Annotated in this window: 52 protein-coding genes and 7 pseudogenes (2 of these 59 cut by a window edge); 28 read left to right on the top strand and 31 right to left on the bottom strand. The window is 54.8% G+C overall.

Annotation, left to right across the window (positions count from 1 at the left end):
- The 4 genes and pseudogenes from AC3RPL_RS07965 to AC3RPL_RS07950 all read left to right on the top strand — a co-directional run.
- A protein-coding gene (locus AC3RPL_RS07965; RefSeq protein WP_490739578.1) for a pyridoxal phosphate-dependent decarboxylase family protein crosses the window boundary here: on the top strand, positions 1-1,412 show its 3' portion. 142 nt of this gene lie to the left of the window's left edge; the window shows 1,412 of its 1,554 coding nt (coding positions 143-1,554); its start codon lies beyond the left edge, outside the window; the stop codon is at positions 1,410-1,412.
- Positions 1,413-1,420: 8 nt separating this feature from the next.
- Positions 1,421-2,710: a lysine N(6)-hydroxylase/L-ornithine N(5)-oxygenase family protein gene (locus tag AC3RPL_RS07960; RefSeq protein ID WP_490739577.1), complete on the top strand. Its 1,290-nt coding sequence runs from the start codon at positions 1,421-1,423 to the stop codon at positions 2,708-2,710.
- 1 nt (position 2,711) lies between these two features.
- A pseudogene (locus AC3RPL_RS07955) lies at positions 2,712-5,066 on the top strand (GNAT family N-acetyltransferase).
- 94 nt (positions 5,067-5,160) lie between these two features.
- A complete protein-coding gene (locus tag AC3RPL_RS07950; protein ID WP_490739576.1) occupies positions 5,161-6,396 on the top strand; it encodes an MFS transporter in 1,236 nt (411 codons plus the stop codon).
- A gap of 44 nt (positions 6,397-6,440) precedes the next feature.
- On the opposite strand, the gene lpxM is transcribed toward AC3RPL_RS07950, so the two are convergent.
- From lpxM to znuA, 3 genes are all read right to left on the bottom strand, one after another.
- A complete protein-coding gene (lpxM, locus tag AC3RPL_RS07945) occupies positions 6,441-7,412 on the bottom strand; it encodes a lauroyl-Kdo(2)-lipid IV(A) myristoyltransferase (RefSeq protein WP_490739575.1) in 972 nt (323 codons plus the stop codon).
- Between the two features lie 264 nt (positions 7,413-7,676).
- Positions 7,677-9,008, bottom strand: a complete 1,332-nt coding sequence (gene mepM / locus AC3RPL_RS07940; RefSeq protein WP_490739574.1) for a murein DD-endopeptidase MepM — start codon at positions 9,006-9,008, stop codon at positions 7,677-7,679.
- On the bottom strand, positions 9,009-9,968 hold the full coding sequence (znuA, locus tag AC3RPL_RS07935; protein ID WP_490739573.1) for a zinc ABC transporter substrate-binding protein ZnuA: 960 nt from the start codon (positions 9,966-9,968) through the stop codon (positions 9,009-9,011).
- A 77-nt stretch (positions 9,969-10,045) separates the two neighbouring features.
- Between znuA and znuC the strand changes: the two genes are divergently transcribed.
- Positions 10,046-10,798, top strand: coding sequence for a zinc ABC transporter ATP-binding protein ZnuC (gene znuC / locus AC3RPL_RS07930; protein ID WP_490739572.1), 753 nt, complete (start codon positions 10,046-10,048; stop codon positions 10,796-10,798).
- Positions 10,795-11,580 (top strand): zinc ABC transporter permease subunit ZnuB, encoded by a 786-nt coding sequence (gene znuB, locus AC3RPL_RS07925; RefSeq protein WP_490739571.1) that lies wholly within the window; start codon positions 10,795-10,797, stop codon positions 11,578-11,580. Before znuC ends, znuB begins: the two co-directional genes overlap by 4 nt.
- Before the next feature lie 93 nt (positions 11,581-11,673).
- Here the strand turns inward: znuB and ruvB are convergent, their stop codons facing one another.
- The 6 genes from ruvB to aspS all read right to left on the bottom strand — a co-directional run bounded on the left by ruvB (position 11,674) and on the right by aspS (position 17,102).
- Complete coding sequence (gene ruvB, locus AC3RPL_RS07920) at positions 11,674-12,678, bottom strand: Holliday junction branch migration DNA helicase RuvB (protein WP_490739570.1); 1,005 nt, start codon at positions 12,676-12,678, stop codon at positions 11,674-11,676.
- Between the two features lie 8 nt (positions 12,679-12,686).
- The gene (ruvA, locus tag AC3RPL_RS07915; RefSeq protein WP_034935814.1) at positions 12,687-13,304 is read right to left on the bottom strand and encodes a Holliday junction branch migration protein RuvA; all 618 of its coding nucleotides are present in this window, start codon (positions 13,302-13,304) and stop codon (positions 12,687-12,689) included.
- Positions 13,305-13,421: 117 nt separating this feature from the next.
- A complete protein-coding gene (gene ruvC / locus AC3RPL_RS07910; RefSeq protein ID WP_034935812.1) occupies positions 13,422-13,943 on the bottom strand; it encodes a crossover junction endodeoxyribonuclease RuvC in 522 nt (173 codons plus the stop codon).
- A gap of 43 nt (positions 13,944-13,986) precedes the next feature.
- A complete protein-coding gene (locus tag AC3RPL_RS07905) occupies positions 13,987-14,730 on the bottom strand; it encodes a YebC/PmpR family DNA-binding transcriptional regulator (protein ID WP_034935809.1) in 744 nt (247 codons plus the stop codon).
- Between the two features lie 138 nt (positions 14,731-14,868).
- Positions 14,869-15,303, bottom strand: a complete 435-nt coding sequence (nudB, locus tag AC3RPL_RS07900; protein WP_490739569.1) for a dihydroneopterin triphosphate diphosphatase — start codon at positions 15,301-15,303, stop codon at positions 14,869-14,871.
- Positions 15,303-17,102 (bottom strand): aspartate--tRNA ligase, encoded by a 1,800-nt coding sequence (aspS, locus tag AC3RPL_RS07895; protein WP_490739568.1) that lies wholly within the window; start codon positions 17,100-17,102, stop codon positions 15,303-15,305. Before aspS ends, nudB begins: the two co-directional genes overlap by 1 nt.
- A gap of 429 nt (positions 17,103-17,531) precedes the next feature.
- On the opposite strand from aspS, the gene AC3RPL_RS07890 reads away from it, so the two are divergent.
- From AC3RPL_RS07890 to AC3RPL_RS07860, 7 genes are all read left to right on the top strand, one after another.
- Entirely contained in the window at positions 17,532-18,095 is a 564-nt protein-coding gene (locus AC3RPL_RS07890) for a hydrolase (protein WP_490739567.1), read from the top strand.
- A gap of 92 nt (positions 18,096-18,187) precedes the next feature.
- Positions 18,188-19,012, top strand: a complete 825-nt coding sequence (locus tag AC3RPL_RS07885) for a DUF72 domain-containing protein (RefSeq protein WP_490739566.1) — start codon at positions 18,188-18,190, stop codon at positions 19,010-19,012.
- A 120-nt stretch (positions 19,013-19,132) separates the two neighbouring features.
- Positions 19,133-19,528 carry an MAPEG family protein gene (locus tag AC3RPL_RS07880; protein WP_490739565.1) on the top strand — a complete coding sequence of 132 codons (396 nt, stop codon included), beginning with the start codon at positions 19,133-19,135 and terminating at the stop codon, positions 19,526-19,528.
- An 87-nt stretch (positions 19,529-19,615) separates the two neighbouring features.
- Entirely contained in the window at positions 19,616-20,356 is a 741-nt protein-coding gene (gene cmoA / locus AC3RPL_RS07875) for a carboxy-S-adenosyl-L-methionine synthase CmoA (RefSeq protein WP_490739564.1), read from the top strand.
- Positions 20,353-21,321, top strand: a complete 969-nt coding sequence (gene cmoB / locus AC3RPL_RS07870; RefSeq protein ID WP_034935883.1) for a tRNA 5-methoxyuridine(34)/uridine 5-oxyacetic acid(34) synthase CmoB — start codon at positions 20,353-20,355, stop codon at positions 21,319-21,321. The genes cmoA and cmoB overlap by 4 nt, the downstream gene beginning before the upstream one ends.
- A 170-nt stretch (positions 21,322-21,491) precedes the next feature.
- Positions 21,492-21,629: a DUF3289 family protein gene (locus tag AC3RPL_RS07865; protein WP_490739563.1), complete on the top strand. Its 138-nt coding sequence runs from the start codon at positions 21,492-21,494 to the stop codon at positions 21,627-21,629.
- Positions 21,622-22,416: a DUF4225 domain-containing protein gene (locus AC3RPL_RS07860; protein WP_490739562.1), complete on the top strand. Its 795-nt coding sequence runs from the start codon at positions 21,622-21,624 to the stop codon at positions 22,414-22,416. The genes AC3RPL_RS07865 and AC3RPL_RS07860 overlap by 8 nt, the downstream gene beginning before the upstream one ends.
- Here AC3RPL_RS07860 and AC3RPL_RS07855 read toward each other — a convergent pair.
- The 7 genes from AC3RPL_RS07855 to AC3RPL_RS07825 all read right to left on the bottom strand — a co-directional run bounded on the left by AC3RPL_RS07855 (position 22,407) and on the right by AC3RPL_RS07825 (position 26,969).
- Positions 22,407-22,730, bottom strand: a complete 324-nt coding sequence (locus AC3RPL_RS07855) for a hypothetical protein (RefSeq protein ID WP_490739561.1) — start codon at positions 22,728-22,730, stop codon at positions 22,407-22,409. The genes AC3RPL_RS07860 and AC3RPL_RS07855 overlap by 10 nt on opposite strands.
- A gap of 469 nt (positions 22,731-23,199) precedes the next feature.
- Complete coding sequence (locus AC3RPL_RS07850) at positions 23,200-24,270, bottom strand: putative phage tail protein (protein WP_490740654.1); 1,071 nt, start codon at positions 24,268-24,270, stop codon at positions 23,200-23,202.
- A gap of 198 nt (positions 24,271-24,468) precedes the next feature.
- Positions 24,469-24,990 (bottom strand): terminase small subunit, encoded by a 522-nt coding sequence (locus AC3RPL_RS07845; RefSeq protein ID WP_490739560.1) that lies wholly within the window; start codon positions 24,988-24,990, stop codon positions 24,469-24,471.
- 12 nt (positions 24,991-25,002) lie between these two features.
- Positions 25,003-25,248 carry a hypothetical protein gene (locus AC3RPL_RS07840; RefSeq protein ID WP_490739559.1) on the bottom strand — a complete coding sequence of 82 codons (246 nt, stop codon included), beginning with the start codon at positions 25,246-25,248 and terminating at the stop codon, positions 25,003-25,005.
- 2 nt (positions 25,249-25,250) lie between these two features.
- A complete protein-coding gene (locus AC3RPL_RS07835) occupies positions 25,251-26,129 on the bottom strand; it encodes a hypothetical protein (protein ID WP_490739558.1) in 879 nt (292 codons plus the stop codon).
- Between the two features lie 73 nt (positions 26,130-26,202).
- Entirely contained in the window at positions 26,203-26,628 is a 426-nt protein-coding gene (locus tag AC3RPL_RS07830) for a lysozyme (RefSeq protein ID WP_490739557.1), read from the bottom strand.
- Positions 26,625-26,969: a phage holin family protein gene (locus AC3RPL_RS07825; RefSeq protein WP_490739556.1), complete on the bottom strand. Its 345-nt coding sequence runs from the start codon at positions 26,967-26,969 to the stop codon at positions 26,625-26,627. Before AC3RPL_RS07825 ends, AC3RPL_RS07830 begins: the two co-directional genes overlap by 4 nt.
- A 203-nt stretch (positions 26,970-27,172) precedes the next feature.
- Here AC3RPL_RS07825 and AC3RPL_RS07820 point away from each other — a divergent pair, with 203 nt between their 5' ends.
- From AC3RPL_RS07820 to AC3RPL_RS07805, 4 genes are all read left to right on the top strand, one after another.
- Positions 27,173-27,754, top strand: a complete 582-nt coding sequence (locus AC3RPL_RS07820; RefSeq protein WP_490739555.1) for a glycoside hydrolase family 19 protein — start codon at positions 27,173-27,175, stop codon at positions 27,752-27,754.
- Positions 27,751-28,095 (top strand): hypothetical protein, encoded by a 345-nt coding sequence (locus AC3RPL_RS07815; protein ID WP_490739554.1) that lies wholly within the window; start codon positions 27,751-27,753, stop codon positions 28,093-28,095. The genes AC3RPL_RS07820 and AC3RPL_RS07815 overlap by 4 nt, the downstream gene beginning before the upstream one ends.
- Before the next feature lie 236 nt (positions 28,096-28,331).
- Positions 28,332-28,700, top strand: coding sequence for a tlde1 domain-containing protein (locus AC3RPL_RS07810; protein WP_490739553.1), 369 nt, complete (start codon positions 28,332-28,334; stop codon positions 28,698-28,700).
- Entirely contained in the window at positions 28,700-29,035 is a 336-nt protein-coding gene (locus tag AC3RPL_RS07805) for a hypothetical protein (RefSeq protein WP_490739552.1), read from the top strand. Before AC3RPL_RS07810 ends, AC3RPL_RS07805 begins: the two co-directional genes overlap by 1 nt.
- A gap of 219 nt (positions 29,036-29,254) precedes the next feature.
- On the opposite strand, the pseudogene AC3RPL_RS07800 reads toward AC3RPL_RS07805, so the two are convergent.
- Positions 29,255-29,515: pseudogene (locus AC3RPL_RS07800) on the bottom strand (hypothetical protein); the annotation flags it as partial.
- Between the two features lie 399 nt (positions 29,516-29,914).
- Between AC3RPL_RS07800 and AC3RPL_RS07795 the strand changes: the two are divergent.
- Positions 29,915-30,400 (top strand): hypothetical protein, encoded by a 486-nt coding sequence (locus AC3RPL_RS07795; protein WP_490739551.1) that lies wholly within the window; start codon positions 29,915-29,917, stop codon positions 30,398-30,400.
- A 208-nt stretch (positions 30,401-30,608) separates the two neighbouring features.
- Here the strand turns inward: AC3RPL_RS07795 and AC3RPL_RS07790 are convergent.
- A pseudogene (locus AC3RPL_RS07790) lies at positions 30,609-31,165 on the bottom strand (DUF1133 family protein).
- Positions 31,166-31,167: 2 nt separating this feature from the next.
- Positions 31,168-31,764, bottom strand: a complete 597-nt coding sequence (locus AC3RPL_RS07785; protein WP_490739550.1) for a DNA cytosine methyltransferase — start codon at positions 31,762-31,764, stop codon at positions 31,168-31,170.
- Here AC3RPL_RS07785 and AC3RPL_RS07780 point away from each other — a divergent pair.
- Together AC3RPL_RS07780 and AC3RPL_RS07775 are read left to right on the top strand one after the other, a co-directional pair.
- Positions 31,750-32,813 (top strand): annotated as a pseudogene (locus tag AC3RPL_RS07780) (RecT family recombinase). The gene AC3RPL_RS07785 and the pseudogene AC3RPL_RS07780 overlap by 15 nt on opposite strands.
- Positions 32,814-33,075: 262 nt before the next feature.
- Positions 33,076-33,336 carry a pyocin activator PrtN family protein gene (locus AC3RPL_RS07775; RefSeq protein ID WP_490739549.1) on the top strand — a complete coding sequence of 87 codons (261 nt, stop codon included), beginning with the start codon at positions 33,076-33,078 and terminating at the stop codon, positions 33,334-33,336.
- A 223-nt stretch (positions 33,337-33,559) separates the two neighbouring features.
- On the opposite strand, the gene cutC is transcribed toward AC3RPL_RS07775, so the two are convergent.
- The gene (gene cutC, locus AC3RPL_RS07770; RefSeq protein WP_490739548.1) at positions 33,560-34,315 is read right to left on the bottom strand and encodes a copper homeostasis protein CutC; all 756 of its coding nucleotides are present in this window, start codon (positions 34,313-34,315) and stop codon (positions 33,560-33,562) included.
- A 119-nt stretch (positions 34,316-34,434) separates the two neighbouring features.
- Here cutC and AC3RPL_RS07765 point away from each other — a divergent pair, with 119 nt between their 5' ends.
- Positions 34,435-35,595, top strand: coding sequence for a MalY/PatB family protein (locus AC3RPL_RS07765; RefSeq protein ID WP_490739547.1), 1,161 nt, complete (start codon positions 34,435-34,437; stop codon positions 35,593-35,595).
- Here the strand turns inward: AC3RPL_RS07765 and AC3RPL_RS07760 are convergent.
- Complete coding sequence (locus AC3RPL_RS07760; RefSeq protein ID WP_490739546.1) at positions 35,590-36,150, bottom strand: VOC family protein; 561 nt, start codon at positions 36,148-36,150, stop codon at positions 35,590-35,592. The genes AC3RPL_RS07765 and AC3RPL_RS07760 overlap by 6 nt on opposite strands.
- Before the next feature lie 303 nt (positions 36,151-36,453).
- Between AC3RPL_RS07760 and AC3RPL_RS07755 the strand changes: the two genes are divergently transcribed.
- Positions 36,454-36,582 (top strand): hypothetical protein, encoded by a 129-nt coding sequence (locus AC3RPL_RS07755; protein WP_490739545.1) that lies wholly within the window; start codon positions 36,454-36,456, stop codon positions 36,580-36,582.
- A gap of 209 nt (positions 36,583-36,791) precedes the next feature.
- Positions 36,792-38,522 carry an arginine--tRNA ligase gene (gene argS / locus AC3RPL_RS07750; protein ID WP_490739544.1) on the top strand — a complete coding sequence of 577 codons (1,731 nt, stop codon included), beginning with the start codon at positions 36,792-36,794 and terminating at the stop codon, positions 38,520-38,522.
- A 122-nt stretch (positions 38,523-38,644) separates the two neighbouring features.
- Here argS and AC3RPL_RS07745 read toward each other — a convergent pair whose 3' ends face one another.
- From AC3RPL_RS07745 to AC3RPL_RS07705, 9 genes and pseudogenes are all read right to left on the bottom strand, one after another.
- Entirely contained in the window at positions 38,645-38,926 is a 282-nt protein-coding gene (locus AC3RPL_RS07745; RefSeq protein ID WP_490739543.1) for a flagellar protein FlhE, read from the bottom strand.
- A gap of 111 nt (positions 38,927-39,037) precedes the next feature.
- Positions 39,038-41,119, bottom strand: a pseudogene (flhA, locus tag AC3RPL_RS07740) (flagellar biosynthesis protein FlhA).
- Entirely contained in the window at positions 41,119-42,264 is a 1,146-nt protein-coding gene (flhB, locus tag AC3RPL_RS07735; RefSeq protein WP_034935776.1) for a flagellar biosynthesis protein FlhB, read from the bottom strand. Before flhB ends, flhA begins: the two are co-directional and overlap by 1 nt.
- A gap of 204 nt (positions 42,265-42,468) precedes the next feature.
- The gene (cheZ, locus tag AC3RPL_RS07730; protein WP_034935775.1) at positions 42,469-43,113 is read right to left on the bottom strand and encodes a protein phosphatase CheZ; all 645 of its coding nucleotides are present in this window, start codon (positions 43,111-43,113) and stop codon (positions 42,469-42,471) included.
- Between the two features lie 9 nt (positions 43,114-43,122).
- Positions 43,123-43,512: a chemotaxis response regulator CheY gene (gene cheY / locus AC3RPL_RS07725; RefSeq protein WP_034935773.1), complete on the bottom strand. Its 390-nt coding sequence runs from the start codon at positions 43,510-43,512 to the stop codon at positions 43,123-43,125.
- A 49-nt stretch (positions 43,513-43,561) separates the two neighbouring features.
- Positions 43,562-44,611 carry a protein-glutamate methylesterase/protein-glutamine glutaminase gene (locus tag AC3RPL_RS07720; RefSeq protein WP_490739542.1) on the bottom strand — a complete coding sequence of 350 codons (1,050 nt, stop codon included), beginning with the start codon at positions 44,609-44,611 and terminating at the stop codon, positions 43,562-43,564.
- Complete coding sequence (gene cheR / locus AC3RPL_RS07715) at positions 44,611-45,483, bottom strand: protein-glutamate O-methyltransferase CheR (RefSeq protein ID WP_034935770.1); 873 nt, start codon at positions 45,481-45,483, stop codon at positions 44,611-44,613. The genes AC3RPL_RS07720 and cheR overlap by 1 nt, the downstream gene beginning before the upstream one ends.
- 25 nt (positions 45,484-45,508) lie before the next feature.
- On the bottom strand, positions 45,509-47,122 hold the full coding sequence (locus tag AC3RPL_RS07710) for a methyl-accepting chemotaxis protein (protein WP_490739541.1): 1,614 nt from the start codon (positions 47,120-47,122) through the stop codon (positions 45,509-45,511).
- Between the two features lie 40 nt (positions 47,123-47,162).
- Positions 47,163-48,841: pseudogene (locus AC3RPL_RS07705) on the bottom strand (methyl-accepting chemotaxis protein).
- Between the two features lie 658 nt (positions 48,842-49,499).
- Between AC3RPL_RS07705 and AC3RPL_RS07700 the strand changes: the two are divergent.
- From AC3RPL_RS07700 to fhuB, 5 genes are all read left to right on the top strand, one after another.
- Positions 49,500-50,000: an RNA polymerase sigma factor gene (locus tag AC3RPL_RS07700; RefSeq protein WP_490739540.1), complete on the top strand. Its 501-nt coding sequence runs from the start codon at positions 49,500-49,502 to the stop codon at positions 49,998-50,000.
- On the top strand, positions 49,997-51,034 hold the full coding sequence (locus AC3RPL_RS07695) for a FecR family protein (protein WP_490739539.1): 1,038 nt from the start codon (positions 49,997-49,999) through the stop codon (positions 51,032-51,034). Before AC3RPL_RS07700 ends, AC3RPL_RS07695 begins: the two co-directional genes overlap by 4 nt.
- Positions 51,035-51,113: 79 nt before the next feature.
- The gene (locus tag AC3RPL_RS07690; protein WP_490739538.1) at positions 51,114-53,462 is read left to right on the top strand and encodes a TonB-dependent siderophore receptor; all 2,349 of its coding nucleotides are present in this window, start codon (positions 51,114-51,116) and stop codon (positions 53,460-53,462) included.
- A complete protein-coding gene (locus AC3RPL_RS07685) occupies positions 53,462-54,346 on the top strand; it encodes an ABC transporter substrate-binding protein (protein ID WP_490739537.1) in 885 nt (294 codons plus the stop codon). The genes AC3RPL_RS07690 and AC3RPL_RS07685 overlap by 1 nt, the downstream gene beginning before the upstream one ends.
- A complete protein-coding gene (gene fhuB, locus AC3RPL_RS07680) occupies positions 54,343-56,280 on the top strand; it encodes a Fe(3+)-hydroxamate ABC transporter permease FhuB (protein ID WP_490739536.1) in 1,938 nt (645 codons plus the stop codon). Before AC3RPL_RS07685 ends, fhuB begins: the two co-directional genes overlap by 4 nt.
- Positions 56,281-56,503: 223 nt before the next feature.
- Here the strand turns inward: fhuB and AC3RPL_RS07675 are convergent.
- Positions 56,504-57,671 (bottom strand): annotated as a pseudogene (locus tag AC3RPL_RS07675) (methyl-accepting chemotaxis protein) (it continues 517 nt past the right edge of the window).

The raw sequence follows: 57,671 nt of genomic DNA, 5'->3' as shown, positions 1-57,671 counted from the left end.
ACACCGTGCAGGGCGTGGAGAAACCATTCAGCGGTATTCTGCCCCATGAACTGGCCCCGCAATTTGCCAGTGTCGATCTCGATTCGCCACTGGGCAGCAACGAAGCAGCACTGGAAGAACTTCAGGCGCTCTATCTGCGCGATGCGGTGTGGTTCCATCATCCCAAATACGTTGCGCATCTGAACTGCCCGGTAGTACTGCCTTCGCTGATGGCTGAACAGATCATGGCGGCCGTAAACAGCTCGGTCGATACCTGGGATCAGAGTGCAGGCGGCACGCTGATTGAGCAGAAAGTCACTGACTGGACGCTGAGTCGTATTGGCCTGCCGCAGACGGCAGACGGCATTTTCACCAGCGGCGGCACGCAATCCAACCTGATGGCAATGCTGCTGGCGCGTGACAGCTGGTGTGCCAGACACCATCCCGGACATCTGATTAAGCATCAGGGGCTGCCGCCAGAGGCCAGCAAGTGGCGGGTCTTCACCTCCCGCCTGAGCCATTTCAGCATCCAGAAATCGATGGCGATCCTCGGCCTGGGCTATGATGCGGTGATCCCGGTCGATTACGACGAGCACTACCGTATGGATGCGGCGCTGCTGGAGCAGGAGATCCAACGTTGCCATCAGCAGGGACTGATTCCGATTGCGGTGGTGGCCACCAGTGGCACCACCGATTTCGGCAGTATCGATCCGTTACAGGACATCGCGCGTTTATCGCAACACTACGGTTTGTGGATGCATGTCGATGCGGCCTACGGCTGTGGTCTGCTGGTTTCACCTCAGCACCGCCAGCGCCTGAAAGGGATTGAACTGGCTGATTCCGTCACCGTTGATTACCACAAATCTTTTTTCCAGACCGTCAGTTGTGGGGCTTTCTTTGTCCGGGATAAACAGCATCTGAGTCACGTTACTCACCATGCTGATTATCTCAACCCGTTGAGCGCTCAACAGGAAGGTACGCCAAATCTGGTCAATAAAAGTATCCAGACCACCCGCCGTTTTGATGCGCTGAAAATGTGGCTGACCCTGCGCGTTATGGGACCGGATGCCCTGGGTGAAGCTTTCGATGCCATCATCGCCCTGACCGGCACCGCCCATCAGTTGCTGAGCGCGCATCCGTCGATCGAGGTGCTGCATGCGCCGGAACTGACCACCCAGATTTTCCGTTACGTCCCGCGTTCCGGCATGAGCGACAGCGCCATTGACGAGATCAACTCCGCGATCCGCAAAGCGCTGTTCCGCTCCGGCAATGCCGTTATCGCCGGCACCAAAGTTAACGGCCATCAGTACCTGAAATTCACCCTACTGAACCCCAACACCACCGTTGCAGACCTGGAAGACGTCATTGCGCTGATTGCGCATTATGGTCGGGAACAGGTGCGAGCATCAGCGTTCAGCGCGGCAAACCAGTGAGAGAGGCTATGAAAACAATTTATGATTTCATCGGCATTGGCATCGGCCCGTTTAATCTGGGTCTGGCCTGCCTGAGCGAGCCGGTAGAGAACCTGACCGGCGTATTTCTTGATCAAAATCCCGGCTTTGACTGGCACACCGGAATGATGCTGGAAAGCGCTCATTTGCAGACGCCCTTTATGGCCGATCTGGTTACGCTGGCCGACCCCACCAGCTCTTACAGCCTGCTCAACTATATGAAAGAGAAAGGCAAACTTTACTCTTTTTACATCCGGGAAGATTTTTTCCTGATGCGTAAAGAGTACAACCAGTACTGCCAGTGGGCGGCGGCGAAGCTGAGTAATCTGCGCTGGAATACCCGCGTTGAATACGTCAGCTACGACGAGGATGACGCCTGCTACCACGTGAAGAGCGTTGACACCGTCAGCGGCACCAGTCAGTTGTGGTATGCCCGGCGTCTGGTGCTGGGCACCGGTCCGCAGGCCTGGATGCCGTCATGTTGCCGTGCGCACCGTGAACGCCTGACCCACTCCAGCGAATACCTGGTGAACAAGGCCGCGCTACAGCAGAAAAAGTCAATTACCGTGCTGGGCAGCGGTCAGAGTGCCGCAGAGATTTACTACGACCTGCTGACTGACATTGATAAATACGGTTATCAGCTCAACTGGGTCACCCGCGCGCCCCGCTTCTATCCGCTGGAATACACCAAGCTGACGCTGGAGATGACCTCGCCGGAGTGGATTGACTATTTCCACGATCTGCCGCCAGCGAAACGTGACGAGCTGAATGCCCGACACAAGAACCTGTATAAAGGCATTAACAGCAGTCTGATCAACGACATTTACGACCTGATGTACGTCAAGCGCCTTGATGGTGAGCTGAACGTCAACCTGTTCACCCATGCAGAACTGTGTGACATGCGGCGCACGCCTGACGGCGAGCTGGAGCTGTTCCTGCATCAGCAGGAACAGGGCAAAGATTTCACCCGGCGTACCGAGGGTCTGGTGGTTGCTACCGGCTACTATTATCAGCCGCCGATGTTTATCGAGGGGATCAGCAGACGCCTGCGTTGGGATGAAAAAGGCCGCTACGACGTGCAGCGTAACTACAGCATCGACCTGCACAATCAGATCTTTGTACAGAACGCCGAACTGCATACCCACGGCTTTGTCACCCCGGATCTGGGGATGGCCTGCTACCGCAATTCGGTTTTACTGCGCGAACTGGCGGGTCGGGAGGTCTACCCGATCGAACGGCAGATCGCTTTCCAGACCTTCCCGGCACAGACGGAGCGTTAAAATGACCCGGACTCCCTTATTTCACACCACCCGCCCTGCCGGTCAGTTTACCCTGCGCCCGATGCAGGCTGAGGACGCCTCGCTGATCCACAGCTGGGTCACCCGGGATTACGCCCGCTTCTGGGGGATGCAGGACGACACGCTCGAACAGGTCGCAGCGTTTTATCAGAAGCTGACTGCCGCTGATCCCCAGGCCGCATTGATTGGTTGCTGCGATGACAAGCCGGTGTTCCTGATGGAGTTTTATCAGGCCAGCGAGGATGAGGTCGGGAAATTCTATCCGGCACAGGAAGGTGATTATGGCATGCATATTCTGATCGCCCCGGCCAACAATCCCGTGCAGCAATTCAGCTGGCAGGTGTTCACCGTGGTGATGGATTACATGTTCAGCCTGCCTGCCGTAAAACGGGTGGTGGTTGAACCGGACGTGCGTAACCAGAAAATTCACCCTCTTAACAAGCGTGCCGGATTTCGTTACCAGCACACCATCGATATGGGACACAAAACCGCGTGGCTGGCCTTCTGCCAGCGCGAAGATTACTAACACTCTCTGATGCAGGAAACGTTGACCATGAACAGTACCCATCCTCTGCTTACCGGCAGCCACCTGTCAGGCGATAACTGGGCGCAGGCTAACCGGATGTTGATCCGCAAAGCGCTGGCTGAATTTGCCCATGAACTGATTATTACTCCGACCGCGCTGGGCGATAACCGTTTCTCGGTTGCCGTTCCCGCCGGTGAAGCTGACTACCAGTTTACGGCCCGCCGCCTGGCGCTGGACCACTGGGAGATTGATGCAGACTCGCTGATCAAACAGGAGAACGGCCAGCCGCTGACGCTGGATGCGCTTCAGTTTATCGTCGAGTTCAACCAGCAGATCGGTATCCCGCAGAATCTGCTGGCAACCTACATGGAAGAGATCACCAGCACCCTGTGCAGTAGCGTGTTCAAATTGCAGAAAAACAATCCGGACAGCGCCGAACTGGTTCACGCAGATTTCCAGACCGTTGAAGCAGCGATGACTGAAGGCCATCCGTGTTTTGTCGCTAACAACGGCCGCATTGGTTTTGACGCCCGTGACTATCTGGCCTGGGCCCCGGAAGCCGCCGCACCGGTAAATCTGGTATGGGTGGCGGTCCACCTGCGCAATGCCCATTTTTCCAGCCTGAGTACGCTGGACTATGACCAGCTGATGCGCGATGAGCTGGGCCAGCCACAGATAGATGCCTTTAATCGCACGCTGTCAGATCTGGGCGTGGCAGCAGATGACTATCTGTTTATGCCGGTTCACCCCTGGCAGTGGCAGAACAAGCTGCTGACGGTGTTCGCACCGGATATTGCCAACCGCGATATTATCTATCTTGGCGCGGGTGAGGATCAGTATCAGGCACAGCAGTCGATTCGTACCTTCTATAACCGCAGCCAGCCGCAAAAGCATTATGTCAAAACCGCCCTGTCAGTGCTGAATATGGGCTTTATGCGCGGCCTGTCACCCTATTACATGGCCACCACCCCGGCAATTAACGAGTGGCTACAAACGCTGGTGGAGAAAGACGACTGGTTGCAGCGTTGTGACTTCCGCATCCTGCGTGAAGTGGCGGCGGTGGGCTATCACAACCGCTACTACGAGCGCGCCATCAGCGGCGACTCAGCCTGGAAAAAGATGTTTGCCGCGCTGTGGCGTGATAATCCGGTGGCACAACTGCCATCTGGCCAGCGGCTGATGACCATGGCTTCTTTCCTGCATGTTGATAAACATCAGCAGGCGTTGCTGCCCGCGCTGATTGCCGATTCGGGACTGGATGCTAACCAATGGATAAAGCGCTATCTGACCTGCTATCTCAGCCCGCTGCTGCACTGCTTTTACCAGTACGATCTGGTCTTTATGCCGCATGGCGAAAATCTGATTATTCAACTGGAAAACAATGTGCCGGTTGCGGCCTGGATGAAGGATATCGGCGAAGAAATTGCGGTAATGAACCCGGACGCCGTTCTGCCGGAAAAAGTACAGCGCCTGGCGGTGGACGTGCCGGAAAATCTTAAGCTGCTGTCGGTGTTTACCGATGTGTTTGACTGCATTTTCCGCTTTATCAGCGCAATCCTCGATCAGTCCGGCACCCTGCCACAGGCCCAGTTCTGGCAGGCCGTCGCCGACTGCGTTAAAGAGTATCAGCAGGCACATCCACAGCTGGCGAGTAAATTTGCCCGCTATGATCTGTTCACGCCTGAATTTACCCGCTCCTGCCTGAACCGTCTGCAACTGGCCAATAATCAGCAAATGATCAATCTGGCGGACCCGGCTGAGAACCTTAAATTTGCAGGAACGCTGAGCAATCCGATTGCCGCCCTGCGTTAAAAAGCGCATTGAACCAGCATAAAACTGGTGTATGTTGACGCGGTCGCTTCGGTGACCGCGTTTTTTATTATGACAACTGCTGGAAGGAGCCTGCATGGCCTCATTTATTCCGGTGTCGGTCCTGACCCGCCGCCATCTGATTTTTCCCTTTTCCCTGGTGCTTTTTGAGTTCGCCACCTATATCGCCCACGACATGATCCAGCCGGGCATGTTGCTGGTGACCAGCGAGTTTAACGTTGGGCCGGAGTGGGTTTCCACCTCGCTGACCGCTTATCTGGTTGGCGGTATCGTGCTGCAATGGCTGCTGGGGCCGCTTTCCGACAAACTGGGGCGACGTCCGGTGATGCTGGCAGGGGTGGCGTTCTTTATGCTCACCTGCTTTGCCACTCACTGGGTGCAGAATATTGAGCAGTTTATCCTGCTGCGTTTTCTTCAGGGGATCAGCCTCTGTTTTATCGGTGCTGTGGGATACGCAGCCATTCAGGAAGCCTTTGATGAAGCGCTGAGCGTAAAAATGATGGCACTGATGGCCAATATTGCCTTGCTGGCTCCGCTGGCTGGCCCGCTGGCCGGGGCAGCCTTTCTGACCATCAGCGACTGGCGCAGTATGTTCTGGCTGTTTGGGGCAATTACCGCCGTGGCCCTGCTGGGTCTGTGGTTCACCATGCCGGAAACCTCAGGGGATCGCACCACCTCCATCTCGCTGAAATCACTGGGCAGGGGCTACGCTAAACTGCTGGCCGACCGCCAGGTGATGGGGGGTTCAATTGCCATCGGGCTGGTCACCGTTCCCTGCCTGGCCTGGGTTGCTTTGTCTCCGGTGATTCTGATCCATGATGAAGGCCTGAGTAAAATGAGCTATGCCCTGCTGCAACTGCCGGTGTTCCTGGCGATGATCGCCGGTAACCTGACCCTCGGCCACATCGCCGGGCGTCTGCCTCTGGAGAAGCCGCTGCGCCTCGCCGCCTGGCCGGTACTGGGCGGACTGTTGCTGGCAGCCCTTGCCACCACCCTCAGCCCACACAGTTATCTGTGGCTGACCGCCGGACTCAGCCTGTATGGCTTTGGCACCGGGCTGGTGAATGCCGGTCTGTACCGCCTGACGCTGTTTTCCAGTGAGGCAGGTAAAGGCAGCGTGGCGGCAATGTTAGGCATGGTCAGTATTGTGGTGTTCGCTGGCGGGATTGAGCTGGCTAAGGCGGGCTATTTTCGTGGTGGCAGCAGCTGGTTCAGTCTGGCGAATCTGCTGTGTGGCCTGCTGTGGTTCTGGCTGGTGCGGGCATTTTTGCAGGAGCGCAAGCGCCGCAGCGCCATTGTCAGCGTCGAATAATCCACCGGCGGAACCGATGTTCCGCCGGGGATAGCCTGTCCGGGTTATTTTTTGCGCCAGAGATCCTTACGCCGGTAAGGCTCGATTTCACCCTCTTTACGGGTTTTTAGCAGCTTGAGTATCCAGGCATACTGTTCAGGATTTGGCCGCACAAAGTTCTCCACTTCTTCATTCATCCGGCGCGCCAGCGTGCGGTCGTCGGCATCCGGCAAATCATCCATCGGCTGACGCAGATGTATCTCAAGCTGCTGACTGCGGGAATTATAAACCGGGAACAGCGGCACCACTCTGGCACGACAGACTTTCATCAGACGTCCTAATGCGGGCAGCGTGGCTTTATAAGTGGCAAAAAAGTCGACAAACTCACTGTGTTCCGCACCGTGGTCCTGATCCGGCAGATAATAGCCCAGATACCCCTGACGCACTGAACTGATAAAGGGCTTAATACCGTTGTCACGGGAATGCAAGCGGCCACCATAGCAGCGACGAATTGCATTCCACATATAGTCCATTAGTGGATTGCGCTGATGATTGAACATCGCTGCCACTTTGTGGCCTTCCAGAGCCAGTGCCATCGCCGGAATATCCACCGCCCAGCCATGGGGAACCAGAAAAATGATGTTCTGTTTATCCGCGAGCAGGGGGTCAATAATTTCCCGGTTATGCCAGATGATACGCTGACGGGCGTGCACCGGGCGCATCGCCAGTTCAGCCATCATCACTATCGACTGTGGCGCGGTGGCAAACATCTGGTCAATAATCTTTTCCCGCTCCAGTTCAGACACTTCTGGCATACAGTAAAACAGATTAATTTGCGCACGTCGGCGGGCGCTTTTGGCGACCTTTCCGGCAAAGCGCCCCAGTGCGCCCAGAACGGGGTCGCGGACTCGGGCAGGCACCCAGGCCATTGCCGCACAGGCCCCTATTGCCAGCCAGTTTCCCCAGTATTTCGGCAGGAGAAAAGATGGCTGAAAGACCGGAATAAATTCATTGCTGCTTTTTTTGCTGTTATCCATGCACTCGCCTCAAACAATAAGCGGCTAATGATAGTGCTGGCGGGCGATTTTGCAATGCCTGCGCTGTTATGCCACTGCATTAACAGCCGTTTTCGCAGAATACGACAATGATTGCGCCCTGAAAACAGGCGCACTATCGCCTGCCAACGGATGCTGATTGAAAAGGATTGTCTGCTGCGGAGCACCTCAGCAGGCCGTGGGTTTCCGCCGACAATAAAAAACCGGCAGGAGCACCCGCCGGCTGTATAAGATAAAAGCTCAGCGTTATTTGAAGTGCAACTGCGGCAATACCTCACGCACCTGCGCCAGATAGGTCGAGCGTTCTTTACCGGTCAGTCCTTCCATACGCGGCAGTCTGGCCGTCAGTGGGTTGACCGCCTGATTGTTGATCCAGACTTCGAAATGCAGATGCGGGCCGGTGGAGCGCCCGGTGCTGCCGGACAAACCGATGCGATCGCCGCGTTTCACCTTGTCGCCCGGACTGACCAGCAGTTTCTTCATGTGCATGTAGCGGGTCATGTACTGCCGACCATGACGGATGATGACATAGTTGCCCGCCGCACCGCTGCGTTTGGCGACGATAACTTCCCCGTCACCAATCGCCAGCACTGGCGTGCCCAGTGGTAAGGCAAAATCAACGCCTTTATGCGGCGCGATACGCCCGGTAACCGGATTGAGACGGCGTGGATTGAATTCGGAAGACACCCGATACTGACGGGTGGTAGGAAAACGCATAAAGCCCTGTGCTAACCCGGAACCGTTGCGATCGTAGAATTTCCCGTCTTCGGCACGGATGGCATAATAGTCTTTACCGCCTGAGTGCAGGCGCACCCCGGCCAGCTGACTTTGCTGGCTTTTGCCATCCAGCATTTCGCGGGACATCAGCACCGCAAACTTGTCGCCACTGCGCAGTTTGCGGAAATCCATCTGCCATTGCAGCGCCTTGATCACCGCACTGATTTCACCACTGCTCAGCCCGGCATCTCTGGCGCTGTTCACAAAGCTGCCGTTAACCGTGCCGGAGACCACGCTGTTGCGCCATTCGCCTTTCTGGATTTCCGATGAAAGTTTGAAGGTGTCGCCGGAGCGGTCATAGGTGCGGGTTTCACGACGGGAAACTTCCCACGTCATCCGTTGCAGCTGGCCGTCGTTGTTCAGCGTCCAGGAGATCTGCTGCCCGACATTCAGGTTACGCAGCTCCTTATCTGCCTGACTCAGCTGATGGATATCACCAGAGTCAATGCCGTATTGATTGAGAATACTGCTGAGCGTGTCACCCGACGAGACAACATAATCGTGCGTGCCCGCTTCGTTCGGCACATCCTGATCGATTTCATCCTGGGGAACATCATCATCCGGCGGCGCGGTGTCCTGATCCAGCGGCTCACTGGCATCCGGTAGCATGGTGCGTAACTGGCTGCTGTCCAGCTCAATATTTTTGACAACGGGATTTTCTGCAACCGCCGAAGGATGATAAATATACGGCCGCCAGACGGAGACGGCCAGTGTGGTTACGCTCAGCAAACCCAGCATGATGCGGTGGGTTCGCGGCAATGTGTTAAACGCTATGGCGACAGCGCGGGCAATCTGCTGCACTTAGTTATTCCTCTGGTCTCCTTTCAGGCAGCTCGCATACTGGCTTGACAGCTGTGAGAGGAATTTCACGTAGCTGTCCTGGCTGACAGTGATATTGGTTCCCAGCGGATCCAGCGTTCCTGAACGCACTTTGGTTCCTCTGGCAACCGCATCGATAACGGCTGGCCTGAATTGTGGCTCAGCAAAGACGCAGACGGCCTTCTGCTCAACCAACTGTGTTCGAATCTGATGTAAACGCTGAGCACCGGGCTGAATTTCAGGGTTAACGGTAAAATGTCCCGTGGGGGTCAGGCCAAAATGTTTTTCAAAATAGGTATAAGCATCGTGAAAAACGAAATAACCCTTTCCTTTTACCGGTGCAAGCTGAGTTCCTATTTGCGTATCGGCGCTGGCCAATTCTGCCTCAAAATGTCGCAGGTTCGCGTCTAGTTTGTCTCTGCTTTGCGGCATAAGTTCCAATAATTTTTCATGGATTGCAACCGCAGATTGTCTGGCTATGTCAGGGGACATCCACAGATGCATATTATATTCGCCGTGATGATGATGATGGGCCGCTTCAGCCGTGCCGTCGCCCCCCTCTTCCTGCGTATGCTCATCATCGTCGCCGCCGCGTAACAGCAGAGGTTTTACCGTCGGCAGAGCGGCCAGCTGAAGGGATTTTTGCGCCGGAAGTTGAGCCACCGCTTTCGGCATAAAGGCTTCCATTTCTGGCCCCACCCACACCACCAGGTCCGCACCGCGCAGGCGTTTCAGGTCTGAAGGGCGCAGGGAATAATCATGTTCAGACGCCCCGTCCGGCAGTAACACCTCTACCGGCGTAACGCCATCGGCAATGGCTGCGGCAATAAAGCCCAGCGGCTTGACGGAAGCCACCACCGCAGCCTGAGCGGCGGTGATCGGGGCAGCGGCTAAAGCCAGGCTGCTGAGGAGGGGCAACAGCGACAATTTTTTCTGTAACATAATGATTCAGTCCATCGTGACGGGTCGATGGGATGTGATATTATAACATTCGAAAACTTCTGCAACCCGTAATCACTATGTCATCTCTGATTAGTCTGGAAAAAATATCTGTCAACTTTGGGCAACGGAATGTCTTATCCAATGTCTCTCTGACGCTGCAATCCGGTAAAATACTCACCCTGCTGGGACCCAATGGCGCAGGCAAATCGACTCTGGTCCGCGTAGTGCTGGGATTACTTCCGGCAAGCGAGGGCAAGGTCGTTCGCGTCGACGGCGTGCGTATTGGTTATGTGCCGCAAAAAATTCACCTCGATAACACGCTTCCGCTTAGCGTTGAACGCTTTATGCAGCTGCGCAGCGGCGTGAAGCGCGCCGATATCCTGCCTGCGCTGATCAGGGTTCAGGCGGCGCAGTTGCTGAATTATCCGCTGCATAAACTCTCCGGCGGTGAGATGCAGCGTGTGCTGTTGGCACGCGCCCTGCTCAACCAACCCCAGTTGCTGGTTCTGGATGAGCCCACGCAGGGAGTGGATGTTAATGGTCAGGTGGCGCTGTACGATCTGATTGATCAGCTGCGTCATGAGCTGAACTGTGCGGTGCTGATTGTTTCACACGATTTGCATCTGGTGATGGCGAGAACCGATGAGGTGTTGTGTCTCAACCAGCACATCTGCTGTTCCGGCACGCCGGAAGTGGTTTCACAGCATCCGGAATTTATCTCTATGTTTGGTTCCCAGGCCGCTGGTCAGCTGGCGATCTATCGTCATCATCATAACCACCGCCACGACCTTCAGGGACGTATCGTGTTACGCAGAGGACAGAGACAGTGATTGAATTATTACTGCCCGGCTGGCTGGCCGGGTTTTTACTGACGCTGGCAGCCGGTCTGCTGGGTTCATTCGTGGTCTGGCGCAGAATGTCCTACTTTGGCGACACGCTGGCACATGCTTCCCTGCTTGGCGTTGCTTTCGGTTTACTGCTGAATATTAATCCGTTTTATGCGGTGATCGCCGTCACCCTGCTGTTATCGCTGCTGCTGGTCTGGCTGGAGCGCCGTCCACAGCTGGCGATTGATACCCTGCTGGGCATTCTCGCCCACAGCGCCCTGTCACTGGGACTGGTGGTGGTCAGTCTGATGTCAGGCGTGCGCGTGGATCTGATGGCGTATCTGTTTGGCGATCTGCTCTCGGTTACCCCGACAGACCTCTGGGTGATCGGCACGGGTGTGGCGCTGGTGCTGGCAGTGCTGGCGATAAACTGGCGGTCGCTGCTGGCAATGACCATCAGTCCCGATTTGGCACAGGTGGATGGCGTAAATCTGAGCAGAGCAAGAATGGTGCTGATGCTGATCACCGCCCTCACCATCGGCGTGGCGATGAAGTTCGTTGGCGCGCTGATTATCACCTCGCTGCTGATCATTCCGGCAGCAACCGCCCGTCGCTTTGCCCGCTCCCCGGAGCAGATGGCAGGCTTCGCGGTGCTGGTGGGGATGCTTTCCGTCACCGCTGGCCTGGCGTTCTCGGCCAGTTACGATACCCCTGCTGGTCCGTCGGTGGTACTGGCGGCCGCCCTGCTGTTTGTGCTCAGCCTGGGCAAAAAAACGGGGGTGTAGTCTTACTGCGGACTCTCCTGCCAAAGGCTGCCCTGACACGGCAGCCTTTTTTGTCGGCAGTAAAAACCAACCCTGCGCAGCATGTTTCAGCAGTCACGCGTCCCGGCTGATACCGAAATGTTTATAGGCATGTTGTGTGGCGATACGTCCACGCGGCGTACGTTGAATAAAACCCTGTTGGATCAGATAAGGCTCCAGTACATCCTCAATGGTTTCGCGCTCTTCGCCAATCGTCGCCGCCAGGTTATCCAGCCCCACCGGGCCGCCGGTGAACTTATCGATAATCGCCAGCAGCAACTTACGATCCATATAGTCGAAACCTTCGGTATCGACATTGAGCATATCCAGCGCCCGTGCCGCCACTTCACCGCTCAGATCGCCTGCGGCACGAACCTCAGAGAAATCCCGCACGCGGCGCAACAGGCGGTTCGCTATGCGTGGTGTACCACGGGAGCGGCGGGCAATTTCCAGCGCACCTTCGTCACTTAAGGCCAGGCCAAGACAGGCGGCGCTGCGTGCCACAATGTGTTGCAGGTCTTCGACCTTATAGAATTCCAGCCGTTGCACAATACCAAAACGATCGCGCAGCGGCGACGTCAGAGACCCGGCGCGGGTGGTGGCACCGATCAACGTAAAGGGCGGCAGATCCAGCTTGATAGAACGGGCAGCCGGGCCTTCGCCAATCATGATATCCAGCTGGTAATCTTCCATCGCCGGATACAGCACCTCTTCCACTACCGGTGACAGGCGGTGGATTTCATCGATAAACAGCACGTCGTGCGGTTCAAGATTGGTCAGCATCGCTGCCAGATCGCCCGCTTTTTCTAGTACCGGTCCGGATGTGGTACGCAGGTTCACGCCCATTTCGTTAGCAACGATATTAGCCAGCGTGGTTTTACCCAGCCCCGGCGGGCCAAAGATCAACAGGTGATCCAGCGCATCGCCACGCATTTTGGCCGCACGGATAAAGATATCCATCTGCTCACGCACCACCGCCTGACCGACATACTCAGCCAGCAGTTTGGGCCGGATGGCGCGGTCGATAACCTCTTCTTCAGATATCGTTCCCGGCGATACCAGGCGGTCGGCTTCAATCATGCTTTACCTCAGATGGCTGCGCGCAGGGCTTCACGGATTAAGGTTTCACAATCGGCGTCGGGACGGCCAACTTTGCTGATCATCCGGCTGGCTTCCTGGGGTTTATATCCCAGTGATACCAGCGCAGCAACCGCCTCGCTTTCAGTATCATTGACCGCCGCCGCAGGCTGAACCTCGCTGGTCAGCGCAAAGGGCACGTCAGCGGCAAACAGATCGCCATGCATCCCTTTGAAGCGGTCTTTCATCTCCACCACCAGCCGCTCGGCGGTTTTTTTACCCACGCCGGGTAATTTCACCAGCGCCGCGATTTCCTCTCGCTCCACGGCGGTGACAAACTGCTGCGCCGACATGCCGGAGAGGATCGCCAGCGCCAGTTTTGGCCCGACGCCGTTAACTTTTATCAGCTCACGAAACAGCGCCCGCTCCTGTTTGCTGTTAAAACCAAACAGCAGCTGCGCATCTTCACGCACCACAAAGTGGGTAAAAACAATCGCTTCATGATTCAGCTCAGGAAGTTGATAAAAACAGGTCATCGGCATATGCACTTCATAGCCAACGCCGTTGGCCTCCAGCACCACCAGCGGCGGCTGTTTCTCCAGGATATTGCCTCTCAGACGACCAATCACGTTTGCTTCCTTCAGAAAAGATGATGTGCGGTTATACCATAAAAAAAGCTGGATGAATATCCAGCTTAGTCTGACCGGGGTGAGAAAACAGGGCGGGAATGCGGTCATCGGCAGAGGTCAGCGCAGCCGTCCTCTTGCCAGATTCAACTGCCCTTCCCCGATACGGTTAATATTCTGACTGAGATGGCAATGGGTGATGGCAATAGCCAGCGCATCCGCTGCATCCGCCTGGGGGCTGACGGAGAGTTTCAGCAACGTTTTTACCATATGCTGAACCTGGCTTTTCTCCGCGCCTCCGGTCCCGGCCACCGTTTGTTTCACCTGGCGCGCAGCGTATTCAAATACCGGCAGATCGTGATTAACCGCCGCCACAATCGCACAGCCGCGCGCCTGACCCAGCTTCAGCGCCGAATCGGCATTTTTCGCCATAAAAACCTGCTCAATGGCGAAGAAGTCCGGCTGAAACTGGGTAATGATCTCGCTGACACCGGCGTAAATCAGCTTCAGGCGCGACGGCAGATCGGTGACGTTAGTGCGAATGCAACCACTGCCCAGCCAGCTTAACTGCCGTCCCACCTGGCGGATAACACCATAGCCTGTAATACGCGAGCCCGGATCGATACCAAGAATCACAGCCATCAGCTTTCTCCGGACAGGCGGGTTTGCGGTCGGCGTAACACCATTACAGCGTCGCCGCCACCTCATCGGAGATCTCACCGTTATGATAGACTTCCTGCACGTCGTCGCAGTCTTCCAGCATGTCTATCAGGCGCAGCAGCTTCGGTGCGGTTTCTTCATCCATATCCGATTTGGTCGAGGGGATCATGGTGACTTCCGCTGAATCCGGGGTCAGTCCGGCGGCGATCAGCGCGTCTTTTACCTCGCCGAGCGATTCCCAGGCGGTGAACACGTCAATGGCACCATCATCATATGACATGACATCGTCGGCACCCGCTTCCAGCGCAGCATCCATCACCGTATCTTCTTCCAGACCCGGCGCGAAAGAAATTACCCCTTTGCGGGTGAACAGATAGGCTACCGAGCCATCCGTCCCCAGGTTGCCACCGGTTTTGGTAAAGGCATGGCGCACTTCGGATACGGTACGGTTGCGGTTATCGCTCAGGCACTCCACCATCACTGCCGTACCACCCGGACCATAGCCTTCATAAATAATGGTTTCCATGTTGCTGTCATCATCACCGCCGACGCCACGGGCAATCGCGCGGTTCATGGTGTCGCGGGTCATATTGTTGGACAGCGCTTTATCCATCGCCGCACGCAGACGCGGGTTTGAACCGGCGTCGCCCCCGCCCAGTTTTGCGGCGGTAACCAGCTCACGAATAATTTTGGTGAAAATTTTACCGCGTTTGGCATCCTGCGCCGCTTTGCGGTGTTTGGTGTTTGCCCATTTACTGTGACCAGCCATTTTTTAATTCTCTCCTCGCCCCCCGGAGGCTTACTGAGTGCCGGTAGCATTCGCTGGCAGCGAACACCGTCCACATCGTTTACGCCCGGGGGTTCAGCTAAACTCTGTCGTCCTGTCACAGACGACGACGGTTAAACATTACTGCACAAATTCTTCAATTGCCTGACGGTTACTCCACGAGCAGGTCAGCGCCGCGGCCTGCGCTGGCTTAAGCCAGCGGAAAGCGGAATGCTCACTCAGCGCAATTTCCCGCTCTGTCGGCAGCGCCAGGCTGAACCAGTGCTCACGGTTATGTGTCACGTCAGGTGCGTAGCGATGGCGGAAGTGGGCGAAGATTTCGAATTCTATCTGCCGGTGGCAATCCACCAGCTTAAGTCCTTCCGTCCGGATATCGATCCCGGTCTCTTCCCACACTTCACGCTGCGCGGTAGCCGCGAGACTTTCGCCCGCTTCCTGGCTGCCGGTAACCGACTGCCAGAATGCCGGGTCGTCGCGCCGCTGTAACATCAGCACCCGCCCGGTATCGCGGGCGAAAATCACCACCAACACCGATACCGGATGCTTGTAAAGCATCAGTTGTTCTCTGGCGTTTCGCCAGCAGCGGACGGCTGATATTTTTTCGCTACCTCAATACCCAGTTCCGCCAGCGAGGCCGGATTCGCCAGGCTTGGTGCCTCGGTCATCAGACAGGCCGCTGCGGTGGTTTTCGGGAAGGCGATAACGTCACGAATATTGTCGGTGCCGGTCAGTAACATCACCAGCCGATCGAGGCCAAAGGCCAGTCCGGCATGGGGTGGCGTACCGAACTTCAGCGCATCGAGCAGGAAGCCAAACTTTTCACGCTGTTCCTGTTCGTTAATACCAAGAATGCCAAACACCGTCTGTTGCATCTGACCATTATGAATACGCACCGAACCGCCACCCACCTCATAGCCATTGATCACCATATCGTAGGCGTTGGCGATGGCGGTTTCCGGCGCGTTGTGCAGCTGCTCCGGCGTCATATCACGCGGTGCGGTGAATGGATGGTGCATCGCGCTCAGACCGCCTTCACCATCGCCTTCAAACATCGGGAAATCCACCACCCACAGCGGAGCCCAGCCATCGTTGCGGGTGATATTCAGGTCACGCCCCACTTTCAGCCGCAGTGCGCCTAACGCATCCGCCACCACGCTGGCGCTGTCGGCACCGAAGAAGATGCAGTCGCCATCGCCAGCACCGGTTCGCGCAAGGATGCTTTCCACAATATCCGCGCTAAGGAATTTAGCGACCGGGCTGGTGATGCCGTCCAGGCCAGCATCACGCTGGTTGACCTTCATCCATGCCAGACCTTTGGCACCGTAGATTTCAACAAATTTACCGTATTCATCAATCTGCTTACGGCTAAGCTGGGCACCGCCCGGTACACGCAGCGCTGCCACGCGTCCCTTCTCATCGTTGGCCGGGCCGGAGAAGACCTTAAACTCCACCTGCTGCAACAGATCGGCAACGTCCACCAGCTCCATAGGATTACGCAGATCGGGCTTGTCGGAACCATAGCGGCGCATGGCGTCGGCAAAGGTCATCATTGGAAAATCGCCCAGGTCGATGCCTTTCTCCTGCTGCCAGAGCTGGCGAACCATGGTCTCCATCAGCGTACGCACCTGAGGTGCGGTCATAAAGGAGGTTTCCACATCGATCTGGGTGAATTCTGGCTGACGGTCGGCGCGCAGATCTTCGTCGCGGAAACATTTCACAATCTGGTAGTAGCGATCAAAACCGGACATCATCAGCAGCTGTTTAAACAGCTGTGGAGATTGCGGCAGCGCATAAAACTTACCTTTATGTACGCGGCTGGGCACCAGGTAGTCGCGGGCCCCTTCCGGCGTCGCTTTGGTCAGCATGGGCGTTTCGATATCCAGAAAACCGTTGTCATCCATAAAACGACGGACAAAGCTGGTGATTCTGGCACGGGCTTTCAGGCGCTGGGCCATCTCCGGACGACGCAGGTCGAGATAGCGGTATTTCAGACGGGCTTCTTCGCTGTTGGTCTGATTGGAATCCAGTGGCAGCGGTTCGGCACGGTTGATAATGGTCAGATCGGTAGCGAAAACCTCAATGTCACCCGTAGCCATCTCGCTGTTTTTGTTTTTCTCATCACGGGCGCGCACCAGACCGGTAAGCTGAATGCAAAATTCGTTACGCAGCTCAGAGGCCAGTTTAAACGCGTCCTGACGGTCAGGATCGAAAAAAACCTGAACGATACCTTCGCGGTCACGCATATCAATAAAGATCAGGCTTCCCAGGTCGCGGCGGCGATTAACCCAGCCACACAATGTTACCTGCTGTCCGACGTGAGACAGGTTGATCTGTCCGCAATACTCAGTACGCATAACGATATCCTTTAAACTTCGCCGCTCACCGGCAGCAGGTTACTCTGTTCAGCCCCGGAGCGACTGCGCTGCCGTGAAAAAAGGCGGCCATTATAATGTAAAAACCCCGGCACGATAAGAGCCACCACGCACTCTGTGTCAGTGATAATGCGCCGCTCGTCTCACCTGGCCGGTTACTCACAAAAGCTAACAAATTTGCAGCCTGTCTGACATTGTGACTGCCGCCGGTTTTCAGCGATGATCGGCAGTCCCACAGCCTGTCCCACCTGGGGTTATGGTCGCCGCCCGTCCGCACACCGACAGCGCGCCGAAACCGTAACCTGCACGCAGTTAGTGAGGATATCGGGCACTTCCCGGAGCCGGAATGGCTGGGAAAACAGCCTGATGGCAGAGGCTTTTAATCATTTCGCCTTTATGACAGGAGAGATCATGCTGGAATTAACTGCGGCGTCCACCGCCCTGGTACTGATTGATTTACAGGAAGGTATCCTGCCTTTTGCTAAAGCCCCACATAGCGCCACTGAGGTGGTGTCGCGGGCGGCGGTGCTGGCAGAAAAGTTTCGCGCCGTCGGTGCGCCGGTAGTACTGGTGCGCGTTGGCTGGGCGGACGATTTTGCTGATGCACCGAAGCAACCGGTGGATGCCGCCAGCGGCGGCCCGTTACCGGATAACTGGTGGGCATGGCCTCCCGCCCTGGGCAGGCAACAGAGCGATATTCTGGTCACCAAGCATCAGTGGGGGGCATTTTATGGCACGGACCTGGAGCTGCAACTGCGCAGGCGCGGTATTGATACCCTTGTGCTGGGTGGCATATCGACCAATATCGGCGTCGAATCCACCGCCCGCAACGCCTGGGAACTGGGCTTTAAGCTGTTGATTGCTGAAGATATTTGCAGCGCAGGCAGCGAGGCGGAGCATCGCGGCAGCTTCAGCCACATCTTCCCCCGGCTGGGGCGGGTACGCTCCAGTGAACAGGTGATTGCCGCGTTGTGATGCAGCCGGTCAGCTAAAAGGACGTACAGGCTGTTGCCCCCGGAGGGTGGAATTCGTTACATTTCATTGCCGTTGGATCACAGGATAGGCGAGTGAAAACCTTTTATCTCGGACTGCCACAGTGGCAGCACCCACAATGGAAAAAGCTGGGCATCGTCACCCTGGCGGATTACGCCCGCTATTTCAACTGCGTGGAAGGTAACACCACGCTTTATGCCCTGCCACGCCCGGATATTGTCCAGCGCTGGCGGGACATGACTCATGACGATTTCCGCTTCTGTTTTAAATTTCCTGCCACCATCACTCATCAGGCAGCGCTGCGGCAGTGTGACACGCTCACCGCCGAATTTTTTGCGCTGATGGAGCCGCTGGCCGCCCGACTGGGCCAGTACTGGCTGCAACTGCCTGCCGCCTTCAGCCCGGCCGATCTTCCCACGCTGTGGGCATTTCTTGACGGGTTGCCCGACAGTTTTCGCTACGGCGTGGAGGTTCGCCATCCGCAATTTTTTGCCAAAGGTGAAGCCGAGCAGGCGCTGAATCGCGGCCTGCACCAACGTGGGGTTAACCGGGTCGTGCTGGATACCCGTGGTGTACATGCCGCCATCCCTTCTGACGCTGCCATTATTGAGGCCCAGCGTAAAAAGCCCCGCCTGCCGGTCCATGCGGTGATGACCGCAGACCAGCCGATGGTGCGTTTTATCGGCGGTGATGATCAGCAGGCCAACCTGCGCTGGTTACGGGCGTGGCTGGACAAGCTGCCGCAGTGGTGTGAACAGGGCCAGCCGTGGCTGTTTATTCACACCCCGGATGTGGCTTTTGCGCCTCAGCTGGTGCAATACCTGTGGCCTGCGCTGCAACAGGCCTTGCCGCAGCTGGGAGCCAAACCAGACTGGCCGCAGCAAAATTCGCTGTTCTGAGCGGGTCAACGCCCTGCCACCACTCACGGCTGCATCCGTTGCGGCTGTATTGTGTATGACAGTGCCCGCTTTCACCGCTATTATTGGCGACGGGTTTTTTTAGTGCTAAACGGAGTCAGGATGGTCAGCGCACTGTACGTGGTAACTGGAGCACTGTTTCTCATCGTGTTAACGCTTCAGGTGGTTCGTTTACGCCGCCAGTATCGGGTGGCACATGGTGACGGCGGGTTTTACGAGTTGCAGATAGCGATTCGTATTCATGGCAACGCGGTGGAAACCATTCCTCTTGCTCTGTTGCTGCTGGTGATGATGGAGATGAACGGCGCGGAAATCTGGATGCTGCATCTGGTAGCACTGCTGTTTTTTATCGGACGCGGGCTGCACTGTTACGGTATGCGCACCAGCATTCGGCTTTGGCGCAAAAATGGCATGATGTTAACCCTGCTCTCCCTGCTGGCCATGATCATCCTCAACCTGATCTTCCTGCCCTGGGATCTGGTGCTGCCCCTGCACTGAAACAGGTAATTTCCTGGCAGAAAGGATGCACCCCACGCTGCTTTCTGCCAGAATAGCGCCTTTGCGTTTTCAGGCGGATTTACCACTATGTCAGACCGCGATACGCTGTTCGCTGCACCCATTGCCAGACTGGGCGACTGGACCTTTGACGAACGCGTGGCCGAAGTTTTTCCCGATATGATCCAACGCTCGGTGCCGGGTTATTCCAACATTATTTCGATGATTGGCATGCTGGCCGAACGTTTTGTTCAGCCCGACACGCAGGTCTATGACCTGGGCTGCTCACTGGGCGCAGCGACCCTTTCCGTACGCCGCAATATTCACGTTCCCGGCTGCAAAATTATCTCGGTGGACAATTCCCCGGCGATGATTGAACGCTGCCGTCGCCACATTGATGCCTTTCGGGCCGACACGCCGGTAGAGGTGATTGAAGCAGATATTCGTGATATCCCCATCGACAATGCTTCCATGGTGGTGCTGAATTTCACCCTGCAATTTCTGGAACCTGATGAACGTCAGGCGCTGCTGAACCGGATATTTGACGGGCTGCGCCCCGGTGGTGCGGTGGTTCTTTCGGAGAAATTCAGCTTTGCCGATGCCGATGTTGGTGAGCTGCTGTTTAACATGCATCATGATTTTAAACGTGCCAATGGCTACAGCGAGCTGGAAATTAGCCAGAAGCGCAGCATGCTGGAAAACGTCATGCTGACCGACAGCGTTGAAACCCACAAATCACGCCTGCGGACCGCCGGATTTGAGCATGTGGAGCTGTGGTTTCAGTGCTTCAATTTTGGTTCACTGATCGCGCTGAAAGCAGGTGCAGCCTGATGGATTTTGGTAATTTTTATCAGCTAATCGCCAAAGGCCCATTGTCCTGCTGGCTGGAGACGCTCCCTGCACAGATTGCCAGCTGGCAGCGGGAACAGTTGCATGGCCACTTCAAAAACTGGGATCGCGCCGTAGAGTATCTGCCACTGCTGCAACCGGAAACGCTGGATCTGCTGCACAGCGTCAGCGCTGACAGCAGCCAGTTAAGCGATCGTCAGCGCAGCGGAATCGAAAAGCTGTTGCGTAACCTGATGCCGTGGCGTAAAGGACCGTTTTCGCTGTACGGCACAAAGATTGATACCGAATGGCGTTCAGACTGGAAGTGGCAACGGGTGTTGCCACATATCTCTCCTCTTGCCGGGCGTACTATCCTCGACGTGGGCTGCGGCAGTGGTTATCACATGTGGCGGATGGTGGGTGCCGGTGCGCATCTGGTGGTGGGTATCGACCCGATGCAGCTGTTTCTCTGCCAGTTTGAAGCGGTACGTAAACTACTGGGCAACGATCAGCGTGCGCATCTGCTGCCGCTGGGGATCGAGCAGTTACCTGAACTGAAAGCCTTCGATACGGTGTTTTCAATGGGCGTGCTCTACCACCGCCGTTCCCCGCTTGATCATCTCTTCCAGTTGAAAAATCAGCTGGTCAGCGGCGGCGAACTGGTGCTGGAAACCCTGGTGATTGACGGTGATGACCAGGCGGTGCTGGTGCCGGGAGAACGGTATGCACAGATGCGTAACGTGTGGTTTATTCCGTCAACCGGCGCGCTGAAGAACTGGCTGGAAAAATGTGGTTTTGTCGATGTGCGCATCGCGGATCACTCTGTGACCAGCACCGATGAACAGCGCCGCACCGACTGGATGACCAGCGAATCGCTTGCCGAGTTTCTTGACCCGCAGGACCCTGGCAAAACGGTGGAAGGCTATCCGGCCCCGCTGCGGGCGGTGCTGATAGCGCGTAAACCCTGAAGATGCCGGTGAGCGGCATCGCAGAAGAGTCAGTCACAACCCGGTCAGGCTGGTTGTGACGTATCATAAGGATTGCTACTCTGTTGCTCCCGCTATCAGCTGGCGGGCAGTCACAGACAGCGTAACCGCGAGGTCTGTTTTAACAGTGCAAAAGTAAAGGAGTACTTTTTGTGACTAACGCTATCTTTCCTCAAACAATATTTACGACACAGCGTCGCTTTAATGATTACGGCGCCAGCGATATGCGTCAGAGCGATCTTTCTGAAGCTAGCCACCTCGCATACAGCACAAGGACAAGTTATGGATAACTACTTAGCAAAGAAACGCTTTTCTGATTATTACCTCACAATAGCCAGTCTTGAAGCACGTCAGCTTATGAGCACAACCGAACGGGTGGGATTTCGCCATCTCCGTAATCCCACCGTTCGCAACGATTTTAAAAATAATGTTCAGGAGTTTATTTCAAATCAGTTGAAGGCGATTCGTACTGCCCGGAATGAGCCACAGTGTCAGGAGTCCGTTAGCAATCTGCAACTTGAACGAAAATATCTTGATGAGCAGGACAGACAGCTAAATCATCGTAATTTGAAAGTTGTGGCCACAGCTCAGCTAAAAGAGGAAAACGGCGTATGGGGTTATGTAATTAATGGTGTCAGTCTGATACTAAGCGGCATGCAGGTTATCGCGGGTATAGGCATTGCAGTACCATCGATTCTGACAGCTAATATTGTCAGTTTTGCTTTCGGAAGCATGTTAGTGCTTCACGGCCTTAACGGTGTTGAAGAAATCCTGTTGAATTTGAAGTCAGGAAGGAATGACGCTGAAGGTTTTTTAAAAGAAAAATATATTCAAACGGCTATGTTTTTGGGGTTTGATGAGAGAACGGGCAGGCTGGCTTATAGTTATACGGATCTCTTTCTCTCAGTCTACGGTCTTTCCCGACTAGTCTTAAAACCTAACACCTGGAGGTTATTTAGCTACATTCGTTCAGATTATGTGCGAAACATAAAGAATATGTCACGCTCAAATCTGTTAATTGAAATCGGAAGCGATGCCGCGACAATTAAATCAATTTACAGCGAAAGTCACAACTGAGGATTTTTCTTTCTAAAAAAATATGCCTTGGCACCTAATTTTAGAGGTGCCACAAACCACACAGCAACAAATGCGAAACCGAGCACTATAGCCAGCACAACTAAATCAGTATCTTCTCTTAAAAAAATACTACTTCCATAAAACCCAAAAATTATCACTAATAAAATAATGGCTCCAATAAACCGTCTACTAAGTTCTACTATCAAAACCCGATAAGTCGTCGAATCCCTTTCAGTCATAAATTTAAGGAGGGCTATTTCTTTACGATTAAACCCGCCATCAGCCAGTTTTTTTTCCATCTCAATATTATTCATATGCAATCCTTACATACCGTTCCGCGTTACACGTAATCATAGCGTTTTCAGTATAAAGGGCAACGAAAAAACCCGGCTTTCGCCGGGCCTGGTGTTGGCGTACTGAAAGATAACTGTCAGAAAAAACGGTACAGCAGGATAAGTAAGGTAAACCAGCATGCAAAACAGCCAGGGATAATAGCAAGCCAGGTAATTCCAAGCGTCCATTTCATGATGTTGCTCCTTTTGCCTGTCTAAAATAACCACAACGAGCGCATGGTTCCAATTGGTACTGTCGATCAATAAAGCCTGATTGATCGGCAACACAGATCATTATATTTAACTTATTGTATATCAATGGCTTTATACCAGCCCTGCCACCTGTATATATTCGTACGCAGTTCCCGGACGCATTCTGCCGTGGCCGTATCTGCATGTAAATCTGCGTCGCTGTCTGTGCCCGCGTCACTTATCCTGCACGGCGGCTGCATCAAATCCGGGGATATGAATAGTCTCCCATGTCATACGCTACGGTCTTTCGTGTATCAACATCTATTCCCGCACCGCCTGGATTACTGAAAAGATAATTCATGAGCCGTGCCTGGCCCATGTAAAGCGGATAAGTATTACTCTCAATTAAAAGCGAGTGAATATTCCACTGCCCCAACGTTAATTTACCCGGATAAGTGGAGTGCTCTATCCAGCCGTTCCAGATGAGTGACTGTGTGCAGTAGGGTATAAATAAATCCCCCTGCTGGCTTTCAGTACATAAGTGATTCTGGATATTAAAATTAGTTAATTCGAAAGCCGTCGAGTGATTCCAGCCACCTGATACTGTACCGGACGCCAGAACCCTGAATATATTATCGTAGATATATTCTGTGTAAAACTGGTCAAATTTCGCATCAAGCGTGTCCAGTAACTGAAATACTCGCCCGCCGATATAACTGCCTCTGAAATTGGTCACGCGGACATACTGGCCCGCCGTACAACTATTTTTGAAAACCCCCCGGGCGGTTCCGTCAGTATCATACTGTCCGTAAATTTCCAGATTAATGATTTCTGTCTGTCTGGCCTGAACAGTAAAAGCGACAGAACCGGCATCACCTGTCAAAATCAGCCTGGTGGGGTTATTGCAGCCATATCCGTGATTGCCCGCGCCAGCAAGGCGAAAAAGGCGCTTGTATGTACCGCTCGAATCCCACGAAGAAACAGCAAAACTACCGGACGGAAACTGAACGCCGATTTTAGCCCGGTTATCGGTCTGCGTTCTGCTCCACGCCTCCATCAGCCTGATGGCCTTAATGCAGTCCGTTTCGCCGTCCGGTATTGCACCGAACATCGTGACATCAAATGTCGCCGGCTCCCCTACCCGCTGCCAGTACCACTCATCGTTAACCACGCATGTTATGCCGCTATCATCCGTGGCGGTGCCATTGATGGCTACAAATTTTCCCCCACCGAATCCTGTGCATGAAGCATACTCGCGAAGCGTGATCCGCTGCCCCTCGTAGCCGGGTGTAATGCCTGACAGGGTGGCATAGTTCGGACACTGGCGAATGTATTTTTCACCGTCGAATGACTGTAGCTCGAGAACGTCAGGATTGACGATGTTTGCCGGAACAATCGGGTTAGGTTGTCAGTTTTTCCAACGCGGTTAGCGGCAATCAGAGCAACCTGCGAAAACTCAGCAGTGTTAGCGATAAATTTTTTCTGCCAGGGACAGCGGGATTGATAATAGATTTTGTAACGGTAAACGTTACTGCGGCGCTTTTTTTCTTCGAGGAGTTCCAGCTTTTGCGTCCGACTGAGATTGTGCATCGCTCAGCTCCCGGACCCGTTTTTCGATCTCTTCATCGATAAGGTCAGTAACCGTCTGTTTAACCTCTCGCTTCTCAGCGAGTCCCAGCTCGCGAGCAATAATATTAGCGTTCAGCAGATCTGCGGCAGCGCCGGTAAATTTCTGGTCGTAAATGATCTGTTCAGCCCGCTGAATAACTGATGAAAAAATGTCGTTCGCTTTCATGACACGCCAGGTGTCAGGGCTGACGTCAATAAACAGGCACAGGCCGCTGATTGTCATTGCCCGCATTTTATTGACTGTTGCACGATGAATAGATCCCTGAGAGCAGAAAACTTTCTGTTCTTTAAGCGGATTTTTTTCCACCCATTCAAAATATTCAAGGCATGCTTCCCACAGCTGGGCGGCTGATATGAACTTTGGATTTCGCCCGTTGCTGCTGCGCGCCATCCAGAATTTATTGCCTTTGGGCGCGACCATATTATTTTTCCTTTACGTTGTCGCCCAGGTCGTGACCGCGATTTTTGCATAACCGTTGTCTGCACGGCACCAGATTTGTAACGCGGCTGATGTAAATGCCGTTGGGCCATCGATAAAATCATAATCCTCAGTGTCGGCTTCCGAGGCTGTCGTGGCATCAGAAAACCTCACAACACTGGCCAGTGCATTAATGCGACCGACAACACTGTCCAGTACCAGTTCCCACTCGTTGGATAGAGTTATCTGTTTCGTCGCCATATTTATCTTTCCAGTAATATTTTTTCAATGAACCGCGTTCCCCAGTGTTCCGTAGCCACCGGGAGCATTGTAGTGCTGCCGGTGGTAGCTAACGAGACTTCACTATCATCGTTAAACGTGATGACTATTGAGGCATAGCCGGAGGTATTTATCGTTACAGACGATGCCAGGCGTGTTGCCGTCTGCCCGGTCATGGTGATAATGGGCGATGTTACCAGATTCCCGACCTCGACGGAGACCAGGCTCACGCCGACTCCTGACGTGCTGTTACTCTGCGCACGATAGAGTGATGCAGTGACCGGCCCGGCTGGAATTTCCTGGCTCAAGGCGTAACAGTAATTCGATGAGTCCCAGCGGCCAATATACGTTCTTACCTGGGCTACGCTGGCCAGCTCACTGGACATTATTACCCGCTGATACTGGTCAGTTATGCCCGGGTAATATTCCGCCACCAGCCAGCTACTATTCCCGTATAGCGCGGTTTTAAGAAAATCGCTACGAAGTGAAACCACATCTGCACCCGTAGGGCCCGTTACCGATCCTGCTACTGCTGTCGAAGTTGCTACAAAATCGCTGCTAAGTGAGCTGATTAGACTACTGCCCTGATAGTTTTCAGCAGCGGGTTCAGGCTCATGTCGGCCAGCTGCCACGCCGTCGATATATTCCAGCGGCCAATCGTTCTCAGCTGACAGCACCAGCAACCCGTCAGCATTCCGGTAGTAATGAGCTGGTCCCTGATAGGTTACGCGGGGATGTAAACTGGTGGATGTCAGATCAATAACGAGACGTCCCGCCGAACTGGTGCCTATCACGCCAGAGCCTGACGAATAAATGCCTGTTACGCCAGATGCACCGATTGGCGGCACGTTCGTTGATATCATTTTTTCCTCGCATTACATTCATCATCAGGCGCACTCGTAAATGCGCCATACGTTGCCACCAGCGTTTTCCCGTTCATGACAGAAATAAATCTCGGTCAGCGGTCCGGCGTCTGATTAACCCGGGCAGTTCCGTTTTTCCTGCATATACCCAGCGGGGGAACTCATCGGCGGCACCAGCATAATCGGCAGTGTTGAGTTTTTTCAGCAGTGTGGATTTAACGAAATTACCCATGCCGAGATTAAATACGAACGACACCAGCGCGTCGAACTGGTTTTGATTCAACCGGGTTGTAACATTGGTATTAACAGTTATTTCTGCCACCAGCACATCCTCATGTAAAAATGCATCAGCCTGCTGGCCTGTGATTTTATCTCCGGGTTTAACGCCGGTTGTGTGGCCGTAACCGATAGTCAGAACTCCGGCGCTGCACCGGTATGCTGTCAGCCGCAATCCCTCAAATCGTTTAATTAACTCAATGCCGTTAGTGCTGATTTTCATTTTTTATTCCTGTCATCTGAAACTGTCCCGGAACGCAGATGGGCAAACGCGGTCATTAATGACAGACATCTCTCCACACCCATTCCGCCGATAATTGTCCCGACAAGCAGCGCGTTATCAGAACTGAGGCCGAAAAATTCCAATGAGTTAATAACGCCCAGCGCTATCAGGCAGCAGATAGCGCCGGACATCAGCGCATTCAGCCATGATTTTCCGTCTCTTAGCGTTATCAGCGTTGCCATTCCGAATGCGGCCAGCGCTCCGTACAACACCGGCGCATTATGTTTAAGCCATGTAATTGATGCTGCCGCAAAATCGGGCGGCAGATTCGGATGCTCCATTTGCCCGACTCCGTTATGTAGAAATGAAAAAGGCCGCCTGTGGCAGCCTCAGTAAAAAGAAACATCTGTTTGGCACAGTCATTAATCCTGAAAATCAGGGCCAAGATAAACTTTATCAACACTTCCTTTAAACACGCTTACAACATATTCATCAATTTGCTATCGTGAAGTTGTAAAGCATCCCGTTGAGGAAATTTTGAACAATGTTCAATATAACAGCCAGTTTTCTATGGAAAATATCGCAACACTATCTAAGTAAAAAAAGTCTTCTCGAATCGCAAAAACACAACATGGGAGCGCTTGCAACACCACTCAATCGCTGGTTTTCTTTCTACGAAATCAATACCGATCTTCGAATAGCACACTTCCTTGCCCAGGCATGTGTTGAGACAGCTAATTTTTCTGCACTGACTGAGCATGCAAAAAATGGAGGAAAAGAATACGAACCCAGTACGAGAACAGGGCGAGCAGTAGGCAATAAATTTCCCGGTGATGGCCCTAAATACATAGGTCGGGGAATGTTGCACCTTACAGGCAGGGAGAACTATGACAAATATGGTCGTATCCTCAATCAGGACCTGGTTAATCACCCGGATACAGTTGCCTCAGATCCCAATATTGCCGTCAGAACTGCATGTGAATTCTGGCGCAAACGGAATGTTAATCCTCATGCTGACAGGGATGATTTGCACTCCGTGACATACATCGTTAACGGCGGTTACAACGGCCTGGTGATGAGAAAACAGGCACTTGACCGCATAAAAAAAGAGATGGGTATATCATGATTCTAAAATTAAAAAATATTGTTGCAGCTGCTTTGATGGTTACTGCGTTTAATTCTTTTGGGGCTGCTGAAGCGTCTTCAATGACCTGCAAAGGCAATGCGCTTAAAGATGCCAAAAAGCTTTTGTCATTTTATCGGGACAATGACGACCGCATGTCAATTGACGATAAAGTTACTCCGCTTGCAAAAATAAAAAATCCACAGAATGCTTCACAGAAATTCGATGTACTGGAAACCTGGGGATACATCTACAAAGGTAAGTACCGTATGCGCTTCATGTACTATCCTGACGCAGATTGCGCCCTGATGGGTGAGGAAATACTGGAGTATGCAGACCTCTGAATTTGAGGAATATGACCGACCCTATGACAGGGGTACTGATTCAAAGCATCCCTGGAATACCTCTGTCGTACCGTCGGAAAGCAAAAACCCCGTCAGAGACGAGGTTTCGATGTTAAGCGGTGTGTCGTTGTCGTAATAGCCACTCTTAGCAGGTTACAACACTTTTTGCGGACCGCATCCGAATTTTTTATATTAATCGCAGGATTTGGTAGTTTTCAACGTTTAAGGAAAAACTCATGACATGGATTTATCAACAAAGCACCGGATTTTTAACACAAAATGGGCGGCGCGTGGCACAGGGCTATGCAGGTAAAGGACCTGGTAAAAACAATTCCGGCATGGAGTCAACACCCAATATCGGGCCACTGCCGAAAGGTAAATACACCATCATCGGACACCCTTTCACTCATCCACACACCGGACAATATTCAATTCGACTACAGCCCCACCCCGGCAACAGTATGTATGGCCGTTCAGGTTTTCTTATACATGGCGACAGCAGCAAACATCCCGGCTCAGCGTCCAACGGCTGCATCATTCTCCCCATGCATATGAGGCAACAAATATGGGCAAGCGGCGACAAAGAAATGGAGGTTATACGATAATGAAAAAAATTATATTACTGTTTATATTTCTCCCATTTGCCGCACTGGCAAAAGCCCCTGAATGCCAGTCATGGCCGCAAAATATGGCTGAGGCATGGATGAAAAATGCCGGTATCGTCGATATAACCAAACTCGATGAAACAAAAACAGAAGTTAAGCGCCTGGCATCTGAAAAAAAAGGCAAAGATCTTTACACCCAGATTTATCACTTTGTCTTTCACGATAAAGACGGCGGGCGCTATGAAGTGATCACTCAGAGCGATGCTTCAGACAATGAATGTTCGATGAGTGAGGTTAACAGTTTTCTCGTCTCCCGCAGTGATATGAACCACTGAGACATATTTCCGACGCTATGACAGGGGTACTGATGCAATGCATCTTGCGAATACCCCTGTCGTATCGCCGGAAAGCAAAAGCCCCGTAATCGGGGCTTTCAACATAATCAAATTGTCGCTTCTTATCGCTGCCATCGCGGCGCAGCTCAGCCAAGTGTATGTGTATTATCGAACTTTCTGGCGAGTTTTAAATAGTAATTCGAAAATAGCACTTTTAACTTAGTACTCGCTTTTTAGCTGACTATGTGCCATTAAAAACACCTTCGCCTGAAATATCTGCAAACACCATTTTACCCGCCACCGTGCATCATCAGCAGAGAGCCAGCTGCTGTAACTCACGGCTGATGTCAGAAATTTTTTTGCGCGTAGTGTAATAGCTCCCCCCACAACATAAACCGGATCGCTCGTTTCAAATGCGCCCAATACGCACTGCTCTACAAAATCAGCATCATCGTTATTGTTGATAGCAGCATCAATAACTAGGCGGGTTTTGCTTTCCTCACCGAAATAAACCCCACGTAATTCGGCCATGCTTCCGGCTAATGCGGCGTATCCTGTTTCATTGCGGTGGTTGTATAACCAGGACAGGAAGCGGGCTCATAGTCCCGGCTCGTTAAGCGGCATGTGCGTGATCTCCTACCCCTGCCGCTGGACGGTCAGAAACAAAAAAACCTGCCGAAGCAGGTTGAGAGTTGTCATATGTGTTTCATTAAACAAAGAAGATGGTCATCTACGTGCTTTTTTTTGGCTTAGCATTGTTTACACTGGAAAAGATGCTTCAAACGTTGAAGGTTGCAGATTTCAATTCAGTTGATTATATAAGAAAAATTGTTGTATAACGGACCCCCCATATGATTAAAAATGCAGGAAGGTAATGAAATGTTCAAAACGGAAGATGCCGATATCATCAAACCTAATGGCATAGTTTTTGGTCCATATAAAGCAACTTTTGCCGGAGATACCATAATAATCAAAGATAAGACTGCAATAATCGATGTTGGGGATCAAGTATCGAGAAAACTTCCAAACGGCACAAATGAAATTCGCACTATTAACTCAGTCAATTTCTACGATCATGGCACAACTATCGGCCCTCACTTTCAACTTAATGTGCGCCAAATACCTGCATCACAGGCTTTTAACAATACAACGCAAAATATCCATGTACACGGTGGTAATGTTCAAATAGGCAATCAAAATAAGATGGAGTTTATCAACAACATTAAATATTTGGTAGAAACCATCGAAAAATCAAATTCTTCGCCGCAAGAAAAATCTGATGCAAAAGAATTACTTAAGAAATTTTTAGAGCATCCGATCGTTACTGCTATTGCAGGTTCAGCAGTAACTGCATTGTTGCCTTGAAAAAACCACCTAATGCGGGGTAAGATGTTGACAATGTTGCTTTTCGTTAACCGTTTATATTCTTTATCTCGCAAATTCCAATATTGCTTTCTGATACTTATTTTTGATATATAAAAGTTGGCCGACTTTATGCGGCCTTAATATTAGGTTGCAGCTGCGCGTAACTTTTCTGACTGTACCGTAATTGAACGCTATTCTGGGACAAATATCAACTACGGAAGCGGCGCGGGTTTACGTCAAACGCATCGCTCATAGGCATATAGAGCACCGTCTCAGCGATCGACAGCCACACGTCAACCCGCCGCTGGCAGGTTTTAAACTGAGTTCAGGATGATTTTCTTTCACAACGCCAGCCACTTCACGCTTGCTTCTGCCCCGCCCCAGATACCTGAGTTTTAAAATATCGAGTAACCCGGGATATTTCAGCAGCGTGCTGCCTGTCACACGGTTCATTAAAATTCCCTCGTCGTCAGTACAGAAAACAAGACTGCTTTTAGGAACCTCAAGCAATATTTCATGAAACTATTTTTCAAGCTCCTGACTACTACAACCTGATTTTCTCAACTTTTTTATTGCACTGCTTAATTCGTCCTGCGTTATCACGTTACGGGCCAGTAAACGCTTAAACATGCTGCCCTGCTCCGGCATATCGCTGAACGTTGACCAGCGGCCCCACATTTTGAGCTTGCCCTGAATCCAGACGCTTTCCAGCGTGCGCAGCCGTGCCAGTTCTCCGGCTTTGCCGGTTGTTGAAGGGTAAATCATGATTACTTAGTGCTCCTGGAATTTAATGCAATTTCAGCGGCTATACGTTCGCCAATCCACTTTATGACCGGAACGGTCATAGAATTGCCCAGCGCCTTGTATCTGTGCCCGGGGGATGTCTGCCCTAAATCTGTATAGCCAACAGGAAAACCCTGTATTTTCTCAAACTCTTCAGGAGTCAATCTACGAACTCTCCGCAGGAAATTCTCAATAATTAATCCACCCGGCATCACAATATCCTGATCGCTTGAACCTGAATAAGACGCTGTTAATGTTCCTGTGTAATTGGTTGAAAAATTCAAACTGTATCGCCGAAATTCTCCATCAATGCCTGGAGCAGAAAGGGATTCGGATTTTTTCTTCTTTCCATAATAGTTTTGTATGCGCGGCGACACGTGGTCGGACTCAAATAAAACCGCTCCGGGATCGAAGTCTGATCGAGCACCTGCAATAACCCAGACTCTTCGACGTTGTTGGGCTACTCCAAAAAATTTGGAATCGAGCACCCGCCAGGTAACTGTACGCGATGGTACAGAGACACAACCAGCGTTCGCCCATTTTTGCCCTGTTGGCTGTAGTGGGCTATTTTCTCCGGCCATCTCTTTAACCATATGAAGAACATCGCGGGTGTTATGGCCGATAGTGGGGAAATGGTTCCACAGCGTTATCGCGGCAAACCAGACGCATGTATGGCCACCATCATGCAGGCAGCGCGCTGGGGCATGGATCCCTTCGCCGTAGCCCAGAAAACCCACATCGTCAGCGGCACGCTGGGCTATGAGGCCCAGCTCGTTAATGCCGTAGTGAATAACATGGCTCCCACAAAAGACCGTATCCATTATGACTGGTTCGGACCGTGGGAAAAAGTTATCGGTAAGTTCGTCGAAAAAACATCTCAGAAGGGCAGTAAATACATTGCCCCGGGCTGGACGCTGGACGACGAAAAAGGCGTAGGCGTCAGAGTGTGGGCAACGTTAAAAGGGATGATGAACCGCGCGAACTGGTGCTGTATCTCAGCCAGGCGCAGGTAAGAAACTCCACGTTGTGGGGCAGCGATCCACGCCAGCAGCTTGCATACCTGGGCGTTAAACGCTGGGCGCGCCTGTTCTGTCCGGATGTGATTCTTGGCGTGTATTCCGCCGATGAATTGGAATCCCGCGAAGAACGCGGCATTACCCCAGCTGCTGAGCGCGTCACCATTTCACAGCTGACCAACCGCACGCCAGCAGCAGAAACCGCCGCGCCGGTGACCAGCGCGCCGCCACCAGTAAACCAGCCATCTGAACCTGAGAAATCGGACGAGTCAGATATTGCCCAGCAGCTGCGAGACGAGATCGATAAAGCCTGTACAGCAGTACGGGCCACTACGCTGCGCGGTATCATTGAAGAGAAAAAACCCGAGCTGGGGATCACCCTCTTCACTGAGCTGAAAAACAAGGCCGTTAAGCGCTATCACCAGGTTAAAGCAATGACTGACATAGAGGCGGGCTTTGAAAATCTGTCACCAGACCTGGCTGATGCACAGGAAGCGTTTAACAGGCTGTTTTCTCTCATTGCCAAATCAAAACGGGTCCTGGAACCGGTCGAATACGATCGCTATTCGCTGGCGCTGGAAGATATGCGACCGGAGTTTTTCAATGGCCAGTAAACGCCGTTTAAGGCGCAGACAGTGCGGGCAAAAAAGGAAACATAAGACAGCTGCCGGAGCGCTGGGGGAACTGAACATCATCAAACGGCGCTTTGGTGACCGCGGGCAAATGGGTATATATCCGTGCCCTCATTGCGGTAGCTATCACGTTGGCCATACACCAGGTAAGAACGGAATAGGATCCGGATGGCATATCCGGTACTGACATTAAACAGAAAATGGCCAACCAGTCTCTGTTGGGCAGTCGTAAAAAGGGGCAACCATGAATACAGTTTTTTTACTGCTGGCTGAATTTAACACCGGCGTTGTGCCACTTTCTGAGGTTAGCGAAAAATATTTCGGTATGAAAGCAGAGCACGCCGATCGCAAAGCCGCTTTGTGCAAACTGCCTGTACCAACTTTTCGCGCCGGTACGTCACAGAAAGCGCCGCGAATGGTTCACATTAAGGACCTGGCAGATTACATCGATCAGCAGCGTAAAGAGGGTGCTGATCTTTACCAATGCATGCATAAAAAGGACTGACCCTCGGGGCTGGATTGCCCCCTGTTCTCTCGGATTTACCCCCCGAGTTTCTTTGTAAAATCTCGCAGATTTCTGCTTGTTCCCACCGACTCAAGTACCCCTATAGCACTCCATTAGGAATTTAACTTATTGATATTCATAAAAAAAGCCCCACCAAAACGATGGGGCCTGGTACTTGCAAGCATCACGTCAACGGACCGGCGTGCTGCGCGGCAAAATCGGGTCAGGCGACTCTGACAGGGGAACTTTGTAACATCGCAATTTTCATCGCTTCCACCATGTCACTGTCAACGCAGGTGCGACTGAACTCGTCGGTTTCCACCACTGAACTCATCGACACCCCGGCTTTACGGTAGCGCATCGGGGAAGCAATTCGCTGACTGGCAGAGCTGTGCAACTCAGTCAGTCCCGCATCAATAAACTTTTGCAGGTTGCCCAGTCTGACTCCGGCACCGGCAATGATGATTGGACCCTGGGTCAGGCGATTAAGTTCCTTTAATAAGGGTAATCCACTTTCCGCGCTTTGCTGCTGACCGGAAGTGAGGATCCTGGCGACGCCTAAATCAGTTAACTGTTGCAATGCCATTAACGGGCTGTGACAGAGATCAAATGCGCGGTGAAAAGTCACCTCCATTCCCCTGCAAAGCCCGATTATCTGCTGCATCCGCGGCAGATCGATATGACCATCCACATCAAGTATTCCCACCACCAGCCCAGGAAATCCCAGTTCACGAATAAAGGCAATATCAGATTTTATCTCACTGAATTCAGCGGCAGTAAAACAGAAATCCCCGCCACGGGGGCGAACAATCGGATGAACCGGGATACTCACCGTTTCACGCACCTGCATCAGGCTACCCGCAGAAGGCGTCAGTCCTCCTTCCGACGGCGCAGCACACAATTCAATACGATCTGCGCCTGCTTTCTCTGCGGCTGAGGCACATTCAGCGCCATAGCAGCATACCTCCAGTTTCAGCATCCTGTTCTCCTGTTAATCTCTGCCTGCTGATTGTGTAAAAAGTTCCCGATCTTTACTCTGAGTTATGTTGTTATATCTGCACATTCTGTTCAGCAATTATATTAGCGGGAATCACCAATATGGTATGCAATTTCGACCAACGCATCGATCGCCGTCACAGCGATAGCCTTAAATGGAATAAATATGGCGACAGCGACGTTCTGCCTCTGTGGGTCGCTGACACCGATTTTCGCTCTCCCGATTGTATTATTGATGCGCTGAAAAAGCGGGTTGAACACGGTATTTTTGGTTATGGCAGCGCGCCTGCTGAACTGACTGAAGTACTGGTCAGGCGGATGGCGGAACGCTATCGCTGGCAGATAAAACCTGAATGGGTGGTTTTTTTGCCGGGCGTGGTCAGCGGGCTGAATATCGCCGTTCGCGCCCTGACTGAATCACACCAGGGCACCATTGCCCCTACACCAATTTATCCACCCTTCCGCTCCGCCGCCAGGCTGGCGCAGCGTACACAACTGAATGCGCCAATGCGACTTCAGCAACAGCGCTGGGTGATGGATCTGGATTCGCTGGAAAGCCAGATGACCGGCAGCGAAAAGTTACTGATGCTGTGTAATCCACACAACCCTGGCGGGACAGTTTACCGTCGGGATGAACTGGAGCAGCAGTTGCATTTTGCACAGCGCCATGACCTGTTCGTCTGTTCTGATGAAATTCACTGCGACCTGCTGATGGAGCCCGAACTCAGACACATCCCCTTTGCCAGTCTGAATGATGATGTTGAACAGCGTTCGGTTACCCTGCTGTCGCCTTCCAAAACCTTTAATATCGCCGGTCTGGGTGCGTCAGTGGCAATCATTCCCGACAAAGGAATGCGCAGCCGCTTTAACGCGGTGCGACAGGGAATTGTTCCCTCGGTGGATATTCTGGCGTTAACCGCCGCGACGGCCGCCTGGCGCGATGGTCAGCCCTGGCTGGAACAACAGCTAAACTACCTGCGTAAAAACCGTGACTGGCTGACGGAGAAAATCAACGCTATCAACGGCCTGTCGGTGGTGTCGCCAGAGGCATCCTATCTGGCCTGGATTGACGCCAGTCAGTTGAACGTTGCCAATCCGGCCCTGTTTTTTGAATGCCACGGCCTCGGTTTTTCACCGGGCGCTGATTTTGGTGACCGTGGCTTCGTCCGCATGAATTTTGGCTGCCAGACGGACCTGTTAAAAGAAGCGATAAGAAGAATGGAAAACGCGGTGAAGAATCAGCCCGGAACGTCCGCTTTATAGCTCACTCTGTACGATCTCCTTCAAACTCCAGGGATGGAATTTGATGGTGACACGCCCGTCTGAAACCGCAAGCACGGGATTGGCCAGGCTCTCTCCGTCTCCCTTTGGGGCGCTTTGTTTGACCGAGATACCCGGTTGTAACAACCCTTCCCCGCTACAGAGTGCCAGCGCCCGGCTGGCAAGAGACGCCTCCGCACCGCGCAGCACAATTTCCACATGCTCCCAGCCTTCGTAGCGATAACGTTTTTCCCCCGGCCAGGGCAGCTCAACAACGGGGATCTGCCAGGGTCCCACTTCCAGAGGCTCCGCCAACTCAAACAGCGCTATCGGGCGGCCATTGATGTTTTTTTCCGACAGCAACGTGCCATGTTGCAGAAAACCTTTTTTCCAGCGTTCCGCTGTTTCTGTCTGATTACAACGCACCGCAATATGATCTGCATGCAAACCGGTTAATTCCAGACCTACCGTCTCAGCAAGCGAGTAAACAGATTGCAAAAAAACCGGTAAATCTTTCACCAAATCGTTTAATTCTTCGGTAGCTTTACCTTTAAACATGCTGTCACCTTGTTATTACTACAAAATTGATAATGACTAAAATGGCAGGTTTGCAAAACAGCCCGACAACAATATAACTATTTTTAAATGTAATTACTTCTGATTGAACTAAAGAACAACTGCTGGAGAAAATTTACAAACCCTTTCATTGATTTTACATTAATTGCAAAAAAATAACATGCAACACGATGATTTTATTGAATTTAAAAAGAATCCTAACGCCAGTCTTAATTTATCTCCGGTATATTGCGCGGCAATTGCGTTTCTTATAAATTCAATCTGCTCTTTTAAAGGAACACCAAAATGCTCATGTTCATCTTACTCGCTGTGCTGCTGGTCATGGTTGGTTTTGCGTTTCTCCGTCACTGGAAAATACGTAAACACCATAAGACTATTGCCAACCCCTGGCGTCAAAACCGCCGCCGTCAATAATTTATCGGGCGGGAAACATCTGTGCCGTTGCTTCCCTCCCTGTTCATTCAGCCTGAACGCCTCCTGGCTAACTGCAACCGAAATGCAGTATACTTTTCCCCTTATTTTTTAACGGCGTCAGCCTGCGGCAACCCTGTTCACCAGCTGGCATCGTGCAGACAATGGCCTGCGCTCAACGCCAGGCCCACCCAGATCATTAAGGTAATCAGTTGAATATTCAGGCTCTTCTCTCAGAAAAAGTCAGTCAGGCGATGATCGCAGCAGGCGCTCCGGTCGGTTGTGAGCCTCAGGTACGGCAATCGGCTAAGGTGCAGTTTGGCGATTATCAGGCGAACGGCATCATGGCCGTGGCGAAAAAACTGGGTAAAGCCCCGCGTCAACTGGCGGAAGAGGTGCTTACTCATCTTGATTTGCAGGGTATCGTCAGCAAAATTGAGATCGCCGGACCCGGCTTTATTAATCTGTTTCTTGATACGACATGGCTTGCCCGCCAGGCCGAAAGCGTGATTAATGCGCCGCGCCTCGGTGTATCGGCAGTGGCTCCGCAGACCGTGGTGATTGACTACTCAGCCCCCAATGTGGCCAAAGAGATGCACGTTGGTCATGTCCGCTCAACCATTATTGGTGATGCCGCCGCACGTACCCTTGAATTTCTTGGTCACAAGGTCATCCGCGCTAATCATGTGGGCGACTGGGGAACCCAGTTCGGCATGCTGATTGCCTTCCTGGAAAAACAACAAAACGAAGATCACACCCCTGTCGCGCTGGCCGATCTGGAAGCCTTCTACCGCGAAGCCAAGCGGACTTATGATGAGGATCCGCTGTTTGCTGAACGCGCCCGTGGCTATGTGGTGAAATTGCAGGGTGGCGACGAATATTGCCGCACAATGTGGAAAAAGCTGGTCGACATCACCATGTCACAAAACCAGATAATCTATGACCGCATGAACGTCACCCTCACCCGCAACGATGTGATGGGTGAAAGCCTGTACAACGATATGCTGCCGGGTATCGTCGCCGATCTGAAGGCCAAAGGTCTGGCGGTGGAAAGTGAAGGCGCTACCGTGGTGTTCCTCGATGAGTTTAAAAACAAAGAGGGTGAACCGATGGGGGTCATCATCCAGAAAAAGGATGGCGGTTACCTCTATACCACCACAGACATTGCCTGTGCGAAATACCGCTACGAAACGCTGCACGCCGATCGCGTGCTTTACTACATCGATTCCCGCCAGCATCAGCATCTGCAACAGGCCTGGACGATTGTGCGCAAAGCCGGTTACGTACCGGAATCTGTTCCGCTGGAGCACCACGCTTTTGGCATGATGCTGGGCAAAGACGGTAAACCGTTCAAAACCCGCGCCGGTGGCACCATTAAGCTCTCAGACCTGCTGGATGAAGCCGTGGAAAGAGCCACCCGGCTGGTGAGCGAAAAGAATCCGGAGATGCCAGCCGACGAGCTGAAAAAGCTGGCAAATATTGTGGGCATCGGCGCGGTAAAATACGCCGACCTGTCGAAAAGCCGCACCACCGACTATATCTTCGACTGGGACAACATGCTGGCCTTTGAAGGCAACACCGCTCCCTATATGCAATATGCTTACACCCGTGTCCTTTCGGTTTTTCGTAAAGCGGGAATTGATGAAAGCGCACTGAATGGTGAAATCCGCCTCGGCGAGGAGCGTGAAGCCGCGCTGGCTGTGCGTTTGTTGCAGTTTGAAGAGACCATCACCCAGGTTGCCCGCGAGGGAACACCCCATGTGATGTGTGCCTATCTTTACGATCTGGCGGGCCTGTTCTCCGGGTTTTATGAGCACTGTCCGATTCTGACGGCAGCCGATGAAGCCACGAGACAGAGCCGTCTGAAACTGGCTTTATTGACCGCGAAAACCCTGCGTCAGGGGCTGGAGACCTTAGGGATAGAAACGGTAGAAAGAATGTAATGCCCAAGAAGTGGCGGCTGTCGTCACTTCGTTAACGTCAGCACGCCTTGTCCTGGCAGGACGCGCAAAATACCGTCCTGCCCGATCAACGCGGCGAGCGCTTCCTGATGCGCCCCGCGACATCAGCGATAATTCACCATCACTTCATTGCCCAGCACCCGCAACGTCTGCGGCAGCCTGCCCTTGCCCTGAACGCCATAAACAAAACGCAGGGTTTCTCCGGCATCGACGTTGGTCAGCCCACGCGTGGTGCCACTTGCCCCCTCCAGAACCACGCAGCGCGTCCGGGCGCAGAGATGCACCACCAGCTCTGAAGGCGGGGGAGCATTCAGGGTGTAACGCCAGGCAATCTGGGTCATCGCCCCACTCACTTTCTCCGGCGCGCTCAGGGCCGATGAAAACATCTGTTGACCACGAAGTTGTAACCCGGGTCCGGATCCACTGGCCTGCCAGGCCCCCCCCCGCCAGCGCCATGCCGGGCAGACACAGCAGTAACCACCCTGCCCAACGGCGCATCAGTGGCCACCTATGGTCGAGGTCATGCGGATCTGACGATTATCGGTCAGCTCAAGATTAGAAATCACCATCAGCTGCGGCAGGTTACGACGCAGGAAACGGGCCAGCAGCGCGCGTAATGGATGATTAACCAGCAGCACCGGCGGCGCACCCAGCGCCTCCTGATGGGTCAGCGCACTCTGCGCCTGCGCCAGTAAACGGTCGGCCAGTCCGGGTTCCAGTCCGCCGCCGCCCTGAAGCGCCTAAAGCAACAAACGCTCCAGCGTGGTATCCAGCCCGATAACCTGGGCCTCGCCGTTACCGGGGAACCACTGCTGGGTTATCGCCCGGCCAAGCGCCACACGCACCACCGAGGTCAGCTCGTGCGGATCGTTTTGCACCGGCGCGTGCTCGGCCAGCGTCTCAATAATGGTGCGCATATCCCGGATGGAAACCCGCTCCGCCAGCAGATTTTGCAGCACTTTGTGCAGGGTGGTCAGAGTGATCACGCCGGGGATCAGGTCTTCGGTCAGTTTTGGCATCTCCTGGCTGACCCGATCCAGTAGCTGCTGGGCTTCCTGACGGCCAAACAGCTCACTGGCATGCTGACCAATCAGGTGATTAAGATGGGTTGCCACCACGGTGCTGGCCTCCACCACGGTAAAGCCCTGAATCTGCGCCTGCTCTTTCAGGGCGCTGTCAATCCAGATGGCGGCGAGACCGAATGCCGGATCGACGGTGGCTTCACCCGGCAGCGTACCGGCGGCGGTGCCGGGATTAATCGCCATCCAGCGCCCCGGATAGGCATCGCCACTGCCAATCTCCACGCCTTTCATCAGAATGCGATAGCGGGCTGGCGGCAGCTCCATATTGTCACGGATATGGACCACCGGCGGCAGGAAGCCCATCTCCTGAGCGAATTTCTTACGAATACTGCGGATACGGCCCAGCAGCTCGCCATCCTGCATATGGTCCACCATTGGGATCAGGCGGTAACCCACTTCCATGCCCAGCGAATCTTCCAGATGGACGTCGGTCTAGGAAGCCTCAACGTTGGCTGGCGTTTCAACGGTTTTCACCATGCCACTCTGCGGCTCGGGTTTCGGTTGATTCTCCTTACCACGCAGATACCAGGCCAGCCCCAGCAGGGCGCTGGTAAACAGCAAAAAGACAAAGTTGGGCATCCCCGGCACCAGGCCGAGCATGCCCAGCACGCCTGCACTGAGCATCATCACCCGTGGATTTTTGAACAGCTGGGTCACCATCTGTTCACCCACATCCTGCTCGGTGCTGACGCGGGTGACGATAACACCGGCGGCGGTGGAGATCACCAGCGCCGGGATCTGCGCCACCAGACCATCACCGATGGTCAGCAGCGTGTAGCTTTCTGCCGCGTGGCCAACATCCATACCATGCTGCACCACCCCCACCAGCAGGCCGCCGATAACGTTGATCACCATAATCATGATCCCGGCGACCGCATCACCGCGCACAAACTTACTGGCACCGTCCATCGAGCCGTAGAAGTCCGCTTCCTGGGTCACTTCAGCACGACGTTTTTTCGCCACCTCTTCGCCAATCAAACCGGCGTTAAGGTCAGCATCGATGGCCATCTGCTTACCCGGCATCCCGTCGAGCACAAAACGCGCGCCCACTTCCGCGATACGGCCGGCACCTTTGGTGATGACCATAAAGTTAATGATTACCAGGATAATAAACACCACGATACCGATGGCGAAGTTTCCCCCCACCAGGAAGTGGCCGAAGGCTTCCACCACATGCCCGGCGGCACCTGCTCCGGTGTGCCCTTCCATCAGAATAATACGGGTGGAAGCGACGTTCAGCGCCAGGCGCAGCAGCGTGGAGAACAGCAGAATGGTCGGGAAGGCGGCGAATTCCAGCGTCCGTTGGGTGAACATCGCCACCAACAGCACCATAATCGACAGGGCAATATTAAAGGTGAACAGCAGGTCGAGGATGAAAGCCGGCAGCGGCAGCACCATCATCGACAGGATCATCAGAATCAATACCGGGCCGGCCATCACCTGCCACTGGGTATCTTTAACCTTGGGTAACCGTAATAAGGTGGAAAGAGGAGCCATCAGTCTTTTTCTCCTGGATCAAAATCGAGTGCTTCCGGCACCGGTAAATTATGGGGTTTCTTCGGCGCGAGGCCACCCTCCAGCTTCCAGCGGCGCAGCTGCCAGACCCAGGCTAACACTTCAGCCACCGCCGCATAGAGCGTGCCGGGGATCTGCTGACCAATTTCACTGTGCCGGTAGAGCGCACGCGCCAGCGGCGGGGCTTCCAACAACGGAATACGGTGCTCTTTACCCAGTTCGCGGATGCGTAAAGCAATCTCACCCGCCCCTTTCGCCACCACTTTGGGTGCGCTCATCTTCAGTTCGTCATATTTCAGGGCGACAGAAAAGTGTGTCGGGTTAGTAACAATCACATCGGCTTTGGGCACATCGGCCATCATGCGGCGGCGGGCAGCTGCGCGCATCTGCTGGCGGATACGTCCTTTAACGTGAGGATCGCCTTCCTGCTGCTTGTATTCATCGCGGATATCCTGGCGGGTCATCCTCAGCCCTTTGTAATAGCTGTAGAGCTGCCAGAACACGTCGAATCCAACCATGGGTGCCAGTCCCAGTACGATCAAAATACTGCACAGAGCAATCATGTTGAGGCACTGGGCCAGCGCGGTGTAGGGCGACTCGCTGATCAGTCTGAGCATTTCCGGCCAGTGGTGGCGGATATACAGCCAGGTGATCACCCCGACCAGCACCGCTTTCAGCACCGACTTGAGCAACTCCGCCGCCGTCTGACCAGAAACCAGACGGCCAAGCCCCTTAATCGGGTTCATCTTGCCAAAATCGAACTTAATCGCCTTCCCGCTGATCATCACGCCACCGAGCAGCATCGGAGCGGCAATCGCCACCAGCACCAGTCCGGCCATCATCGGTATCAGCGCAAACACCGCCTGTAACAGCAGGGTGCTCATCTGGCGCAGCATCTGACTGGTGTCACTGACCACCGAGTGATTGAAGTTAAGTCCTTCTGCCAGTAGCTCACCGATTTTATGCGCCATCGAGCCACCGCCAATCCACAGGATGCTCAGTCCCGCCACCAGCATCAGCACCGAGGTCAGCTCGCGCGAACGCGGTATCTGCCCTTCTTCACGCGCTTTTTCAAGTCGGTGGGCCGTTGCGGCTTCGGTCTTTTCCTCTTCGCTGTCCCCGGACACAGCAGCTCACCTTCACAACAGAAATTTTGCTCAGAATGCCAGAACGGCGCAGGAATAATGCGGCGAGTAAACGCGTAAATACGGGGTTATTTGGCTGATAAGCCATGAGTGAATAATCCCACCGGCCAGACAGAGTTCGGGCCGGTGGGTTACAGCGCGCCGGGGAAATCAGCGCAGAGTCAGGCGGTTTTTCGCCCCTGTGGCTTAAAAACCAAGGCTGTCGAGCAGGTCATCCACCTGGTCCTGATTCGCCACCACGCCAGGCGCGGTGCCGTTGATCTGTGGACCATTAAGCAGGCTGTTGGCATCTTTTTTCGGGCGATCCGGCTGGTCAGGAATATTCTCCAGCAGCACCATCAACAGCTGACGCTCAATCTCCTGGATAACATCCATCATGCGCTTGATCACCTGACCGGTCAGGTCCTGGAAATCCTGCGCCATCATGATTTCCATCAGCTGGGCGTTAGTGAAACTGGTATGAACCGGGACGGATTCCAGATAACCACGGGTATCCGAAACCAGCGAGCGGGCATCTGCCAGTTCAATGGGATTTTCAAACCACTCATCCCAGCGTCCCTTCAGCGCTTTTGCTCCATTCTCCATCTCTGTCTGACGCGGCTGAGACGCTTCCACACAGTTCAGCGCACGTTCCGCCGCCTGAGCAGTCATTTGTACGACGTAATCCAGACGGTCGCGGGCGTCAGGAATGGCTTCTGCCGCTTCAGCAATCGCCTGGTCCAGACCCAGCTCACGCAGGCTGTCACGCAACATGCGCGTCAGCGAACCGATTCGGGAGATAATGTCCTGCGCCGAGGCAGCATCAACATTTGGTTTCGGAATAGTGCTCATCTCGGCTCCTTACATACCCAACTTTTCGAAGATTTTACCTAACTTCTCTTCGAGTGTGGCTGCTGTGAAGGGTTTAACAACATAGCCGCTGGCACCCGCCTGAGCAGCCGCAATAATGTTCTCTTTCTTCGCTTCCGCCGTCACCATCAGCACCGGCAGTTTGCCAAGCGTGCCATCGGCACGGATAGTTTGCAGCAGTTGCAAACCATCCATATTGGGCATGTTCCAGTCGGAGATGACGAAGTCAAAACCACCGGCGCGCAACTTGGCCAGGGCATCAACGCCATCCTCAGCTTCTTCAACATTATTGAAGCCGAGTTCTTTCAGCAGGTTACGGACGATACGGCGCATGGTGTTAAAGTCGTCGACCACCAGAAACCGCATATTTTTATCAGCCATAGTTACTCCTGTTTTGTGTAGCCCCGCAGGACGGGCGCTGCGTTATACGTTAAATTCTTAATGCCTGTCCGGCGCTAATTTTCGCCAGCATATGCTGGCTGACCTGGTGCAAATCCACCACTTCACTGGCTCCCCCAAGCGCGATAGCCTCGCGGGGCATGCCAAATACCTCACAGCTCGCTTCGTTCTGCGCGATGGTCCAGGCACCGGCTTTATTCATCGCCAGCAGACCTGCCGCACCATCGTTGCCCATCCCGGTGAGGATTACCCCCACGGCGTTACGGCCCGCAAACTGCGCCACTGATTTAAACAACACATCTACCGACGGTTTGTGACGATTGACCGGCGGCCCGTCATTCAGTTTCACCTGATAGTTGGCACCGCTGCGCGCCAGCTCCAGGTGCATCGCGCCCGGCGCGATATAAGCATGACCGGGCAAAATACGTTCACCGTCTTCGGCCTCTTTCACCGTTATCTGGCAGAGTTTATTCAGCCGCTCGGCAAAAGAGCGGGTGAAACCCGGCGGCATATGCTGGGTGATCAGCAGCGCCGGACTGGTGGCAGGCAGCGGCTGTAATACATGGCGGATAGCTTCGGTGCCGCCGGTGGACGCGCCGATAGCAATCAACTTTTCACTGCTCAGCAGCGGTCCGGCTTTCAGCATCGCCGGTGCCGGTAAAGGGCCACGGGTATAGAGTTTGGCTTTCGCCGCCGCCCGCACCTTATCGCCAATCATCTGGCTGTAGGCCATCATGCCTTCACGAATACCCAGCGAAGGTTTGGTGACGAAATCGACCGCCCCCAGTTCCAGCGCGCGCAGCGTCACTTCGGAACCTTTACCGGTGAGAGAAGAGACCATCACCACCGGCATGGGCCGCAGCCGCATCAGTTTTTCCAGAAAATCCAGCCCGTCCATGCGTGGCATTTCCACATCCAGCGTCAACACGTCCGGGTTGTGCTCTTTGATCAGTTCTCTCGCCACTAACGGGTCCGGGGCGGAAGCAACCATCTCCAGGTCCGGGTGACTGTTGATGATTTCGGTCATCAGCTGACGCATCAACGCCGAATCATCAACACATAACACTTTGATTTTGCCCATCATCTTTCCTTAGTCAGTCCGTAGACCGTCTGGCCGCGCAGATAAAATTCTTTACTGATCTGGCTGAAGTTCTCGGAATGTCCGGCAAACAGTATTCCACCAGGTTTTAGCAGCGGAACAAAACGCCGCAGAATCTTTTCCTGTGTCTCTTTATCGAAATAAATCATCACATTACGGCAAAAAATTGCATCAAACGGCCCCGGCAGCGCCCACTCATTGCCCAGCAGGTTAAGCTGGGCAAAGGTCACCGCATTCGCCAGCTCCGGGCGCACACGCACCATCCCGGAGTGCGGGCCGGTGCCGCGAAAGAAAAAACGCTGCATTTGCTGCGGAGAGAGCGTCCTCAGCTCCTCCTGGCGGTAGACCCCGGCCAGCGCCTTCTCCAGTACCTGGGTGTCAATATCACTGGCATGCACCTGAAATTTTCCCGGACCGCTTCCCAGGGTTTCCGCCAGCGTCATCGCCAGCGAGTAGGGTTCCTCACCGGTTGACGCCGCCGCACACCACACGTTGAAACTGCCGCTGCGCTTTTTCGCGTGCTCGGCCAGAATCGGAAAATGGTGCGCCTCGCGGAAAAACGCCGTCAGGTTGGTGGTCAGTGAATTAATAAACGCCTGCCACTCCGGACTGTTAATGTCGTTTTCCAGCAGCGCCAGATAACGACCAAAATCGTCGATGCCCAACATCCGCAGCCTGCGCACCAGACGGTTATAAACCATCTCCCGCTTGTGGTCGGCCAGCACGATGCCCGCACGCTGATAAATCAGCTGACTGATACGTTTAAAGTGCGCATCAGATAACGGCAGGCGCTGCACCATCTGGGCCAGCAGCGTTGGGTTTTCCTGCGATGCTAATGACGTCGATTTTTTCATGTATTGCCACCCAGCAAAGTACTGATTAAGGGGTTAAAACCAGGCTATTTTCCCTGAATGGTGCCAGAGCAAGCCGGTCAGTGCTCCCCTCAGAGGGGGCGAGTGAAAATTTCTTCACCGCTTGTGTTAAATGGTCCGCCTGCGCTTCCAGCGCTTCGGTTGCGGCGGCTGCCTGCTCCACCAGCGCGGCGTTTTGCTGCGTCACCTGATCCATCTGGCTCACCGCCAGCGCGACCTGCTCAATTCCGCGACGCTGTTCGTCGGATGCCGAGGCAATTTCGCCCATGATGTCATTTACCCGCGTCACGCTCTGCACAATCTCTTCCATCGTTTCCCCGGCCGAGGCGACCAGCGTCGATCCCTGTTGCACCCGGCCAACCGACTCTTCAATCAGTCCTTTTATCTCACACGCGGCCTGAGCGCTGCGCTGCGCGAGACTGCGAACCTCACCGGCAACCACCGCAAATCCCCGCCCCTGTTCCCCGGCACGGGCGGCTTCCACCGCCGCATTAAGTGCCAGAATGTTGGTCTGGAAGGCAATGCCGTCAATCACCCCGGTAATGTCGCCAATCTTTTTCGAGCTGGCGGCAATTTCATTCATGGTGGTCACCACCCTGCCGGTCAGCGCGCCCCCTTTGTGTGCCGTGGTGGAGGCGTCTTTCGCCAGTTGTGACGCCTGGCGGGCGTTGTCGGCGTTGCCGCTTACCGTTGCCGTCAGCTGTTCCATACTGGCTGCCGTTTCTGCCAGCGAGGCCGCCTGCTGTTCGGTACGGGCTGACAGATCATTATTGCCAGAGGCCATTTCACGGATGCCGGTGTGCATTTCGTGGCTGCCATCGCGCACCGCGCTGACCGTGCCGGCCAGTGAGGTTTGCATACTTTGCAGACTGCCAAACAGCTGGCTCAGTTCATTACGCCCTGAGGCATCGATATGCCCCCCCAGGTTCCCCGCCGCAATCCGTTCAAAATGACGTCGCATCAGAGCCAGAGGCCCAATCACCGCTTTTCTCACCCAGATGATGCCCGCCAGGGTTACCAGCAGTGAGGTCACCACCGCCACAATGAAAATCACCTTCGACTGGGTATAAAAACTTTCACCGGCCCGGCTGGCGTGCTCACGCATCTGATCGATATACACCATCCACAGGTTGTACTGAACCTGAAAGCGGTCCTGCTTACCCTGGGTAGGTGAATCAAGAAAATCCTGCAACTGGTTGTTTTGCAGATAAGCAATCAGCTGCGCCAGCTCCCGGGAATAGTTGTCATATTCCGCCTTCATCGCCTGCTTCAGCTGCTGTGCTTCCGGCGTGCTGACCGCAATGGCATCAAATTCCTTATAGGCTTTATCGGCAGCGTTGAGATCTTCCTGAGCCTTTGTCATCAAACTTATTACCTGATCGCGAGGTTTTCCCAGTGCCGCACGCGTTCCGGCACGGCTCAGGGTGACACGGGCGCTGAGCAACGCCGCCCAGCTCTGTCCCAGCGATTCACGCTGATTGCCGCTGACTTCCACGTCGTGCAGGTTACGCGCATCCAGGCGGAAAGAGTTAAAGGAAAGACCACTGCTGACAATCTGCATCAGGCAAAACAGCCCCAGTAAAAACAGAATCACGGTGGCGATACGTATCCGGCTGAACATCAAAATCTCCTGCTTAGTCGCACTTAGCGGCAAAAATGAGTTAAAAGGTTTCCCAGTTATTGTCAGAAACCGGCGCAGCCAGCGCTTTGCGCGGCGCTGCAACCGGCGTCAGCAGGACGTTTTGCTCGCTTCTGCTGTTATTAACGGCCTGAATGACATTTTCTTTACGGATGCGGAACACACTCACCGACTGTGACAGACGACGCGCCTGCTCCTCCAGCGCCGCAGACGCAGTGGCTGATTCCTCCACCAGCGAGGCGTTCTGCTGGGTAACGCGGTCCATTTCGGTCACCGCTGCGCCCACCTGATCGATACCGCGGCTCTGTTCGTCAGAGGCCGACGAGATTTCCCCCATAATGTCGGTCACGCGCGTGACGGCGCTGACAATTTCGCTCATGGTTTCTCCCGCGCTTTCCACCAGTACCGAACCGCTGTCGACGCGGGATACCGAATCCTCGATCAATCCTTTAATCTCCTTTGCCGCCTGGGCGCTGCGCTGTGCCAGATTGCGACTTCACCGGCCACCACCGCAAAGCCGCGCCCCTGCTCCCCGGCCCTCGCCGCTTCCACCGCCGCGTTCAGCGCCAGAATGTTGGTCTGGAAGGCAATACCGTCAATCACGCTGGTGATATCGGCAATTTTCTTCGAGCTACCGGCAATGTCGTGCATGGTTTTCACCACGCCATCCACCACCTTGCCGCCCTTCAGCGCCGTATCAGAAGCACTGCGTGCCAGCTGCGAAGCCTGACGGGCGTTTTCGGCGTTCTGTTTCACCGTGGCGGTCAGCTGTTCCATACTGGCGGCGGTCTGTTCCAGCGACGCCGCCTGCTGTTCAGTTCGTGCGGAGAGATCGTTGTTTCCGGCGGAGATTTCACCCGCCCCGGAATAGATCGCATCGGAGCCGTCGCGCACCTCACTCACCGTACGCACCAGCGACTGCTGCATCTCACGCAGGTTTTGCGCCAGCTGCGCCATTTCATTGCGCCCTTCCACCGCAATCGGATGGGTCAGATCGCCCTCCGCAATGCGGCGGATCTGCGCAATGTTACTGTTCAGAGGATGCAGCAAAATGGTATTTATCCCCCGCCAGACCACGGCGGTGGCCAGCAGGAAGGTGACCAGCACCGTCCACAGCGTCCAGATGGCATATTGATACGCATCGTCATTGGCCTGGCTGCCCTCTGCCGTCAGCTGGTTATTTCTTTCCAGCCAGGCGTTATAGGTTTTGTCGAGACTGTCCTGATAGCTCTGGGTGGGCTGGGCGATAAAGTCGTTAAAATTGCCGTTTTGCAGCATGACAATCAGAGAAGAAAGAGCGTCGTGAAACTGCTGATACCCCGCCTGGAGGGCTTTAACGTTCTCCGCATTTCTGCCTTTTTCTGACAGACTGGCATTAAACACCGCCAGCGATTTGTCTGCTGCGTCCAGGCTCTGCTGCGCCTGCGTCACCAGTTCGTTGACCGTGGCTCCGGAGCCAGCCTGCTTCGCATCCAGCAGATAGCGAATTCCGGCTCGGTTCAGCGTGTTGCGGGTCTGGATCAACGCAATCCACGCGCTGCCCATCGCCTGCTGTAACGTGCGCAACTGCTGATTGAACTGAAAGTTTTTCTTATCATTATGTACCGTGTTGTAAAACAGTCCGCCGGTTCCTGACTGAAGAACAGCAAATAACACCAGCACACCGGCAAGACCGGTGACGACTTTTATACGCTTGAACATAACCACCTCAGAACAGGGTCAATTGACCTTCTTATCGGCAGCCGGTGGGGGATCTTTATCCCGTAAACCACCGGTTGCTGCCTTCCCGACCAGTTAGCTGGTCAGGGCTCGGGTAAGAATCGTCTGACACCCCATACGGGCGGCTCCTGACATGATGCTGAGAGGGCCACCGCCGTTCGGCGGCTGCGCCAGCAACAGGACTCAACAGAAATATTTATATACAGCATAGTCAGGGAATAAGCGCACGGCGACGGGTTCAGGCAGGCGCATGCGCACAGAGACACGTTTGCAGCTACGGTGCTGAATCAGGCTGTTTCGTCTGTATCATCCCGGAAACGCCTCCGTAGCTTGCCTGGGGCTAACCGGTATCCATACACCTGAGGAGAGCGAGAACACTTCTTTAGCTGATATCAGCTCCCCTGGCGTACGTTACCCGGGGTGGATCCAGTCCTGCAATGCACTGTTCACCTGGTTATCTACTGGTTTAGCGCGATCTTCGCCCGACAGCACTCGTGTTGACCGCGAATTCTTTTCACTCGCCCTTCCCCCAGTTATTACTATATGATTGCCGCCGGTAGTTAAGAACGATAATTATTTTCATTCAAATCTCCGTCTCTTTTTCATCTCCGCAGAAATGCGCGGTTGCCGGGAAGCCACATTGTCAGCGTTTGAGCGTTACTACACCGAACTTTTCCGCTTTTTGAGCGGCAAGCTGCGGGATAAATACCTCGCGGAAGAACTCACCCAGGAGACATTCAGCCGCGCGCTGGCCTCCCCGGAACAGGTTTCCTCACATCGTGGCCTGCTCTACCGTATCGCCAGAAATCTGCTGGTCGACCTTTATCGTGTGCAAAAACAGCATGAAGATGCCCCGGATATGGATGCTGACGACCTGCCTGCCCCGGGCCACGAACAGCCCGACAGCCTGCTGGAGAACCAGCAGTATATCGACCATATCGTCGCCGCCATTGAGCAGATGCCACCCCGTTGCCGCGAGGCTTTTATCCGCCATCGTATTGACGGCCAGTCGCAGAGTGAAGTCGCCGCCAGCATGGGAATTTCAATCAACATGGTGGAAAAGCACATTATTCGCGCCATGCTGGCCTGCCGCGCGAGCCGTGAAAGCAGGCAGGATGAACCAACAGGGAGGCCACAATGATGACGCAAGACGAGCAGGCGATTGCTGAACAGGCGATTCGCTGGCTGCTTCGCCAGCAGGAAGGCATGACCGTAAGCGAAAAGGAGGCGTTCCGGCGCTGGCTGCAGAACCCTGCCCACCGGGCGGAGTATCAGGATCTGACCATCCTGTGGCAGCAAACGGCGGCCATTCCCGCCGATGCGGTGAGTCATCTGCGCCCTGGCCCGGTTCGCCGCCGCTTCTGGCGGCCGGTGGTGTACGGCTGCGCGCTGCTGATACTGGCGGCGGTGCTGTGGTTGCCGCTACGCGCTGAGTTCAGCGCTCCGGTTTACAGCACAAGCTGGCAGACCGCTCGCGGCGAGATGCGCAGCGTCGATCTGCCCGACGGCAGCAAAATTTCGCTGGATGCCGGGACACAGCTGACCGTGCGCTATTACGCCAGCCGCCGGGAAGTGCAGATGGCGCAGGGGCAGGCCTTCTTCCAGGTTGCACATAATCCGCAACGGCCCTTTGAGGTGTTGAGCGGCCCGTCGCGGGTGACCGTCGTGGGCACCGGGTTCAGCGTGCGCTACCTGCCGCACACCATGAGCGGCGACGGCACCGAGGTCGCGGTCAGCAGCGGCGCGGTGCGTATTGGCCCACGCGGCCGCTGGCAGAATGGCTGGTGGCGGGCCATGCAGCATCTTCATTTGCCGCAGGCCAGCGCGCACCTGGCCGTGCTGTACGCTTCCGAACGTGCTACCGGCGACGCCGAAGGGCGGCTGATCGCGCGCACCACGCTGCCCGCAGAGAGTATTGCCGCCTGGCGCAATGACCGCATCGTACTGAACAACACGCGGCTGGATATGGCGCTGGCGGAATTTGCCCGCTATGGCGATGTGTCAGTCAAAGCGGATTCACCGACCGTTGCCGCGCTGAGGGTGAGCGGAAGTTTCGATACCGACCGTGCCGGAAGCTTTGTGAAATCGCTTCCGCTGGTGCTGCCAGTAAAAATAAAAACCATGAAAAATCAGTCAATTATCATCTCATCCGTCGTTGAAAGAAAAAATAATTAAAAACGACGTCAGGATTTAGCTTCGCGCTGCGTCTTCATAAGAGAATGATTATTATTTACTTTAATTCTGGGGATTATGAATGGCTGCCTTTTCTGCTTTACGTGCGTTTCGTGCACAGCACCTCGCGGTGGTCATCGCCACAGCGCTGCCGGTATCCGGCGCTTACGCGGCGTCAACCCTGTCGGTGTCGCTACCAGCCCAGCCGCTGTCAACATCGCTGACCCAGCTGGCCAGACAGGCTGGCGTTCAACTGATTGCCGCCCCCTCATCGCTGGACGGCAAAATGGCCCCGGCGGTGAGCGGCTCCCTGCCACTGGAGAGCGCACTGAATCGCGTGATGGCAGGCAGCGGACTGGGGTGGAAGCTGACAGGCGGCACCGTCTCCGTTACCCCATCCCCCCCGGCTGACGGCACGCTCACCGTGAGCGCCAACGCCAGTAACGCCGAAGTTGTGCCGCAGCAGACCCTCAGCGCCACCAAAACCGATACCCCACTGATCGAAGTCCCGCAATCGGTGTCAGTGATCACCCGCCAGCAGCTGGATCGTCAGAACGTGCAGACGGTTACTGAGGCACTGCGCTATGTGCCAGGCGTGAAAACCGAAACCTACGGCGTCGATCCCAAGGGCTACGACTGGATCTACATTCGCGGCTTCAACGCGCTGACCACCAATGACTATCGCGATGGCCTGCGCCAGTTAAACAATAGCTACAGCTATTTCCGCACCGAGCCTTATGCGCTGGAGCGTGTGGATATTGTTCGTGGCCCTTCTTCAACCCTGTTCGGCCTGGGCGATGCGGGTGGGATTATCAACCGCATCAGTAAAATACCGGACGCGCGCGGCGTGCATGAAGTGGAAGTACAGCTCGGAAATTTCAATCGCCGTCAGGTGCAGTTTGATATGAGCGACAAGCTGGACGAAGACGGCGAGTGGCTGTACCGCATGGTCGGCCTGGCGCGCGACAGCGATACCCAGTTCCAGTACCGTGACGGGCCGGACGTGGAAGACAATCGCGTTTACCTGGCGCCAACAGTGACCTGGATCCCGTCGGCGGACACCAGCCTGACGCTGCGCGCCGATTATCTGCGCGACACCTCCGGCGGCACCATCGCTGTTCTCACCACGCCGGGCGGCAAAGTCACCGATACGCTGCTGGGCGACTACAGTTACAACCGCTTCCGCCAGGAGCAGTACAGCGTCGGCTACGAATTCAGCCAGCAGCTGGCGGAAAGCGTTAAGTTCAGCCAGAACCTGCGCTACGGCCAGACCGACACGATTTTGAACAACCTGCTGCCGGGCGATCCGGACTTCACCACGGACAGCGTCTCGCGCAACGCCATCCGGTTCGATGAGCACATGAAGGCCTTCAATCTCGATAACCAGCTGCAGATGGATTTCAACACGGCGACGGTGGCGCACACGCTGCTGGCCGGGGTGGACTACAGCTGGCTGGACGCAAACGCCAAACGCTTCAGCGCGGTCGCCCCGGCCCTGAGCCTGAGCAATCCGCTCTACGGCCTAGATATTGCCGACCCGACCAACGCGGTGAATAACAACGATCAAACGACCCAACAGCTGGGTGTCTATCTGCAGGATCAGATCCACCTGACCGATCACTGGCTGTTAACGCTGGGCGGTCGTCATGACGACATCAGCATGCGCACGCAGAACAACCTCACCGGCAACACCTCGTGGATCGATAAAGATGCCTGGACCGGCCGCGCGGGACTGACCTGGCTGGTCGGCAACGGCCTGGCACCTTACATCAGCTACGCCGAGTCGTTTGTGCCGAACAGTGGTACCGACAGCCAGAACCGCACCTTCGATCCCAGCAAGGCGCACCAGTATGAAATGGGGGTGAAATACCAGCCTGACAGTAACCTGCTGATGACCCTGGCCGCATTTGAAATCACCAAATCCAACGTGCTGACCAATGAGATCGTCAACGGCAGCGCAACCGGCTATCAGGTGGCCTCCGGAGAGGTGCGTTCACGCGGTATCGAGTGGGAGGCCCAGACGAAGCTGACGGATAACCTTGATGCGCTGGCATCTTACAGCCTGACCGATGCGGAAATCACCAAAAGCAACAACAGTGACGAAGGCAATCAGCAGGCGAACGTGCCGAAAAACATGGCCTCCGTGTGGGTCAACTATGGTTTCCACCAGGGGCTGCTTGACGGGCTGATGCTGAGTTCCGGCGTGCGCTACATCGGCAGCATGTACGGCGATAACGCCAATACTATCCAGGTGAAGAACGTCACCCTGATGGATGCCGGCGTGAAATACCAGGTGAATAAAAATATTCAGGTCGGCTTCAACGTGCAGAACCTGTTTGACCGTCACTACGTGGGCACCTGCGACGGTGATACCAGCTGCTACCCGGGACAGGAGCGCACCTTTATCGGCTCGCTGAAACTGAACTTCTGATGGCCGGGTTCAGCCGCCGTCGCTGTCTGAAAATGCTGTTGATGCTGCCGCTGGCGGCGCGTGCAGGTCTGCCGACGGTGGACCCGCAGCGTATCGTGGCAATTAACTGGGCGGCGGCGGAAACGCTGCTCAGCATCGGCATCACGCCGCTGGCGATTTCCGATACCGGCTATTTTCGACGCCGCATCCCGCAGCCGGTGTTACCTGACCGCGTGCAGGACATCGGGCCGTTTTGGGAACCCAATATGGAACTGCTTGATGCTCTGCGGCCGTCGCTGATTATCAGCGATGAGCTCGCCGCGCTGGTGATGGCAAAAATGGCGACCCTTGCTCCGCTGGAAACGGTATCGGGCTGGTATACCTCGGGCAATCCGTGGCAGGCGCTGCACGACTGGACGCAGCAAACGGGGCAGCGGCTGGGCGCTGAGGCTGCCGCCACGCGCTGGCTGCAGCAGGTACAGCTGGAGATGAACGATCTCCGCCAGCGGATTAAGGCACATCAGCAGGCACGGGTGCTGGTGATGGTACTGGATCAGGACGGCAAATACGCCACGATCTATGGTAGCGGCAGTCTGGCGGATGCGGTGCTCCGCCAGCTTGGGCTACGCAACGCCTGGCAAAAGGCGGTAAATGCCGCCCATATTGCCCGCGTGCGCATTGAGGAACTGGCGGATCTGCCCTGCGACCGGCTGTTCTTTACCGAATTACCCACCGCGATCACCCGGCTGATGCGGGCAAGGCAGCCCGACGGGCTGTGGCAGCAGTTGCCGCTGTTTAAAAATGACAGTGTCACGCATCTGGAGCATTTTTTCCCCTTTGGTGGCCTCGCTACCGGACTGGCACTCGCCAGGGATATCACCCGGGTACTGGAGGCAGAGATATGAGGTCTGCTACCGCAGCCGTTATCCTGCTTCTCTGCTTTGCCGCCGCCCTGGCCTGCGTGGCTTTCAATTATTTCGCGCTGGTGGCACGCTACCCGTCATCGCTTGCCACTCTTCTGCTGGACCAGAGCTTTCTGCCACGCGTTTTGGTCAGCCTGCTGTGCGGCGCGGGCCTGGCGCTGGCCGGACTGTTGTTTCAGCAGGTGCTGCAAAATCCGCTGGCCGAACCGGGTACGCTCGGCGTGGCCGCCGGGGCTAATCTGGCGATGTCCGCTTCTCTGGTCTTCGCGCCCGGCCTGCTGGCCCTCGGCCTGCCTGTTCTGGCGCTGTCCGGTTCGGCAATCGCCGTCCTGCTATTGATGAAACTCACTGCGGACCACCGTTTTGCGCCGCTCAGCGTGATCCTGGTCGGAATGGTGCTCAGCCTGTACGGCAACGCGCTGAATACCCTGCTGGTGCTGTTCAATCACGATTACCTCAGCGATCTTTTTAGCTGGCAGGCCGGCGCGTTAACGCAAAGCGGCTGGCGCAGCAGTATCGTGCTGGCGCTCGCGCTGTGCGCTGCCCTGATTTTAAGCCTGCTGTTGGTCAGGCCGCTGGCCGTGCTCAACCTGTCAGAGCAGCAGGCCAGCGCGCTGGGGATTTCGGTGCTGAAGGTGCGCATTGCGGCGCTGAGCGTGGCGGTAGTGCTCAGCGCCATTATCACCAGCGAGGTGGGCATAATCAGCTTTATCGGCCTGGCCGCCCCCGCTATCGTCAGAGCCAGCGGCATCCGCCGTTTTCTGCATCAGTTGATCGCCACGGTGCTGACCGGGGCGGTGATGCTGACGCTGGTCGATCAGCTGGCCCTGCACTTTTCTCCCGCCGCCGGGGATATTCCGACGGGTGCGGTCACCGCGCTGCTCAGCGCACCGCTGCTGCTGGTGCTGCTGTTACGCCAGCGGGTGACGGGGTCGCCGGTAGTTCAGCCTGCCGCCCCGACGGTTACGCGGTTTAATACCCGACAGCTGGGCATTCTGCTGTTGCTTTTAGCGCTGGCGCTGCCTGCTTCGCTGTGGCTGAACCGCGAACCGCCGGGTGCGCTGACCACACACCTGCTGGCCTGGCGCTGGCCGAGAATGACCGGCGCGCTCTGTGCCGGAATAATGCTGGCCTGCGCGGGCGTACTGATCCAGCGGCTGACCGGCAACGTCATGGCCAGCCCGGAGCTGACCGGCATCAGCAGCGGCGCCGCGCTGGCGGTGCTGTTGACCGTTCTGTTCACGCCGCTGCCAATGGCCGCCATGCTGCCGTCGGCGATAGCGGGCAGCATAATCACCATGCTGCTGCTGTTGGTGTTTGGCGCACGCAGCCGGTTTAACCCGCAGAAGGTGGTGCTGATCGGCCTGAGCCTGACCAGCCTGGCCGGGGCGCTGAATATGCTGCTGATGCTCAGCGGCGATCCGCGTGCGCTGATGCTGCTGAACTGGAGCACCGGCTCTACCGCCGGGATTAATGCTGAAATGGCGATTGAAGCCCTGATTGCCGCCGTCGTGCTGTGCCCGCTGGCGCTGCTGATGCAACGCTGGCTGCAGCTGCTCGGCCTCGGCCAGCTCACCGCGCAGTCGCTGGGTATCCATTTATCACGCACCAATCTGCTGGTGCTACTGTTAATATCGCTACTTACCGCCGCCGGCACGCTGCTGGTGGGGCCGCTGAGTTTTATCGGCCTGCTGGCCCCGCAGTGTGCCAGGTCGCTGGGCGTGCGGGCATTGCGGCATCAGCTCTGCGCCGCCGCGCTGATCGGGGGAACGCTGATGGTGCTGGCCGACTGGCTGGGGCGCAATATTGCCTGGCACTGGCCGGTTTCCGCCGGACTGTTGACCGCCTTTATTGGCGCGCCCTGGTTTCTGTGGCAGTTTTCCAGAACGGTGAGCCGCCAGACTTCGTGGAAATAGTGACTGGTCAGCATTTCCGCGCCGTCATTGGCCGCTTTCAGCATCAGCTTTTCACAGATTTCCCCATTGCCCGTCTCTAACGCTTACAGCAGCAGATGGTAGTTATGATGCCCCGGTAGATATGTCCGCTCCCGGAACAAAGTGGACTGTTGCATCAGAAAAGGTCTGTATGGCGGGTATAGCGCAACCGGCTGGCTGATACAGCCGGTTGCAGAGGTACAATTTAAAACGTTTCCCAGTTGCCCTCACCGGCCACCGGGGTGACAGCCGGTTTACGTAACGCAGGTTGCACCGGTTTTGGCAGCGCCGCGACAGGGGCAGTGATGTTAACCACCTTATTCACCCGGAAGACGGCAACGGCCTGAGTCAGACGGCTGGCCTGAACTTCCAGCGCAGCGGCGGCGGCGGCAGATTCCTGCACCAGCGAGGCGTTCTGCTGGGTGACGCGGTCCATTTCGGTCACCGCCGTACCCACCTGGTCGATACCCTTACTCTGCTCGTCTGAAGCCGATGAGATCTCACCCATGATGTCGGTGACGCGGGTCACCGCATTGACGATTTCCGTCATGGTTTCACCCGCCGTGCCGACCAGAGCAGAACCGCTGTCCACCCGCGCCACGGAGTCCTCGATCAGTCCTTTAATCTCTTTCGCCGCCTGGGCGCTGCGCTGTGCCAGATTGCGCACCTCACCGGCCACCACCGCAAAGCCGCGCCCCTGCTCCCCGGCCCTCGCCGCTTCCACCGCCGCGTTCAGCGCCAGAATGTTGGTCTGGAAGGCAATACCGTCAATCACGCTGGTGATATCGGCAATTTTCTTCGAGCTACCGACAATGTCGTGCATGGTTTTCACCACGCCATCCACCACCTTGCCGCCCTTCAGCGCCGTATCGGAAGCGCTGCGCGCCAGCTGCGAAGCCTGACGGGCGTTTTCGGCGTTCTGTTTCACCGTGGCGGTCAGCTGCTCCATACTGGCGGCGGTCTGTTCCAGCGACGCCGCCTGCTGTTCAGTTCGCGCGGAGAGATCGTTGTTTCCGGCAGAGATTTCACTGGCTCCGGTATAGATCGCATCCGATCCGTCGCGCACGTCACTCACCGTACGCACCAGCGACTGCTGCATATCTCGCAGACTGCCGGCCAGCTGGCTCATCTCATTGCGCCCTTCCACCTCAATCGGATGGGTCAGGTCACCGCCAGCGATATGGCTGATATGCGTAATGCTGGTTTGCAGCGGTTTGATCAGGATACGGTTCAGACCAATCCAGCACAGCACGATGGTGACCACCACCAGCACCAGTACGCTACTGATGACCCACAGCATGGTGCGGTACGCCTTGTCATTATCCGCTACACCCTGCAAGGTGACCACGTTCTGCGCACTGCGCCAGGCGGTA

The organism is Erwinia papayae, assembly GCF_058241465.1.
Note: the sequence above shows the minus strand (reverse complement) of the source record. Positions and strands in the feature narration are given on the sequence as shown.

Coding starts and splice junctions, on each gene's coding strand:
- AC3RPL_RS07810 (WP_490739553.1), top strand. CDS start 28,332: ATGACATGGATTTATCAACAAAGCACCGGATTTTTAACACAAAATGGG.
- AC3RPL_RS07685 (WP_490739537.1), top strand. CDS start 53,462: ATGGCCGGGTTCAGCCGCCGTCGCTGTCTGAAAATGCTGTTGATGCTG.
- AC3RPL_RS07960 (WP_490739577.1), top strand. CDS start 1,421: ATGAAAACAATTTATGATTTCATCGGCATTGGCATCGGCCCGTTTAAT.
- AC3RPL_RS07860 (WP_490739562.1), top strand. CDS start 21,622: ATGGATAACTACTTAGCAAAGAAACGCTTTTCTGATTATTACCTCACA.
- AC3RPL_RS07830 (WP_490739557.1), bottom strand. CDS start 26,628: ATGAAAATCAGCACTAACGGCATTGAGTTAATTAAACGATTTGAGGGA.
- AC3RPL_RS07835 (WP_490739558.1), bottom strand. CDS start 26,129: ATGATATCAACGAACGTGCCGCCAATCGGTGCATCTGGCGTAACAGGC.
- AC3RPL_RS07950 (WP_490739576.1), top strand. CDS start 5,161: ATGGCCTCATTTATTCCGGTGTCGGTCCTGACCCGCCGCCATCTGATT.
- znuA (WP_490739573.1), bottom strand. CDS start 9,968: ATGTTACAGAAAAAATTGTCGCTGTTGCCCCTCCTCAGCAGCCTGGCT.
- ruvB (WP_490739570.1), bottom strand. CDS start 12,678: ATGATTGAAGCCGACCGCCTGGTATCGCCGGGAACGATATCTGAAGAA.
- AC3RPL_RS07855 (WP_490739561.1), bottom strand. CDS start 22,730: ATGAATAATATTGAGATGGAAAAAAAACTGGCTGATGGCGGGTTTAAT.
- AC3RPL_RS07710 (WP_490739541.1), bottom strand. CDS start 47,122: ATGTTCAGCCGGATACGTATCGCCACCGTGATTCTGTTTTTACTGGGG.
- AC3RPL_RS07690 (WP_490739538.1), top strand. CDS start 51,114: ATGGCTGCCTTTTCTGCTTTACGTGCGTTTCGTGCACAGCACCTCGCG.
- lpxM (WP_490739575.1), bottom strand. CDS start 7,412: ATGGATAACAGCAAAAAAAGCAGCAATGAATTTATTCCGGTCTTTCAG.
- fhuB (WP_490739536.1), top strand. CDS start 54,343: ATGAGGTCTGCTACCGCAGCCGTTATCCTGCTTCTCTGCTTTGCCGCC.
- AC3RPL_RS07785 (WP_490739550.1), bottom strand. CDS start 31,764: ATGGCCGGAGAAAATAGCCCACTACAGCCAACAGGGCAAAAATGGGCG.
- ruvC (WP_034935812.1), bottom strand. CDS start 13,943: ATGGCTGTGATTCTTGGTATCGATCCGGGCTCGCGTATTACAGGCTAT.
- AC3RPL_RS07795 (WP_490739551.1), top strand. CDS start 29,915: ATGTTCAAAACGGAAGATGCCGATATCATCAAACCTAATGGCATAGTT.
- AC3RPL_RS07840 (WP_490739559.1), bottom strand. CDS start 25,248: ATGGCGACGAAACAGATAACTCTATCCAACGAGTGGGAACTGGTACTG.
- cheZ (WP_034935775.1), bottom strand. CDS start 43,113: ATGAGCACTATTCCGAAACCAAATGTTGATGCTGCCTCGGCGCAGGAC.
- AC3RPL_RS07825 (WP_490739556.1), bottom strand. CDS start 26,969: ATGGAGCATCCGAATCTGCCGCCCGATTTTGCGGCAGCATCAATTACA.
- cmoA (WP_490739564.1), top strand. CDS start 19,616: ATGTCAGACCGCGATACGCTGTTCGCTGCACCCATTGCCAGACTGGGC.
- AC3RPL_RS07765 (WP_490739547.1), top strand. CDS start 34,435: ATGGTATGCAATTTCGACCAACGCATCGATCGCCGTCACAGCGATAGC.
- nudB (WP_490739569.1), bottom strand. CDS start 15,303: ATGCTTTACAAGCATCCGGTATCGGTGTTGGTGGTGATTTTCGCCCGC.
- AC3RPL_RS07695 (WP_490739539.1), top strand. CDS start 49,997: ATGATGACGCAAGACGAGCAGGCGATTGCTGAACAGGCGATTCGCTGG.
- AC3RPL_RS07745 (WP_490739543.1), bottom strand. CDS start 38,926: ATGTTTTCATCGGCCCTGAGCGCGCCGGAGAAAGTGAGTGGGGCGATG.
- AC3RPL_RS07890 (WP_490739567.1), top strand. CDS start 17,532: ATGCTGGAATTAACTGCGGCGTCCACCGCCCTGGTACTGATTGATTTA.
- cutC (WP_490739548.1), bottom strand. CDS start 34,315: ATGCTGAAACTGGAGGTATGCTGCTATGGCGCTGAATGTGCCTCAGCC.
- AC3RPL_RS07880 (WP_490739565.1), top strand. CDS start 19,133: ATGGTCAGCGCACTGTACGTGGTAACTGGAGCACTGTTTCTCATCGTG.
- AC3RPL_RS07845 (WP_490739560.1), bottom strand. CDS start 24,990: ATGGTCGCGCCCAAAGGCAATAAATTCTGGATGGCGCGCAGCAGCAAC.
- AC3RPL_RS07775 (WP_490739549.1), top strand. CDS start 33,076: ATGAATACAGTTTTTTTACTGCTGGCTGAATTTAACACCGGCGTTGTG.
- znuC (WP_490739572.1), top strand. CDS start 10,046: ATGTCATCTCTGATTAGTCTGGAAAAAATATCTGTCAACTTTGGGCAA.
- AC3RPL_RS07760 (WP_490739546.1), bottom strand. CDS start 36,150: ATGTTTAAAGGTAAAGCTACCGAAGAATTAAACGATTTGGTGAAAGAT.
- AC3RPL_RS07720 (WP_490739542.1), bottom strand. CDS start 44,611: ATGGGCAAAATCAAAGTGTTATGTGTTGATGATTCGGCGTTGATGCGT.
- aspS (WP_490739568.1), bottom strand. CDS start 17,102: ATGCGTACTGAGTATTGCGGACAGATCAACCTGTCTCACGTCGGACAG.
- AC3RPL_RS07755 (WP_490739545.1), top strand. CDS start 36,454: ATGCTCATGTTCATCTTACTCGCTGTGCTGCTGGTCATGGTTGGTTTT.
- cheY (WP_034935773.1), bottom strand. CDS start 43,512: ATGGCTGATAAAAATATGCGGTTTCTGGTGGTCGACGACTTTAACACC.
- cheR (WP_034935770.1), bottom strand. CDS start 45,483: ATGAAAAAATCGACGTCATTAGCATCGCAGGAAAACCCAACGCTGCTG.
- AC3RPL_RS07820 (WP_490739555.1), top strand. CDS start 27,173: ATGTTCAATATAACAGCCAGTTTTCTATGGAAAATATCGCAACACTAT.
- AC3RPL_RS07815 (WP_490739554.1), top strand. CDS start 27,751: ATGATTCTAAAATTAAAAAATATTGTTGCAGCTGCTTTGATGGTTACT.
- AC3RPL_RS07805 (WP_490739552.1), top strand. CDS start 28,700: ATGAAAAAAATTATATTACTGTTTATATTTCTCCCATTTGCCGCACTG.
- AC3RPL_RS07905 (WP_034935809.1), bottom strand. CDS start 14,730: ATGGCTGGTCACAGTAAATGGGCAAACACCAAACACCGCAAAGCGGCG.